This window comes from Methylobacterium sp. ARG-1, assembly GCF_001262595.1.
In the GTDB taxonomy this organism is placed as follows: domain Bacteria; phylum Pseudomonadota; class Alphaproteobacteria; order Rhizobiales; family Beijerinckiaceae; genus Methylobacterium; species Methylobacterium brachiatum.
Map to the genome: position 1 here is coordinate 1 of NZ_LHCD01000033.1, position 55826 is coordinate 55826.

Consider the following 55826-nt stretch of genomic DNA (forward strand, 5'->3'; position numbering starts at 1 on the left):
CGCGCCGCCGGAGAAGCCGTCCTGGCTGCGGTTGCTGAAGGTGGCGGTGGTGCCGGGGGCGGCGTAGGGGAAGGGCACGCCGAAGGTGGAGTTGTTCGAGCGGCTGCTGGCGTCGAAGGCGTAGCCGGCGTTGATACCGAAATAGGCGCCGGTCCAGGTGAACACCGGGACGGGGGTGAAGACGGGCGGCGGGGCGGCGCGGCGCGGCAGGTCGGCGGCCGAGGCGGCGCCGGTCAGGAGGGCCGTGGCGGCGCTCGCGAGAAGAAGCTTCTTGATCATCTGGTCCTCTGTCTCCCGTTCGGCGGGATGTGTGCCCGGCAACAGAGACGGCAGGTTGAGGACACGCGATAGTGCAGCGCTGCAACAGCGCTCCTGGGCGTCCCGGACCGGTGGTTGGGCGCGTGCGCTTGAGCACATCCCGCGCCCAAGAAGGCCGATTTCGGCTCAAAGATTTGTATCTCGACGTTTCCGGCAGCAAAAAACCCCGCCGCACGGGGCTGACGGGGCTTTAGTTTGATCGAGAACATTCCCAGGACCAACCAGGAAGCTTCATCCTCTGTTAGATCCGAGTAGCCGGCGGCCCGCAAGCCCATCCGGGACTGTTGATCGCAGTTAAGATTAATTAACTCTCCCGGCCCCTGCACACCGGCCGTTGGTGCGGGCATCGGGTTGCGCTCGGCCGGCATCCTGTGGTGACGCTCCCGGCATGCTGTATCCCAGATCATCCGCCGCCGCGGGGAACGGTGCCGAAGGCCGAGCGGTCGCGTCCGGCGAGCGAGCCTAGCGCGCCCATGTTCGGCTTCTCTCTGAGCTCCACCGAGCCCGACAGCATCGCGCACATCATCCAAGTCGCGCTCGCACCGGCCTTCCTCCTCTCGGCGCTCGCGACCCTGCTGAACGTGTTCTCCACCCGGCTTGGCCGGATCTCCGACAAGGTCGACACCCTCTCGGGGGAGATCGCCCGGGCGACGGAGGCGGAGGCCGTGCGCCTGTCCCGCCGGCTGACGTTCCTGCGGCGGCGCTCCCTCGTCCTCGACGTGGCGGTCGTCCTCGCTTCGCTCGCCGGCTGCCTGATCGGGCTGGCGGTGCTGACCCTGTTCGTCGGGGCGATGCGCGATGCGGCGACCGCCTCGATCCTGTTCGCCTGTTTCGGCGCGGCCCTGATCTGCACCGTGGCGGCGATCGGGGCGTTCATGACCGAGATCCTGATGGCCGGTCACGGCGTGCGCGACGAGGTCGAGCACCAGCAGGACAAGGTCCCGGCGCGGTCGTGACCTGGTCACGTTTCGCGTTGCATGCCGAAGGAACTTCGTCTTAATCTTGATGCGGCTTGATTCCGCTCGCCTGCTGCGCCCGAGTGTTCCGCCATGACTGTCGCGATTCTGGTTGCCCTCATCGCGGGAGCCTTGTGCCTCGGGATGCTGTCCTCTCTCCTGCCGTTCGGCCGGCGGGACGAGGAGGAGGAACTGATCCTGCCCTGCGAGGGCGAGTTCTTCGATGTCGGCGGCCCGATCATCGACCTGGAACCGCTGCTTCCGCTGCTCGATGTGCAGGCGCTCGAGGCGAAGCGGTAAGCGCGACACATTCTATAAGTGAGGGCCGCCGGCCCGGGCGTATCCCGGCGGCGGCCCCGGAGGCCTGCGTTAGGCGGCTTCCTCTTCCGAATCGTCCGCGTCCAGGATGGTCTCCAGGTCGCCGACCAGGGCGTCGAGCTGATCGGCGGTGGCCTTGAGCTTCAGCGTGGTGCCGTCCTCGGCCTCCACGGCGATCTCGATATGGTCGTCGACCTTGGCGGCCAGAGCCTGCTTGATGGTGTAGGTGATCACGTCAGCCTTGTCGGCCATGCCTGTCTCCTCGGGTGGCTGCGGGCAACGCGGCATGTCCGGCATCGGCCCTGCGGCAGAAGCTCGCGTCGCAGACTCTTCGTTGGCTACGCGGTCGGACGGCCGCGAGGGCGCGTCTCTTCGACGGATTGGCCTGTCCGCGAGCCAAGTCTTCGACGAGTGCGACAGGACCCTACCGCCGGCCGCGCGTGTGCCGCTCGGTCACCCAAGGGCGACGGCTCGGGACCTCCGGAAGTTGTGTCGGGCGCAACGCGATCGCCTGGCGGTCCGGGCGCGGTGGGGCCGGCAGCAGTTCCGGCCTGGACCGGGGTGTCTCGACGACGACCGCCTCCAGCACCATCGGGCGCGACGCCTTTGTCAGGGCGAGCGTCCGGCCGGGCTTCGCCGCCAGGGTACCCAGCGCCCAGAGGGCGAGGCAGGCCAAGCCGACCAGAACCCCCGTCCAGGACGGCTCCGAGCGGAGCATCAGGAAGGCGGCGCCGGTCAGGGCGGCCGCGGCTGCGAGCAGCCGGGGTGTGGGATCGCCGGACATCACCGCGCCAGCCTCGACGATGCGGGCTGACGGCCCGTGAAGATCATCGCTCGAATGCGCGTCAATCCGCGAGGCTCGAGGGCGTCTGCCAAGTTGTGCCGGGATGCTCGCGGATGTCGCCGGCCCGGGTGCCGGTATCCGCGTCGCTGGTCCAGTCGCTCGGCTCGGTGACGCTGGCGATCTCCGCCTCCGGGTAGGCGGCGGCCAGGAACAGGCGCGCCTCCCCCTCGGCCTCGGCCCGCACCGTCACGAGCGGCTTGTCTCCGTCCGCGTCGCGGACCTGGGCGATGAACAGCTTGGTCATGGGGGCCTCCGCTACCGTGGAGCGCCAACGGGCCGGCGGCCGGATGGTTCGGGCCGCAGCCCGGATCGGGCAGTCTTTGCCTTCCGCCACACCTGTGGCAGCGGCGATACAGCTTGAGTGTGGAAAACCGGGTAATTTCACGCTCGATAGGAACATTCGCTGGGGAAAGACCAGTCATGAAGACGCTTCTGGCCTCGTTGGCCGCCTTTACCGCCCTGACCGCTGCCGCTTCGGCCGCCGACCTGCCGCGTCGCGCCGCCCCGCCGCCCGTGTTCACCCCCGTCCCGGTGTTCACCTGGACCGGCGCCTATTTCGGTATCAACGCCGGCTACGCCTTCGACGCCAGCAGCAACAACACCTCGAGCTTCGCTGTCCCGGCCCCGTACGGCGCCGGCACCACGGCCTATTTCAGCCAGCGGAACCAGGAAGGTTTCTCCGGCGGTGGCCAGGTCGGCTACAACTTCCAGTTCACCCCGGGCTCGGGCGTGGTGGTCGGCGTCGAGGCCGACGCCCAGTACCTCGATTTCGGCCGCAGCCGGAACAACGCCTTCGTGGTCGGCCCGCTGGCCCCCGGCGTCTACCTGACCGATCCGCGCGGCCTGTCGAGCCTCGACTTCTTCGGCACCGTGCGCGGCCGTCTCGGCTACGCCTTCGACCGCGTCCTGGTGTACGGCACCGGCGGTTTCGCCTACGGCTCGGGCAGCGCTGACCGTTCGTTCGGCGGCTTTGCCGGCAACGACAGCTTCCGCACCGGCTGGACCGTCGGCGGCGGCATGGAATACGCCCTCCCGGTCGACTCGTTCCTGAACTTCTTCCGTTCGTCGGCCGTGACGCTCAAGGTCGAAGGCCTGTACGTCAACCTCGACCGCAACACCCGCAACCAGGGTGCGTTCGTGATCAACGCCGCCAACAACTTCCCGGTGGTCTACAACAACATTGGCCGCCGCGACGACGAGTTCGCCGTGGTCCGCGCCGGCCTGAACTACAAGTTCGGCTCGTACTAAGACCAGCACCGCCCGGCCGGATCGGCCGGGCCTTGCTGACGTCGGTAAACGCCTCGGGTGCCTCCGCGCCCGGGGCGTTTGTCGTCGGAATGGGTCGGAACGGCGCGGAAACACATCGGTTGGGGCTCCAACGCGCAATCGCCGCTCGGAGCGACCCGACCCATGGCTCCGTTCACCTGCTACACCCCCGACCTGGAGGCGCCGCAGCCCGACGAGGACGCGATCCGCGCCGGCATGATCGCGCAATCCGCCAAGATCCAGACGACGACGCTGACGGATTACGGCCACGCCGTGCGCGGCGCGCACGCCAAGGCTCACGGCCTGCTCCTGGGCCGGCTCGAGGTCCTGCCGGACCTGCCGCCCGAACTCGCCCAGGCCGCCTTCGCGACGCCGGGGATGCACGACGTGATGCTGCGGCTCTCGACCAATCCCGGCGACATCCTCGACGACAGCGTCCCGACCCCCGGGGCCTCGTCCTCAAGATCCTGACCGTGGCCGGCGAGCGCCTGCCCGGGGCGGAGGGCACGGTGCAGGATTTCGTGATGGCCAACGCCCCGGCCTTCACGGCCAGGGACGGCGCCGCCTTCCTGAAGACCCTCAAAAGCTCCTGGCCGCCACCACCGACACCCCGCAGGTGTTCAAGCAGGGGCTCTCGGCCCTGCTGCGCGGCGTCGAGACGGTGCTGGAGGGGCTCGGCACCGAGAGCCCGGCGGTGCTCGCCCTGGGCGGCCATCCCGAGACCCACATCCTCGGCGAGACCTTCTACAGTCAGGTGCCTCTGCGCTGGGGCGATTGCGTCGCCAAGGTCTCGGCGGCGCCGGTCTCCCCGGAGCTGACCGCGCTCACCCACGCGCCGCTTAACGTCAACGGCGAGCCGAACGGCCTGCGCGAGGCGGTGGCGGCCCAGTTCTTCGCCCATGACGGTGTCTGGGAGCTGCGGGCGCAACTCATGACCGATCCGACGATGATGCCGGTGGAGGATGCCTCGGTGCCGTGGCCCGAGACCGAGAGTCGCTACCGGGTCGTGGCGCGGATCACCGTGCCGCGCCAGGGGGCCTGGAGCGACGCGAAGGCCGCGGCGCTTGACGACGGCCTCGCCTTCAGCCCGTGGCACGGCCTGGCGGCACACCGGCCGCTCGGCTCGATCATGCGGGCGCGCCGGGCGGTCTACCCGAAATCGGCGGGGTTTTGGGCCGAGCACAAGGGCTGCCCACTGCACGAACCCGCCGCCGCCCTTTCGGTGTAACCCGCGGCCGGGAACAGCCCCGGTGCCCGGGCTGTTATCGGGGGCATGCCGGCTGGGGCCGGCCCTTGGGAAGTCGAGCGTATCATGACCAGCCGTACCCTTCAGACCACGCTTCTCGCCCTCGCCCTCGTCGCCGGCAGCGCCGGGATGGCGGCCGCCCAGAGCACGCCGAACGGCAACACCTCGACGTCCGGTTCGCCCGCCGGCAGCAACAGCACCGGCAACGGCGCCACCGGCAGCGGCGCGGCCCCCAGCGGCAAGTGAGCCCCTCGGTAACCCGGTCTTAACCATAACGGCCGAGAGACCGGTCGATCCAGGAGCCCATCGCTCCGACGACCGTGCAGCCTTTTAGCCCCGCGTCCCGCCTGGGATGCGGGGTTTTTGTGCCGTGCCCGGTCGGAAATGGCGGGTTCACGGGTGGGAGGCCCGGCTGCTCAGACGGCAGGCATCCGCCCTCCCCGGGGGCCTGTCCGGACCCGTCACCTCGCGCCGCGGACGATCCCGCGCGGGCCGTCGGCCCCCTGCCCGCTTGTGACGGGTCTTGTGCGTCCGAGGCCGGATCGCCCATAACGGCCGCCATGGAATCTCGGGTTCGGCAGGAGCGCTCGACGCGCGGCTGGTGGGCGATCGCTGCCCGCAGGCTCGCGCTCGTCCTGGCCCTGTGCCTGGCCGGGCCGGGCGTCGGCCTGGCGGCGGATCTGGCGTTCCATGCCGGCGGCCATCCGGAGCGGAGCGTCGGGCCGCCCGTCGCGGAGGCCGGCAGCGTCGTCGATCCCGGCGTGAGCGCGCATCTCCATTGCGGCTGCCACCAGGCCGCGCCCCTGGAGACCGGGTTCTCGGGCCCGCTGGCGATCCCCAGCCGGCCGGTCGCGATCCGGGCCGCCAGCCCCCTCCCCTCCGTCACTCCCGACCCCCTGCCCCGGCCTCCCCGCGCCTGAGCCGACGCGGCCGCTTGCCGGCCCGCGTCCTCGCCGGGCCGCCCATGCAGCGCCCGGCTCGCCCTCACGCGTCCCCTGAACGGGAATCCCCGGAGCCGCCGCACGGCCACTCCGCGGTCCCGGCCGAGCAGGCTCACCATGCGCATCCTCGTCTCCGCGGCCGTCCTGGCCGCCGGCATCGTCATCGGCGCTGCCGTTCCCGCCGCGTCCGGGCTCGTCCGCGACGGCCTCGCGGCGCTCGGCCTGGCCCGACCCGCCGCCGGCCCCGCGCCCGTGAAGGCTGGGCACGACCATGACCACGATCACGCGGAGCAGGCCGAGGCCGGCGTGATCCGGATGAGCCCCGATCAGGCGGCGGCGCAGGACATCACGGTGGCGCCCGTCACCGGCGGGATCCTGGCGCGCCACCTCCTCGTCCCCGGCACCATCACCCCTGACACCGACCGGATCGCCCGCGTCCCCGCTCGGGTGGTCGGGACCGTGGTGGAGATGCGCAAGCGCCTCGGCGATTCCGTCCGGAAGGACGAGGTCGTCGCCGTGCTCGACAGCCGGGAGGTCGCCGACGCCAAGAGCGAGTACCTGACCGCCCTGGTCCAGGTCGAACTCCAGACCATCAACTTCGAGCGCCAGCAGAAGCTGCTGGCCTCGCGCTCGGCCTCGGAATCGGCGTTCCAGAGCGCCCGGGCGGCGTATCTCGAGACCCGGCTGCGGGCCGATCTCGCCCGCCAGAAGCTGTCGGCGCTGGGGCTCGACGCCGCCGAGGTCGCGGCCGCGCAGAGGCGCGACGAGGCGACCCCGACCCTCTCGACCCTGCGCCGCTACGAGCTGCGCGCGCCGCTCGCCGGGCGCGTGGTCGAGCGCCGGGTCGATGTCGGCTCGGCGGTGGGCAAGGAGGGCGACCCGGCCGACCTCTACCTGCTGGCCGACCTCACCACGGTCTGGATCGAGCTGTCGGTGCCGACCCTCGACCTCGCCCAGGTCCAGGAGGGCGCGCGGGTCACCGTCACCCCGAGCCGGGAGGGCGACAACCGCCGCGCGGAGGGGCGGGTGATCTTCGTGAGCCCGTTCCTCAACCCGGAGACCCGCTCGGCCCGGGTCGTGGTCGCCCTGCCCAATGCCGACCTCGCCTGGCGGCCCGGCACATTCGTCACCGCCGAGCTGGAGATCGCCCGGGACGACGTGCCGGTCCGGGTGCCGAAGGCCGCGCTCCAGACCGTGGCGAGCGCGCGGGTGGTGTTCGTCCGGACTCCGGAAGGCTTCGCGATGCGCCCGGTGGAGCTTGGGCGCTCCGACGACGAGTCCTACGCGGTCAAAGCCGGACTCGCCCCCGGCGAGGCGATCGCGGTGGGCAATACCTTCCTGCTGAAGGCCGAGCTCGGCAAGGCCGAAGCCGGCCATGACGATTGAGGCGCCGGATATGCTCAGCCGCATCCTCGACGTTTCGATCCGCCAGCGCTGGCTGGTCCTGCTCCTCGTGCTGCTGGCTTCGGGCTTCGGCGCCACGGCGCTGACCCGGCTGCCGATCGACGCGGTGCCGGACATCACCAACAACCAGGTCCAGATCAACACGCTGGCGCCGTCGCTGTCGCCGGTCGATATCGAGCGCCAGGTGACCTATCCGGTCGAGACCGCGCTGGCCGGCATCAAGGGGCTCGATCACACCCGCTCGCTCTCGCGCAACGGCTTCTCGCAGGTCACCGCAATCTTCGACGAGCGGCTCGACATCTACTTCGCCCGCCAGCAGGTCGCCGAGCGCCTGGCCCAGGTGAAGGGCGACCTGCCGCCCGGCGCCGAGCCGCATATGGGCCCGATCTCGACCGGCTTGGGCGAGATCTACATGTGGTCGGTCCGCTACGCAGAGCCGAATGAGCGGAATGTCGTGCCCACCGGCAGCCCGGGCTGGCAGCCGGACGGAAGCTTCCGCACCCCGGAGGGCCAGAGCCTCGCCACGGAGCTGGAACGGAACGCCTATCTGCGCACGGTGCAGGACTGGATCATCCGACCCCAGATCCGGACCGTGCCGGGGGTGGCCGGGGTCGACGGTATCGGCGGCTACGAGAAGCAGTACCATGTCCAGCCGGACCCGACGAAGCTGACCGCCCTCGACCTGTCCTTCGCGGACGTCGTCCGGGCACTCCAGGCCAACAACGCCAACCAGGGCGCCCGCTACCTGGAGGACAATGGCGAGGGCTACGTCGTCCGTGCCGCCGGCCGCCTCGACGACATGGAGGCGATCGCCGACGTGGTGGTCGCCACCCGCGGCGGCGTGCCGGTGCGGGTCCGGGACGTCGCCGCCCTGCGCTTCGGGCGCGAATTGCGCACCGGCTCGGGCAGCGCGGACGGCCGGGAGGCCGTGATCGGCACCGCCCTGATGCGGATCGGCGAGAACAGCCGCACGGTCGCGGCCGCGGTCGACGCGCGCATGGCCCAGCTCCGCCGCACCCTGCCCCCCGGGATCGTGGTGCAGACGGTGCTCGACCGGACGGTTCTGGTCGAGGCCACGATCCGCACGGTCGGCCAGAACCTGGCCGAGGGCGCGGCCCTGGTGATCGCGGTGCTGGTCCTGCTGCTCGGCAACGTCCGGGCCGCCCTGGTCGCGGCCCTGGTGATCCCGATCGCCATGCTGATGACCGTCACCGGCATGGTCGAGGCCAAAATCTCGGCCAACCTGATGAGCCTCGGCGCCCTGGATTTCGGGCTGATCGTCGACGGGGCGGTGATCATCACCGAGAATGCGCTCCGCCACCTCGCCGAGCGCCAGCACGCGCTGGGGCGCCGGCTCGACCTGGAGGAGCGCCTGGAGACGGTCCGAGCCTCGGCCGACGAGATGATCCGCCCGTCCCTCTACGGGCAGGCGATCATCATCCTGGTCTACGCGCCGCTCCTCACCTTCACGGGGGTCGAGGGCAAGATGTTCGAGCCGATGGCGCTGACCGTGATCCTCGCGCTGGCCTGCGCGTTCCTGCTGTCGCTGACCTTCGTGCCGGCCCTGATCGCCATCGTGATCACCGGCCGGGTCACCGAGGCCGACAACCGGCTGATCTGGGGCCTCAAGGCCGCCTACCGGCCGCTGCTCGCCGGGGCGATCCGGGCGCCGGCGCCGGTCCTGGGGGCGGCCCTGCTGCTGCTGGTCGGGGCCGGCCTGCTGGCGGCCCGGCTCGGCACCGAGTTCATCCCGCTCCTCGACGAGAAGAGCATCGCGCTCAACGCCAGCCGGATCCCCTCGACCGCTCTGACCCAGTCGCAGGCCATGCAGCTGAAGGTCGAGCAGGCCGTCGCGGCCTTCCCGCAGGTGGCCACCGTCTTCTCGAAGACCGGCACCGCCGAGATCGCCTCCGACCCGATGCCGCCCAGCGCCTCGGATACCTTCGTGATCCTGAAGCCGCAGGCGGAATGGCCCGATCCCGCGCTCACCAAGGCGGCGCTCCAGGCGCAGATCGAGGCCGCCGTGGGCGCGCTCGCCGGCAACGTCTACGAGTTCTCCCAGCCGATCCAGCTGCGCTTCAACGAGCTGCTCGCCGGGACAAGGGGCGACCTCGCCGTCAAGGTGTTCGGCGACGCCTTCGAGCCGATGCTCAAGACCGCCAACCAGATCGCCGCGATCCTGCGCGGCATCGACGGCGCGGACGACGTGAAGGTCGAGCAGATCGCCGGCCTGCCGGTCTTCGAGATCGGCATCGACCGGACCGAGGCGGCGCGGCTGGGTCTCAGCACCGGGGCGATCCAGGAGGTGATCGGCGCCGCGATCGGCGGCCGGGAGGCGGGCTTCGTGTTCGAGGGCGACCGGCGCTTCCCGATCGTGGTGCGCCTGACCGACGCCGTCCGGGAGGACCGCGAGGCCCTGGAGAACCTGCCCGTCCCCCTGCCCCCGGGGGCCAACGGCAAGGTCGCCTCCGTGCTGCTGCGGCAGGTCGCGCGCTTCTCGGTGACCGAGGGACCCAACCAGATCTCGCGGGAGAGCGGCCAGCGGCGCGTCGTCGTCACCGCCAATGTCCGCGGCCGGGATATCGGCTCGCTGGTGACGGAGGCGCAAGCCAAGGTCGCCGGGCAGGTCGCGTTGCCGGCCGGCTCCTACGTGACCTGGGGCGGCCAGTTCGAGAACCTCGCCTCGGCCCGGCGGCGCCTGACCCTGGTCGTGCCGGCCTGCTTCGTCCTGATCCTGCTGCTGCTGACCTCGGCGCTGGGCAGCGTCCGCGACGCGCTCCTGGTGTTCTCCGCCGTGCCGCTGGCGCTCACCGGCGGCATCGCGGCCCTGTGGCTGCGGGGGATGCCGCTGTCGGTGCCGGCCGCGGTCGGGTTCATCGCGCTCTCGGGGGTGGCGGTGCTGAACGGCTTGGTGATGCTGAGCTTCATCAAGCAGCTGGTCGCCGAGGGTCGGCCGCTGCGGGCGGCGATCCTGGAGGGGGCCCTGACCCGGCTGCGGCCCGTGGCCATGACGGCGCTGGTCGCCTCGCTCGGCTTCGTCCCGATGGCGCTCGCCACCGGCACCGGTGCCGAGGTGCAGCGGCCGCTCGCCACCGTAGTGATCGGCGGCCTGATCAGCGCGACCCTGCTGACCCTGGTGGTGCTGCCGGCGCTCTACGCGCGCTTCGGCCGATCCTGAGGCGCGATTGACGGGCGGCGTAATCGGGCAGGCCGCCATCTGCGGGCCAGTGACAATGGAGCAGATTAGAAAAATTACAATCTAAGATCTGATCTGCGATTAAGATCTTTTAGTACTTGCTGCACATTGCTTGACTTTTGGCGAAGGTCTTCTGGATAGAGGGCGCTATTTTATCGAAGAATTTATTGTTCTTTGATTTACATCTTGACAATCTATGGATAACAACAGAAATCCTTATGTTATAACGACGGATTCGTTCAGCATTCACCGGAGACATGTTTCTATGAGAATAGGTATTCGTTGGCGTTTATATGCCGGTTTTGCGATGCTTGTCCTTATTGCGACCGGCATCGGTGCGTATTCTCTCTATCAGCAAGGTATCGTCGATCGAGAATACACCCGCCGTGGCCAGCTGGAGCAGGGCGCGCGGTCGATCTTCACCATCAACAGTCTCGCCGCGCGGCTGGTCGGTCAGACCGAGCTGTACCGGCTCGCCCCCGCACCCGAGCGGATCGCCACCTTGGAACAGGCGCGGCGCGAGATCGAGGAGACGGCCGAGGCGCTGATCAGGCCATCAACCGTTGAGGCGCGACGCAAGCTCTATGAACAGATCCGCGACCATGCCCGAGCGTTGAAGGCCGAGTTCGATCACCTCGCGGCGGCGGGCACCACCGTGGCCGAGGCCAAGGCGCGCCTGTTCACGGGGGGCGACGCCCTGACCGCCGCCACCAACGCCCTGGTGGGCGAGGTGCGGGCTCAAGCCGGCGCGTCGCTACTCGGCCATGCCCAGACCTTGGAGAGCGCCGTGCTGCTGGTCCGCGTCGCCAACTGGCGTTTCCTGGCGACGTTCGACCCGAACGGCCCGGCCACCTTCGCGAAGAACGTCGAGAAGGCCGAAGCCGCCCTGAAAGTCTTCAAGGAGGCCGAGGGCGCCACCGCCTTCGCGCCCCGGACCCAGGCCGTCATCGACACGCTGGGCGCCTATGGCCGCGACTTCCGGGCGACCGTCGGCGCCCTGGATCTCCTGAAGACGGTGTTCGAGACCGGCATCAAGCCCCGGACGAGCCAGATCGAGGAGGCGAGCACTGCCGTGCGTGCCCTGATCAAGGTCGCCATCGAGGAGAACGCCCGGGCCGTGGACGCCGCGGTGGCGAGCGCGCGCAACGTCCAGATCACCCTGCTCGTGCTGGCGCTGGTCCTGGGCGGGGCCATGGCCTTCGTGATCAGCCGCAGCATCATCCGGCCGGTCGCCGGCATGACCGACGCGATGCGGCGCCTCGCCGAGGGTGACACCGCCGTCGTTGTCCCCTCGCAGGACGCCACGGACGAGATCGGCGCCATGGCCAAGGCCGTGGAAGTGTTCCGGACGAACGCCATCGCCCGGGCCGAGCTGGAGGCCGCCCAGGCCGCCGAGCAGGAGGCCCGACTGCAGCGGGTCGAGCGGGTCGACCAACTCGTCCGCGCCTTCGAGCAGAGGGTCGCCCAATCGCTCGACGTCGTCACGGCAAGCGCCACCGAGCTCGACGCGACGGCGCGCTCCATGACGCGCGTAGCCGACGCCACCAACACTCAGGCGGTCGCCTCCAGCGCCGCCGCCGAGCAGACGGCCACCAACGTCCAGACCGTGGCGGCGGCGGCCGAGGAGATGGTGTCCTCGCTCCAGGAGATCGAGCGGCAGGTGGTGCGCTCCAACGAGGTCGCGGGCTTTGCCGCTCACGAGGCCGAGGCGAGCAACGCCGCCATGGCGAGCCTGCGCGCAGCCGCCGAGCAGATCGGCGCGGCGGTGACGACGATCTCCGGCATTGCCGGCCAGACCAACCTGCTCGCGCTGAACGCCACGATCGAGGCGGCCCGCGCCGGCGAGGCGGGACGCGGCTTCGCGGTGGTGGCAGCCGAGGTGAAGGAGCTGGCGGGTCAGACCGCGAAGGCGACCGACGAGATCGGCGGCCAGATCGCCGCGATCCAGGCGGCCACCGCCCAGGCGGCGGAGGCGATGCAGCAGATCGCGCGCACGATCGCGAGCGTGAGCGAGATTAGTGGCTCGATCGCCTCCACGGTGGTGGAGCAGACGGCGGCGACCAGCGAGATCTCGCGCAATGCCGGCCAGGCGGCGCAGGGGACGCAGGACGTCTCGTCCAACGTCGCGCGGGTGCTGACGGCGGCCGGAGAGACCGGCAGCGCCGCTGCGCAGGTGCTGAACGCCGCCGCCGAGCTGGCCGCGCAATCCCTGAAGGTCAAGCAGGAGGTCGATGACTTCCTGCGGGACATCCAGGCGGCATGAGGGCCGGCGTCTTCATCCGGCGAGTCGTTCCAGAGTCGGTCTCTGAAACATCACGCATTGCCCCTTCCCTCCGCGGGCTGCGATGTTCACACATTGCGCGAGGCGAGGCGCCGCCTTCCCTCCTCCCCCTTGCGAGGAGGGGAAAGCGCGGTGCTTCGCAGGCTGGCGGTCGGACCCGACGTGTGACTCCACGGGCCTACTGCAGGGGGAGACGCGCTGAGCTCCGGCCCCCGCTCCGCCTGCATCGCGGTCATGCCGCGGCCCGGACCGGCTCCGCTTCCGCCAGCTCGGCCTCCGCCGGCAGGCCTCGGCCCTTGATCAGGGCGTAGACCGCCGGGATCACGATCAGGGTCAGGAGGGTGGAGGAGGCCATGCCCCCGATCATCGGCACGGCGATCCGCTGCATCACCTCGGACCCCGCGCCGGTGCTCCACAGGATCGGCACCAAGCCGGCCATGATCGCCACCACGGTCATCATCTTCGGGCGGACCCGCTCCACCGCCCCGACCATGATGGCGGCGCGCAGGTCCTCCCGGGTGAGGGGCCGCCCGGCCCGCGCGGCCTCGCCACGCCGCTCGGTGAGCGCCTGATCGAGATAGACCAGCATCAGGATCCCGGTCTCGGCGGCGACGCCGGCCAGGGCGATGAAGCCCACCGCCACCGCGACCGAGAGATGGAAGCCCATCGCCCACATCAGCCAGACGCCGCCCACCAGCGCGAAGGGCAGCGACAGCAGGACGATCAGCGTCTCGGTCACCCGGCGGAACACCAGGTAGAGCAGCAGGACGATCACCATCAGGGTCGCCGGCACGACGAGCCGCAGCCTGGCCTCGGCCCGCTCCAGAGCCTCGAACTGGCCGCTCCACTGCAGCGTCATGCCCTCCGGCAGCGGCACCGCGCGGGCCACCACGTCCCGCGCCGCCCCGACGTAGCCGCCGAGGTCGCGCCCGGCGATGTCGACGTAGAGGTAGACAGCGGGCCGCCCGTTCTCGGTGCGGATCGCGGTCGGCCCGCGCGCGAGCTGGATCGACGCGACCGCGCCGAGCGGGACGGTCCCGCCACCGGGCAGCGCCACCTGGACGTCGTTGGCGATGGCCTGGGGGTCGGACCGGAGGGCGCGCGGGTAGCGCACGGTGACGCCGTAGCGCTCGCGGCCCTCCACGGTGGTGGTGACGGTGGCCGCGCCGAGCGCCGTGGCGACCACGTCCTGGACGTCGCCGACAGTGAGCCCGTAGCGGCCGAGCGCCTCCCGGTCCGGGGTGATGTCGAGGAAGGTGCCGCCCACGACGCGCTCGGCATAGGCGCTCGTCGTGCCCGGAACCGTGCGGATCGCCGCCTCCACGGCCCGGGCGACCGGCTCCAGGGCCGCGAGGTCGGGGCCGAACAGCTTGACGCCCACGGGGGTGCGGATGCCGGTGGCGAGCATGTCGATCCGGGCGCGGATCGGCTGGGTCCAGGCGTTGGACACGCCGGGAAATTGCAGCGCCTTGTCCATCTCGGCCCGCAGGCTCGCCAACGTCACGCCGGGCCGCCACGCCTCCGGGGGCTTCAGGCGGATGATCGTCTCGAACATCTCCAGCGGCGCCGGATCGGTCGCGGTGCCGGCGCGTCCCGCCTTGCCGTAGACCGAGGCGACCTCCGGAAACGTCTTGATGATCCGGTCCTGAGTCGCCAGCAGCTCCGCCGCCTTGGTGACGGAGAGGCCCGGCAGGGTGGTGGGCATGTAGAGCAGCGTGCCCTCGTTGAGCTCCGGCATGAATTCCGAGCCGAGCTGGCGCGCCGGCCAGATCGTGGCGGCCAGCATCCCCAGGGCCAGGAGGAGCGTCAGGATCCGGCCCCGCAGCACCGCGGCGATCAGCGGCCGGTAGATCCCGACCAGCAGCCGGTTCACCGGGTTGCGGTGCTCCGGCACGATCCGGCCGCGCACGAACAGGATCATCAGCGCCGGCACCAGGGTCACCGACAGCAGCGCGGCCGCCGCCATCGCGAAGGTCTTGGTGAAGGCCAGGGGCCCGAACAGCCGGCCCTCCTGGCTCTCCAAAGTGAAGATCGGCAGGAACGAGACCGTGATCACCAGGAGCGACAGGAACAGCGACGGCCCGACCTCGGCGGCGGCCTCGACCAGGATCTCGGCCCGGGGCCGGTCCGGGGGCGCGCGCTCCAGGTGCTTGTGGGCGTTCTCGATCATCACGATGGCGGCGTCGATCATCGCCCCGACCGCGATGGCGATGCCGCCCAGACTCATGATGTCGGCGCTGAGCCCGAGCGCCCGCATGGCCGCGAATGCCATCAGGATCGCGACCGGCAGCATCAGGATCGCCACCAGCGCGCTGCGCAGGTGCAGCAGGAACACCACGCAGACCAGGGCGACGATCGCGCATTCCTCGACCAGGGTGTGGGTCAGCGTGGCGATCGCCGCGTCGATGAGCTGCGACCGGTCGTAGACCGGCAGGATCTCGGTCCCGGCCGGCAGGCTCCTGGCGATCTCGGCGAGCCGGTCCTTGACGCTCGCGATGACGGCGCGCGCGTTGGCGCCGAAGCGCTGCACGACGATGCCGCCGGCGACCTCGCCCGCCCCGTCGAGCTCGGCGATCCCGCGCCGCTCGTCGGGGCCGGTCTCCACCCGGGCGACGTCGCGCACCCGCACCGGCGTGCCGGCGTCGGTCTTGAGCACGACGGCGCCGATATCCTGGGTGCTCTTGAGGTAGCCCCGGCCGCGCACCACCACCTCGAACTCGGACAGCTCGACCGTGCGGCCGCCGACATCGGCGTTGCTCGCCCGGATGGCGTCGCGCAGGCGGTTCAGGCTGATGCCCAGCGCCCGCAGGCGGTTCGGGTCGACCACGACGCTGTACTGCTTGACGAAGCCGCCCACCGGGGCGACCTCGGCGACGCCCTCCCCGCGCGCGGCCGCGAACCGGACGACCCAATCCTGCAGGGAGCGCAGCTCGGCGAGCGTCCGCTGCCGGGCCTGGATCACGTATTGGTAGACCCAGCCGATGCCGGTGGCGTCGGGCCCCAGCGTCGGGATCACCCCGGTGGGCAGGCGGCTCGCCGGACCGTTGAGGTATTCGAGCACCCGCGAGCGCGCCCAGTACGGGTCGGTGCCGTCCTCGAAGATCACGTAGATGAAGGAGACCCCGAACATCGAGACCCCGCGCACCACCTTGGCCCGCGGCACGGTCAGCATGGCGGTGGTCAGCGGATAGGTGACCTGGTCCTCGACCACCTGCGGCGCCTGCCCCGGATATTCCGTGTAGACGATGGTCTGCACGTCCGAGAGGTCGGGGATGGCGTCGAGCGGCAGGGTGCGCAGGGCCTGGAGGCCCGCCGCCATCGCGAAGACGGTGCCGATTAGAACGAGCACGCGGTTGCGCGCCGACCAGACGATCAGCCGGGTGATCATCGGCCGCCCTCCCCGTCCGTCGGCGGGGCGGCGAGGCTCGCCAGGGCCGCCTTCAGGTTGCTCTCGGCGTCGATCAAGAAATTCGCCGCGGTGACGACCCGCTCGCCGGCCCGGAGACCCGCGCGGATCTCGACATAGCCGTCGCCGCGCTGCCCGATCTCGACCGCCCGGGGCGCGAACCGGCCCTCCCCGGCCTCGATCAGCACCGCCTGGCGCGCGCCGGTCTCGAGCACGGCCCCTTCGGGCACCGCCACCACCGGCTCGGTGGCGCCCGTGGCGATCTCCACATCGGCATACATGTCGGGCAGGAGCAGCCCGTCCGGGTTCGGCAATTCAATCCGGATGCGGGTCGCGCGGGTCTCCCGGTTCACCTGCGGGTAGATCACCTCCACCCGGCCGGTGAGGCTGCGGCCGGGCACCCGCACGGTGGCGGCCTGGCCGACCTTCACACCGGCGAGGTCGTGCTCCGGCACGTCGGCCAGGACCCAGATCCGCGACAGGTCGGCGATCCGGAACAGGGTGTCGCCGGCCGCGGCCTTCATGCCCTCCACCGCCCGGCGCTCGAGCACCAGCCCGTCGCGGGGCGCGGCCCAGGTGATGGCGCGGGGCACCGTCCGGGTGCGCTCCATCTCGGCGATCACCGCCTCCGAGACGTTGAGATTGCGGATGCGCCGGCGGGCGCCGTCGAAGCCCGGATTGGCGATGAGCTGCGCGGCGGCGGCGTTGATCTCCGGCGCGTAGACCGAGACCAGGGGCTGGCCCTGCCGGACCCGGTCGCCGGTGGTGACGTCCTCGACATGGTCGACATAGGCGTCAGCCCGGGTCGCCACCACGGTGACCCGGCGCTCGTCGAGGGCCACGGTGCCGGGCACCCGGACCGGCCGGGACACGACCCGGCGCTCGACCACGGCGCTGCGCACGCCGGTCCGCTGGATCCGGCCCGGCGAGACCGTGACGGTGCTCGGGTCCGAATCGTCGCCGTCATAGACGGGGATGTAGTCCATCCCCATCGAGTCCTTCTTGGGCACCGGCGAGGTGTCGGACAGGCCCATCGGGTTGCGGTAGTAGCGCACCGTCCGGCCGGGATTTTTCGGCCCGGCGCCCTCCCCCGGCCCGGCCTGACCCGAGACGTCCTCGGCGGTGGGCCGGTCGAAGCGCACATCCTCGCTGGCCTGGACGGCCCGGAACAGGCGCCCATCCTCGGTCATCATCGGCGACAGCGAGTAGACCGGCTTGCCGTCCGGATCCTGGTAATAGACCACCGGCCCGGTGGCGGCCTCCGGCGCGGCGGCCGGCCCAGCGGCGAAGCCCGCCCAGGCCCGCGCGAAGAGCGGGACCGGATCGGGGCCGCCCATGCGCCCCGCCCCGTAGCCGGCGCCCCCCGCCGCCAGGGCGGCGAGGGTCCCGGCCAGCCAGGCCGCGCGGCTCACGGCACGGCCCGGAAGACGAGCTTGTCGCTCACCGTGCCGGTCTCGCCCTGGACCTTGGCGCCCAGCGACAGCCGCCAGCCGCCCGCCATGGTGAGCTTGGTCTTGAACCGGTAGAGGCCCGGCTCCGTGGATGGGAGCTGCGCCAGGGTCGAGGTCATCTCGTCCATGCTGTCGGGGGCCATGTCGATGCGCTTGGCGAAGATCACCGCATCGGTGACCGGCTGGCCGCTGCGCGTGTCGACCAGGCGGACCGTCAGGACGGCCTCGCCGACCTTGGCTTCCTGGGTGACGAGCTCGAACCGGTAATCCGCGGGTGCGGCCCGGGCCGGGGCCGTCAAGGCGACGCCGACGAGCGCGGCCGCGCAGGCGCGCGCCCAGGATTGGGCAACAGAATGAAGGGTCACGAAGAATCTCCTGAACACGATGGCCGGCCACACGGGCGTGCGGCCTCACGCGGGCGCGGCGGCCCGCTTCATCGGGTTCAGGCTCGGGGCGGCTCGGGCGGCGGCGTCCCGGTGATGCTGGCGAACCTCTCGGTGCTGAGCGCGAAGGCGGCCGTCCCCGTAGCCCGGGGCACCGGAAGGCCGATCCCGGAGGGCGGCAGGGACGCGAGGCTGCCCAGGCACAGGGCCATCAGCGGGCAGCCCTTGAGGCAGCCCTTGGCGCCATCCGCCGGCTGATCGGCCGGCGCCGCCTCGGGCGGGCAGCACGGCATAGCCGCCATGGCGTGTTCGGCCATGGACATTCCGTGGTCGTGGCCGTGCGGCGCCGCCGCCTCCTGGGCCATCGGCGCATGCATGCCGGCGACCGCCGCGGGCGCGGCGACCGGCGTCAGGGCAAGGCTCAGAACCGCCAGAAGCGGAAGCAGCCGCCGAAGGGCCAACCAAAGGATCACAGGCCTAGGATGCCAGCTTTCGTGGTGGTGTGGAAGCGCGCGGTTTGGCCCAGCGCGATCGAGCGCTCGCCTCCCTGCCGTGGCGATCGAGCCCGGCGAAAGGGTATCGACCCCGAACCACGCCAGAGGGACGCCTTCGGGATCGCTCAGCCGGCTGCACGGCGCGCGGACGTTGCATCGCAGGGATCGAGACCGGCGGGATGGTCGGAGGCCTCTCGCTGGACCTAGGCCAGCGCACGACGGTGCCGAGGATCGCGGCCGCGGGCATAGGGGGGCGGGGGGATCGTGAACGGCTAGCCAGAGATTCAATGCGGTGGCACCGCCGGTCTCTGGGCCGAGTGTTTCCAAGTCATTAGAAAAATTGGCGCACCCGACACGATTCGAACGTGTGACCTTTGCCTTCGGAGGGCAACGCTCTATCCAGCTGAGCTACGGGTGCTAGCCGCGCCGATTTCCTAACCCAACCGCGCCGCAAGCGCAACGGCTCGGGTGCGGCTCTGTGCGGCTCGATCGGTACGGTATGGCAGCGCCGCCACGCCCGACGGATGAATGTCTGTGCCCATTCGGGCTTACAGGTGCGACCACGTCGCCCGTCGTGCGATGGTCGGTCGGGGAGTGCCATCGACGCCGCTTCAGCGCATCATCAGGCTGTGCCGTCGCGCGAGAGGCCGAGCTGGTCCTCGACGATGTGGCGCATCCTGAACTTCTGGACCTTGCCCGTGACGGTCATGGGGAAAGACTCCACGAAGTGGATGTAGCGCGGGATCTTCTGGTGCGCGATCTGTCCCCGGCAGAAGGCGCGCACCTCGTCTTCCGACACCGTTTCTCCGTCGCGCACCCTGATCCAGGCGCAGAGCTCTTCACCGTATTTCAGATCGGAAACCCCGAAGACCTGGACATCCTGGATCTTCGGATGGCGGTAGAGATATTCCTCGATCTCACGGGGATAGAGGTTCTCGCCGCCCCGAATGACCATATCCTTGAGGCGGCCGACGATGTTGCAATAGCCGTCGGCGTCCAGGGTGGCGAGATCGCCGGTGTGCATCCAGCCCGCGGCGTCGATGACCGCGTCGGACTTCGCCGGGTCGTCCCAGTAGCCGCGCATGACCGAATAGCCGCGGGTGCACAGCTCGCCGGGTTCGCCGCGGGGCACGACGCGCCCTTCCGCGTTCACGATCTTCACCTCCAGATGGGGGTGGACCCGGCCCACCGTCGCGACGCGCCGCTCCAGCGGGTCGTCGACGGCGCTCTGGAAGCTGACCGGGCTCGTCTCGGTCATGCCGTACGCGATGGTGATCTCGCGCATGTGCATGCGCTCCACCACCCGCCGCATGACCTGGATCGGGCACGGTGCGCCCGCCATCACGCCGGTGCGCAACGTGCCGAGATCGAAGCGTGCGAAATCCAGATGGTCGAGCTCGGCGATGAACATGGTCGGCACGCCGTAGAGCGCGGTGCAGCCTTCGGCCTGCACGGTTTCGAGGGTCGCGTGCGGGTCGAATCCCTCCCCCGGATAGACCATGGCGCTGCCATGGGTGAGCGCCGCCAGGTTTCCGATGACCATCCCGAAGCAGTGATACAGCGGCACCGGGATGCAGATCCGGTCCGCCGCGCCGAGCCGCAGGGCGCGGCCGATGAAGAAACCGTTGTTGAGGATGTTGTGGTGCGTCAGCGTCACGCCCTTGGGCGAGCCGGTGGTGCCGCTGGTGAACTGGATGTTCACCGCGTCGTCGAACTGGAGCTGGTCGGCGAGCCCGCGCAGCCGCGCGCGTTCGCCGGCGCCGCCCAGGGCCGCCACTTCCTCGAAGGCGATCGTCCCCAGAGCCGGCGGCCCGCCGATCTGGATGACGCTGCGCAGCTGCGGCAGGCGGGCGGCGGCGAGCCGGCCCGGAACCGAGGCGGCGAGCTCGGGCGCGAGGCTGCCGATCATGCCGAGATAATCGCTGGTCTTGAACGCGGTCGCCGTGACCAGAGCTGCGCAGCCGACCTTGTTGAGCGCGAATTCCAGCTCGGACAGGCGATAGGCCGGATTGATCGTGACCAGGATCAGGCCGGCCCGCGCGGCGGCGAATTGAGTGACCGTCCACTCGGCGCGGTTAAGCGACCAGATGCCGATCCGATCGCCGGGCTGCAGGCCGAGGGCGAGCAGGCCTGCCGCGAAGGCATCGGCGCGATCGCTCAGCTCCCGCCAGGTCCATCGGATGCCCTGGGCGGACGCGATCAGGGCCGGCTGGTCCGCCCAGTCCGCGGCCGCACGCGCGAGGGCCTGGCCGATCGTCTGGCCGAGCAGCGGCGCATCGGCCGCACCATGGACATAACTCAACACCTGGTTGGTCATTCCATCCTCCCCATCACGCGGGTCGTGCCGTCTTGCGCGGTCACGACCGTATGCGCTGCGTCGTTTCTTGGTCTGCTTGTCTTGGTCTTCTTGCCTCGACGGGATCCGATTCGACGGGTCCGCATCATGATCCGGGGGGCGCCGGGGCGCCATCACGGTTCGGCCGCTCGATCAGGACGCGGCCTGCCGCCGGGACAGGATGGCGCGCGCGGCCTTCGACGCCGGCTCCCGGTTCAGGTGACGGGTGATCGAGAGCCCCGCATCGACCAGGGCTTCCAAGTCGATGCCGGTCTCGATCCCCATGCCGCGCAGCATGTAGGCGACGTCTTCCGTGGCGACGTTGCCGGTGGCGCCCCGCGCATAGGGACAGCCGCCGAGGCCCGCCACCGCGCTGTCGATCACGGACACGCCCAGATCGAGGCAGGCGAGGAGGTTCGCCAGCGCCTGGCCGTAGGTGTCGTGGAAATGCAGGGCGATCCGTTCCAGCGGCACGGCCGACGCGACACCTTCCACCAGCCGCCGCGCGGCCAGCGGGGTCCCGGTGCCGATCGTGTCGCCGAGCGAGATCTCGTAGCAGCCCATGCCCAGAAGAGCCTCGGCGACCTGCGCGACGGCCGCCGCCGCGACCGCCCCCTCGTACGGGCAACCCAGCACGCAGGAGACGTAGCCGCGTACCCGGAGGCCGGCGGCACGCGCCGTCTCGACGACCGGGGCGAAGCGCTCGAGGCTCTCAGCGACCGAGCAATTGATGTTGCGGCGGGAAAAGCTTTCCGAGGCGGCGGCGAAGACGGCGACCTCACGGACCCCGCAGGCGCGCGCACGCTCCAGGCCCTGGGGATTGGGCACCAGCACCGGGTAGCGGATTCCCGGCCGGGGCCGAAGCTGCGCCAGCACCTCCGCGGTGTCGGCCATCTGGGGCACCCATCGGGGCGACACGAAGCTTCCGGCCTCGATGCTGGTCAAGCCGGCATCGGCCAGCGCCTCGATCAGCGCGACCTTGGCAGCCGTGGGTATGGTGGGCGGCTCGTTCTGCAGCCCGTCCCGCGGGCCGACCTCGACGATGCGCACGCGCTCCGGATAGGTCATGGCCCCGGCTCCTCGGCCGCGAAGGTGACGAGTTCCGTTCCCTCCTCGACCATGTCGTCCACGGCGTGACGAACCTGCGCGATGGTGCCCCGCTGCGGTGCCCGCAGGGTGATCTCCATCTTCATCGCCTCGATGATCACCAGCGGCGCGTTCTTCTCCACGACATCGCCCGGCCCCACCAGCACATGGGTCACGCGGCTCGGAACCGGGGCCGTCACGCGATCGCTGCCGGCCGCTTCGGTCTGGGGTGGCGCCAGCGGATCCTCGAGGACGAGGGTGTGGTTCCGCCCCGCCAGGATCACCGTGCATTCCGCGCTGTGCCAGACCACCCGCAACCGCCGCGTCACGCCGTCGATCGCCAGAAGCGGCCCCGCCGCATCGGCCGACAACGCCGCCTGCACGGAGCGGCCCGACCAGGCGAGACGGTAAGACCCGTCGGCCAGCGGATGGACGCGCAGGGTGATCGCGGGCGCATCATCCTGGCGGAAACGCAGGTCTTGAGCGGCCTCCCCGTTCATCCGCCAGGCATCCGCCGCGGCCCAGGGGGACCACGGATCACCGGTGGCCTGTGCCCGCCCGGCATTCTCCGCCGCCCGGTCGCTCACCACCGACAGGGCCGCGGCCGCCAGAGCGGCGGTTCCCGAACCGTCGGAATCCGGGGCGGCCGAAGCTCCCCCGAGGAGGTCGGGCGCGTGGCGCGCGATGAAGCCGGTATCCAGGTCCCCGGCCGCGAAGGCGTCGTGGCCGGCGATGGAGCGCAGCAGGTCGAGATTGGTCGTGACGCCGACCACCGCGTATTCGGCCAGGGCCGCGCTCAGGCGCCGGAGAGCGGTCGGGCGATCCTCGCCCCAGACGATCAGCTTGGCGATCATCGGATCGTAATGCGCGGTGATCTGGTCGCCCTGCACGATCCCGGTATCGACCCGCACCCGGCCGGGGACGTCCTGCGGCTGGCGCAGATGGACGAGCGTGCCGACGGCCGGCAGGAAATCCCGGTCCGGGTCCTCGGCGTAGATGCGCGCCTCGATGGCGTGCCCGCGCAGGGCGAGGCGGTCTTCCCCGAGGGGCAGCGGCTCACCCGCCGCCACGCGCAGCTGCCACTCCACCAGATCCAGGCCCGTGACCATCTCGGTGACGGGATGCTCGACCTGCAGGCGGGTGTTCATCTCCATGAAGTAGAAGGCGTCGCCCTCCGCGATGAACTCCACCGTTCCGGCGCCGACGTAACCGACCGCCCGGGCTGCGGCGACGGCGGCCTCGCCCATCTGCTTGCGGCGCAGCGGGTCCATCCCCGGGGCTGGCGCCTCCTCCAGGACCTTCTGGTGCCGCCGCTGGATCGAGCAGTCGCGCTCGAACAGCGAGACGGTCCGGCCCTGGGTGTCGGCGAAGACCTGGATCTCGATATGGCGGGGGCGGGTGAGGTACTTCTCGATCAGCACCCGGTCGTCGCCGAAGGAGGCCGCCGCCTCGCGCTTGGCCCCCTCGATCGCGGCCGCGATGTCGTCCGCCGACGCGACGATGCGCATGCCCTTGCCGCCGCCGCCGGCCGAGGCCTTGATCAGCACCGGGTAGCCGATCCGCGCCGCCGCCTCCCGCAGCACCGGAATGTCCTGCGCTTCGCCGTGGTAGCCGGGCACCAGCGGCACGCCGGCCCGCTCCATCAGGGCCTTGGATTCGGCCTTGGAACCCATGGCCCGGATCGCGGCCGGGGGCGGCCCGATGAAGGCGAGGCCGGCCTCGGCGCAAGCTTGCGCGAACGCGGCGTTCTCGGACAGGAAGCCGTAGCCGGGATGGATCGCCTCCGCACCGGAGCGCCGGGCAGCGTCGAGGATGGTGTCGGCCACCAGATAGCTCTGGCGTGCCGGGGCCGGACCGATCGGCCAGGCCTCGTCGGCGAGTCGCGTGTGCCGGGCCCCGGCATCCGCCTCGGAATAGACGGCCACCGTGGCGATGCCGAGCCGCCGGGCGGTGTCGATCACCCGGCAGGCGATCTCCCCCCGGTTGGCGACGAGGATCTTGCGGAACATCGTGCGGCTCCTCAATCCTGCCGCCAGGCCGGCGGGCGCTTCTCGAGGAAGGCCGCGATACCCTCCTGCCCTTCGGCCGAGGCGCGGCGCAGCGCGATGCGCCGCCCGGTCTCGCCCATGAGATCGGCGTCGATCGGCCGGCCCTCGCAGAGGAAGACGAGATCCTTGGCGTCCGCCTGAGCCCCGGGCGCACCCTGCAGGGCGGCCCGGAGTACCGCTTCGCCCGCCGTGGCCAGCGCGTCCTCGGCGACCACCTCGTGCACGAGACCGATCTCCCGCGCCCGCGCGGCCGGGACGATTTCGGCGGTCTGGAACAGGCGGCGGGCCCAGCGCGGGCCGATGGCATTCACCACGTAGGGGCTGATGGTCGCCGGGGTCAGGCCGAGCTTCACCTCGCTGAGGCAGAAGCTCGCCCGCTCGGAGGCGATTGCCACGTCGCAGCACGCGACCAGGCCGACGCCGCCCCCGTAGGCCGCGCCCTGCACCAGGGCCAGGGTCGGCTTGGGCAGCCGGTCCAGCGTGTGCATCAGGCGCGCGAGCCCGGCCGCGTCGGCGCAGTTGGCGTCGGGAGGCTGGCGGGCGATCCGGCGCATCCAGTCGAGGTCGGCCCCGGCGGAGAAGCTGCGGCCGCGGCTCGCCAGGACCACGGCCCGGATCCCGGGCTCGTCGCCCAGGCGGAGCAGGGCCGCGGTGAGATCCGCGATCAGGGCGTCGTCGAACGCGTTGTGCCGATCCGGGCGATTGAGGGTCAGGGTGGCGACGCCGCGCGCATCCACCGCCTCCAGGATGGTCTCGGTCATCATCGCGCTCACATCCGGAACAGGCCGAAGCGGGTCTGGGCGATCGGCGCGTTCAGGCTGGCGGAGAGGCCCAGCGCCAGCACGCGCCGCGTGTCGGCCGGGTCGATCACGCCGTCGTCCCAGAGCCGGGCGCTCGAATAATACGGGTGGCCCTGCCGCTCGTACTGGTCGCGGATCGGCGCCTTGAAGGCCTCCTCGTCCTCCTGCGACCAGCTCTCGCCGCGGCCCTCGATGCCGTCCCGCCGCACCGTGGCCAGGACCGCGGCCGCCTGCTCGCCGCCCATCACGCCGATGCGGGCGTTCGGCCACATCCACAGGAAGCGCGGCGCGTAGGCGCGGCCGCACATGCCGTAATTGCCGGCCCCGAAGCTGCCGCCGATGATGATCGTGAACTTCGGCACCGCGGCCGTGGCGACGGCGGTGACCATTTTGGCACCGTCCTTGGCGATGCCGCCGGCCTCGTACCGCTTGCCCACCATGAAGCCGGTGATGTTCTGGAGGAACACGAGGGGGATGCCGCGCTGCGCGCAGAGCTGGATGAAGTGCGCGCCCTTCTGCGCGCTCTCCGAGAACAGGATGCCGTTATTGGCCACGATGCCCACCGGGTAGCCCCAGACATGCGCGAAGCCGCAGACCAGGGTCTGGCCGTAGAGCCGCTTGAACTCGTCGAACGCGCTGTCGTCCACCAGCCGGGCGATGACCTCGCGCACGTCGTAGGGCGTGCGCAGGTTCGACGGCACGACCGCGTAGAGCTCCTCCGCGGCGTAGCGCGGCGGCATGGGCTTGCGCAGCGCCATCGAGGGCCGCTTCACGGAATTCAGGCTCGCGACGATGCTCCGGGCGATGCCGAGCGCATGCGCGTCGGTCTCGGCGTAATGGTCGGTGACCCCCGAGGTTCGGCTGTGGACGTCCGCGCCGCCGAGATCCTCGGCGCTGACCACCTCGCCGGTGGCGGCCTTCACCAGGGGCGGTCCGGCGAGGAAGATCGTGCCCTGATTGCGCACGATGATCGACTCGTCGCACATCGCCGGCACGTAGGCGCCGCCGGCGGTGCAGGAGCCCATCACCACGGCTATCTGCGCGATCCCCTCGGCCGACATGGTGGCCTGGTTGAAGAAGATCCGTCCGAAATGGTCGCGGCCGGGGAAGACCTCGTCCTGGTTGGGCAGGTTGGCGCCGCCGCTGTCGACCAGGTAGAGGCAGGGCAGCCGGTTCTGCTGAGCGATTTCCTGCGCGCGCAGGTGCTTCTGCACCGTCAACGGAAAATAGGTCCCGCCCTTCACGGTGGCGTCGTTGGCGACGATCATGCACTCGCGCCCGCTGACCCGGCCGATCCCGGTGATGATCCCGGCCGCGGGAATCTCGCCCCCGTACAAGCCGTGCGCGGCGAGCTGGCCGACTTCGAGGAACGGCGAGAAGGGGTCGATCAGGGCCGCGATGCGATCCCGCGGCAGCAGCTTGCCGCGCGACAGGTGCCGCTCGCGCGCCGTCTGCCCGCCGCCGAGGCGGATCCGCGCCGCGGTCGCGCGGAGATCCGCCACCAGCCCGCGCATATGCGCGTCGTTGGACCGGGCCTCGGCGGAGCGGAGATCCAGCGTGGTGTCCAGCGTCGGCATGTCCCTTACACCTCAGAGGTGCGCGTTCCCGCGGGGCACCGCCCCGCACCCGCGAACGGTCGAGGACCGTTTGAAACCCTGACCTTCGACGATCGAGCCTGAATGGCGCGGGAGGTCGAAGCCCGGGGTTCGGTCAGGCGGTCTCGTTGAACAGCTCGCGACCGATCAGCATGCGGCGGATCTCGCTGGTGCCGGCGCCGATCTCGTAGAGCTTGGCGTCGCGCAGCAGCCGTCCCGTCGGGTAATCGTTGATGTAGCCGTTGCCGCCCAGGGACTGGATCGCCTCGAGCGCCATCCAGGTCGCCTTCTCGGCGGCGAAGAGGATCGCTCCGGCCGCGTCCTTGCGGGTCGTCTGGCCTCGGTCGCAGGCTTTCGCGACGGCATAGACATAGGCCCGCGCCGCATTGGCGATCGTGTACATGTCGGCGACCTTGCCCTGCATCAGCTGGAACGTGCCGATGGGCTGGCCGAACTGCTTGCGCTCGTGGATGTACGGCAGCACGACATCCAGGCAGGCCTGCATGAGGCCGAGGGGGCCGGCCGCGAGCACGGCCCGCTCGTAGTCGAGCCCGCTCATCAGAACGTTGACGCCGCGCCCGACCTGCCCGAGCACGTTCTCCTCCGGGACTTCGCAGTCCTGAAACACCAGCTCGCAGGTATTGGAGCCGCGCATGCCGAGCTTGTCGAGCTTCTGGGCGGTGGAGAAGCCCGGGAACGTCTTCTCGATCAGGAAGGCGGTGATCCCGCGCGGCCCCGCTTCGGCATCCGTCTTGGCGTAGACGACGAGGACATTCGCGTCGGGGCCATTGGTGATCCACATCTTGGTGCCGTTCAGGACGTAGCGGTCACCGCGCTTGTCCGCGCGCAGGCGCATGGACACCACGTCCGAGCCCGAGCCCGGCTCCGACATGGCCAGGGCGCCGACATCCGCGCCCGAGACGAGCTTCGGAAGGTATCGGCGCTTCTGGTCTTCGGTGCCGTTGCGGTGGATCTGGTTGACGCACAGGTTCGAGTGCGCGCCGTAGGAGAGGCCCACGGAGGCCGAGGCCCGGCTGATCTCCTCCATGATCACCACGTGATTGAGGTAGCCCATGCCGGCACCGCCATATTCCTCGCCGACGGTGACCCCGAGCACGCCGAGATCCCCGAACTTGCGCCAGAGATCGGCGGGGAAGTCGTTGCGCCGATCGATCTCGGCGGCCCGCGGCGCGATCTCGGCGGATGCGAACCGGGCGACCTCGGCGCGCAGGGCGTCGGCCGTCTCGCCGAGGCCGAAATCGAAGCCTTTCAGGCCGTTCAGCATGAGCGTCCTCCCGCGGGGCCGGCTGCGTGCCCTCGTTACAAACGTACGTACGTTAGTTTTTACCCTTCGGCAAGCGTTTGCAAACGATCGGCCGTTCGTTTTGTTTGACTGGTCTGCCCGGCCTGTATACGGGCCGAGCCGGGTGGCGGGCGGTTTGCCGGAAAGGGTTTGATGAGTCGCATCGCTGGACCCAAAGGGATGCGCACCGCCGCGGCGATCCGGCGTGCCGGGTTGAAGCTCATCTATCGCCACGGCTTCGGCGCGATGAGCCTGCGCGACCTGGCATCCGAGGTGGGGATACAGGCGTCGTCGCTCTACAACCACATCCGCACCAAACAGGATCTCCTGTTCGATCTCATCCGCGAGCACATGGAGGCCCTGCTGGCGCAGACCGATGCGGCCCTCGCGGCGGCGCCGGACACGGCCACGGACCGCCTCCGCACCTTCATCCGCCATCACATCGTCTACCACCTCGAAAAGAAGCAGGACGTCTTCATCGCCAATTTCGAGCTGCGCTCCCTGGATGCGCCGCATTACGCGACGATCGTCGCCATGCGGCGCGCCTATGAGGGTAAGCTGATGGCGGTGCTCGATGCCGGCGTCGCCACGGGCGAGTTCGACATCCACGACACGCGGATCACCGCCTATAGCATTCTCGCGATGCTGACCGGGGTGTGTACCTGGTACAAGCCCGAGGGAAGACTATCCAAATCCGAGATCGTCGATCTTCACACCAACATGGTGCTGCACGGCTGCATCGCGCAACGCGAGCACGCCCTCCCCTGAATGGTGCGTCCGCGACTTCAGGGTGATGGGCCAGTCCTTCGTCCCGCAGAATGAAGATGCGCGCCTCATGGAAGCGCGACCTTCGCATGAGGCCTGGGACTTTGGCGTTTCGAGAGCGGGGTGTAGATCTGCCTGAATAGCCTCCTCGAGGTGATCGAGGGCGGCAAGGCTTCGAGCGGGCCTGGTCAGCACGCGTAATGGCCGGGCCGGCGGCGGTGGCGGTTGAACCGGGCATGCCGCGCCCGACCACCCAAGCGATGGCGGCCGGTCCCCGCGCTGAGGCGGTCCGCTTCATCGGATGCGCCCGGTCGTAGGCCACCCGGACGCCATGGTTTGTCCCGGTGCCAGGTTTCTGGATAAAATCTACCATTCTCCTGAGGTGCCCATGTCCGCTTCGGCTGCTTCGCCGCCCGCCCCCGATCGCCTGCGTCACAAGACGGTCTCGGCGGCCGTCACCGAGTCGCTGCGTCAGCGAATCCTGAACGGCGAGTTCGCGCCCGGAATCCAGCTGCGCCAGGATGCGCTCGCGGAGGAGTTCGGCATCAGCCGCATTCCGGTCCGGGAGGCGCTGCTGCAGCTGGAGGCGCAGGGCCTGGTCAAGATCGTCCCGCATCGCGGGGCCGTGGTCACCGGCCTGTCCGTGGAGGAGGTCGAAGACATCTTCCGCCTGCGCGAGCAGCTCGAGCCGCCGCTGCTGGCGCTCTCCGCCCGCCGATTCGCGGCGGCGGATTACCGGCGGCTGCGCAGTTTGACCGATGAGTACGGCGCAGCGCTCGAGGCCGGCCAGGTCGATCGATGGGGCGAGCTGAACCGGAGCTTTCACCTCGATCTCCTGCGCTACGCCGACCGCCCCCGCTCGCTCACCATCGTCGCCGGCCTGCTCCAGGATTGCGATCGCCCGACGCGCCTGCAGCTCTCCGCCTCCGGGGACACCGAACGCGCCGACCACGAGCACACGCAGATCGTGGCGCTGTGCGAGGCCGGCCAGGTCAACGCCGCCGCCGACCTGCTGCGGGCCCATATCGCGCACGCCGCCGTCTCGCTCGTGGCAATCTATCGTCAGGCCCATGCCGGGTGAGCGACACCCTCCAGACGCCTCGAAACGAGGGTCTTGACGCACCTGGAGATTTTATACAATCTACAACTGTGAACCGGTGAGGGCGCCGTGGCTGAGCACGCATTGGTGACAGAGGGGCTGACCAAGGCGTTCGGAGGCTTCACGGCCGTGCGCAACGTCGACTTCGCAGTCCGGCGCCATGCAATTCACGCGCTCATCGGCCCGAACGGCGCCGGCAAGACCACGTTCTTCAACCTGCTGACGAAGGTCCACACGCCGACCGGCGGGCGCATCCTCTACGAGGGCACCGACATCACCCACGACAGCGCGGCGGCGATCGCCCGGCGGGGGATCGTGCGCTCGTTCCAGATCTCGGCGACCTTCCCGCACATGAGCGTGCGCGACAATGTCCGCGTCGCGCTGCAGCGGCGCCTCGGGACGCAATACGCGTTCTGGCGCTCGATCCGGTCGCTGTCGGTGCTGGACGACGAGGCCATGGCGCTCCTGTCCGACGTCGGGCTGGCCGACTACGCCGAGGCGAATGCCGCCGACCTGTCCTACGGGCGCAAGCGCACCCTGGAGATCGCGACGACGCTGGCGCTGGATCCGCCCCTGCTCCTGCTCGACGAGCCGACCCAGGGCATGGCCATCGACGACGTCGACCGGATCAAGCGCCTGATCCGGCGGATCGCCGTCGGCCGCACCATCCTGATGGTCGAGCACAACATGTCGGTGGTGGCCGACCTCTGCGACGCGATCACCGTGCTCCAGCGCGGCGAGATCCTGGCGCAGGGCCGCTACGAAGACGTCTCCGCCGATCCCGGGGTGAAGGCGGCCTATCTCGGGGGCGGGCATGCCTGAGATGGACTTGCCTGAATCCGCCGCCCTGGAGATAAGCGGGCTCGAAGCCTGGTACGGCGAAAGCCACGTCCTGCACGGGATCGACCTCACCGTGCGCGAGGGCGAATGCGTGACCCTGCTCGGGCGCAACGGCGCCGGGCGCAGCACCACCCTCAAGGCGATCCTCGGCCTGACCGATCGCCGCGCCGGCTCGGTGCGGGTGCGCGGGCAGGAGACGGTCCGGCTCAGCACGCACCGGATCGCTCGGCTCGGCCTCGGCTATTGCCCAGAGGAGCGCGGCATCTACCGCTCGCTCACGACGCAGGAGAACCTCACCCTCCTGCCCCGCCTCGGGCCCGACGGGATGTCGGTGGCCGAGGTGCTGGCGATGTTCCCGAACCTCGCCGAGCGGGCCGATAGCGGCGGCGGTCGCCTCTCGGGCGGCGAGCAGCAGATGCTGGCGCTCGGCCGCATCCTAACCACGGGCGCCCGCATCCTGCTGCTCGACGAGATCACCGAGGGGCTGGCCCCGGTCATCGTCGAGGCGCTCGGCCGGGCGGTGGCCCTGCTCAAGAGCCGGGGCTTCACCATCGTGCTGGTGGAGCAGAACTTCCACTTCGCCCGCCACCTCGCCGACCGCCATTACGTGATCGAGAACGGCCGCGTCGCGGCCGAGATTCCGGCGGACGAGGTGGCGGCCAGGGAGGCCGAGGTCGGGCGCCTGCTCGGCGTCTAGAGCATCGTCCCGAAAGGTGGCTGCCGGCTTTCGGAACAAGACGATGCACAGTCAGACCCCGGCAGGGGAAGAACAGGCGGGACGAACAGGAGGCGGGAACATGCGGTCACGGTTCATCGGTTGCGTGCTCGGCGCGTCGCTCGCGTCGGCCGCCCTGCCTTCGCTTGCCGCCGAGGCGGTCAGCGACGGCGTCGTCAAGATCGGCATCCTCAACGACCTGTCGGGGATCTATTCCGATTTCACCGGGCGCGGCTCGGCCGTGGCGGCGCAGATCGCCATCGACGAGATGGGCGGCAAGGTGCTGAACGCCCCGGTCGAGCTCATCGCGGCCGACCACCAGAACAAGCCCGACATCGCGGCCAACCTCGCCCGGGAATGGTTCGACCAGGGCAAGGTCGACATGATCGCCGACTTCCCGACCTCCTCGACGGCGCTCGCCGTGATGGAGATCGCCAAGCAGAAGAACCGGGTGACGATGCTCTCGGCCGGGGTCGCCATGGCGGCGATCAACGAGAAGTGCTCGCCGCTCAACGCGCAGTGGATGGTCAACACCTATGCGCTCGCGGCCGGTACCGCCAAGGCGCTGCTGAAGACCGGCCGCAAGACCTGGTACTTCGTGACCGCCGATTACACCTTCGGCCATTCCCTCGAGAAGGACGCCTCCGCGGTGGTGGAGGCCGAGGGCGGCAAGGTGCTGGGCGTCTCGCGCCACCCCTTCCCGGGCGGCGACTTCTCCTCCTTCATGCTGAAGGCCCAGGGGAGCGGCGCGCAGGTGATCGCGCTGGCCAATGCCGGCAGCGACACGGTCAACGCGGTCAAGCAGGCCGCCGAGTACGGTATCGGCCGCAGCGACAAGCAGGTGATCGCGCCGCTGCTGACCTACATCACCGACGTGAAGAGCCTCGGGCTGGCCAAGGCCCAGGATATGTACCTTACGGAAGCCTTCTACTGGGATTACGACGACCGCTCGCGCGCCTTCGCGGAGAAGTACTTCGCCAAGATGAAGCGCATGCCGAGCGCTTCCCAGGCGGCGGTCTACTCGGCCGTGCTGAGCTACCTCAAGGCGATCCAGGCGGCGGGCACCGACGAGGCCGGCACCGTGATGGCCAAGCTGCGCACCATGACCATCGACGACGCGGTGATCCGCAACGGCAGGCTGCGCGCCGACGGTGCCCTCGTCCACGACATGCTGCTCCTTCAGGTGAAGAAGCCGTCGGAATCCAAGCGCGACTGGGACTTCTACAACGTCCGGGCGGTCCTGAGCGGCGACGAGGTGTTCCCGAAGCCGTCCGACAGCTGCCCGCTCAACGCCAAGGGGTGAAACGCTGTCGCGCAAGGGCGCGCACCGGCCTTCGGGATGACGCGTCCCCTACCCGGTGTGGCTGCGGGCTACAGAGGTTTGCCCCGGAGAAGGCGAGGGTTCCCTCTCCCGTGCGGGAGGGGGGACAGGGTGAGGGATGCGACATCTCCGGAAAGACCTGGCCCCTCACCCCAACCCTCTCCCGCTCGGGAGAGGGGGCACGTCGAGCCCTGCAAGAGTGACGGTGCCTCGACCCTGTGGAGCCGTAGCCCTTGTGGTGCAGCCCCGAAAAGACCGTCCGACCCCTCCAACCCGCCGGTGACCCCGCTATGGACATCACCCTCCAGGCCTTCCTGGCCCAGCTCACCATCGGCCTGATCGGCGGCTGCTTCTACGCCCTGCTGAGTATGGGGCTCGCGATCATCTTCGGGCTGCTCAACATCATCAACTTCACCCACGGGGCGCAGTTCATGATGGCCGCCTTCCTGGCCTGGATCGGGCTGACCCAGATCGGGCCTTGGCTCGGCTATCCCGACGTCCAGATCAGTTTCTGGGTCGCGCTGGTGCTGGCGCCGCTCTGCGTCGCCCTGTTCGGCATGGTCATCGAGCGCACGCTGCTGCGCCGGCTCTACCATCTCGACCACCTCTACGGCCTGCTCCTGACCTTCGGGGTGGCTCTGGTGATGGAGGGGGCGTTCCGCTACGCGTTCGGCGTCTCCGGCCAGGGCTACGAGCCGCCGGAGATCCTGCAGGGGCCGGTCGATGTCGGCTTCATGCTGCTGCCGAAATACCGCGTCTTCGTGGTCGTGGCTTCGCTGCTGATCTGTTTCGCCACTTGGTACCTGTTCGAGCGGACCAAGCTCGGCGCCTATCTGCGCGCCGGCACCGAGAACCCGCGCCTGCTCCAGGCCTTCGGCATCAACGTGCCGGTGATGATCACCCTCACCTACGGGTTCGGCGTGGCGCTCGCCGGCATCGCCGGGGTGCTGGCCGCGCCGATCATGCAGGTGACGCCGCTGATGGGCGGCAACCTGCTCAACATCGTCTTCGCCGTGGTGGTGATTGGCGGGCTCGGCTCGATCCTCGGCGCGATGATGACCGGCCTCGCCCTCGGGCTGATCGAGGGGCTGACCAAGGTGGTCTACCCCGAGGCCTCCACCGTGGTGGTGTTCGTCATCATGGCGCTGGCCCTGCTGGTGCGCCCGGCCGGCCTGTTCGGCCGCGAAGCCTGAGGGGAGCCGATGTCGAACACCGTCAAGATCTTTCTGGTCCTGATCGGGCTCGCCCTGGTCGTGCCGTTCGTGCCGGGGCTGATCTACCCGGTCTTCGTGATGAAGGTGATGTGCTACGGGCTGTTCGCCTGCGCCTTCAACCTGCTCCTGGGATTTACCGGGCTCGTCTCCTTCGCGCACGCCGCCTTCCTGGGCAGCGCCGGCTACGTCACCGGCGCCCTGATGATCCGGTTCGGCAACCACCCGCTGGGGATGCCGGCGGCCTTCGTGGCGGGCGTCGCCGCGGCGGCGCTCATCGGCTTCGCCATCGGCGGCCTCGCGATCCGGCGGCGGGGCATCTACTTCGCGATGATCACCCTGGCGCTCTCGCAGATCGTCTACTTCCTGGCGGTGCAGTTTCGCTGGACCGGCGGTGAGGACGGACTCCAGGGCATCCCGCGCGGCAGCCTGTTCGGGCTCGACCTCTCCTCCGACACGGCGATGTACTACGTGACGCTGGCGCTGTTCGCGGCGGGCTTCCTGTTCGTCGACCGCGTCGTCCACTCGCCCTTCGGCCAGATCCTGCAGGCGGTGCGGGACAACGAGGCCCGGGCGACCTCGCTCGGCTACGACACGGACCGGTTCAAGCTCCTGGCCTTCGTGATCTCGGCTGCGGTGGCCGGCTATGCCGGGGCGATGAAGGCGCTGGTGTTCCAGCTCGTCTCCCTCAACGACGTCTCGCTGCACACCTCGACCGAGGTGGTGCTGATGACCCTGCTCGGGGGCGTCGGCACGATCTTCGGGCCGCTGCTCGGGGCCGGGCTGGTGGTCGGGCTGCAGAACTACCTCGCGACCATCGGCGACCTCGTCACCGTGGTGATCGGCCTGATCTTCATCGTCTGCGTCTCGTTCTTCCGGCGCGGCGTCGTCGGCGAGTTCCTGCACCTGCGCCGGCGCCGGGCCGAGCGGGGCAAGAGGCGCCCGGTCCTGACCGCCACCCGCGAGCGCGCGCCGGCCGCCGAGGCGGCCTGAGCCACGCCCCCTGCCCCGGCGGGCAGTCCGATTTCGCCGCCGCGCCGCGCGAGGCGTGGGCGAAGCCATGGCCGCGCGGCCCAGGCGCGGTGCCGTTCAACCCCATGATTCAGAAGGATCTTCGACCATGTGGACAGGTGTCATTCCCGCCGTCACGACCAAGTTCAAGCCCGACGGCAGCCTCGACCACGCCGAGATGGAGCGCTGCTTCAGCATCCAGATGGAGGCGGGCTGCGACGGCATCATCGTGTGCGGCTCGCTGGGCGAGGGGCCGATGCTGTCCCATGACGAGCGCATCGCGGTGCTCCAGCGGGCCCAGTCGGTCACCAACGGCAAGCCGACCCTGCTGACCGTGTCCGAGGCGGGGACCCGCGAGGCCTGCGCGCTCGCCGCCAAGGCGGCCAAGGCCGGGGCCAGCGGCCTCATGGTGGTGCCGAGCCCGATCTATCACACCGACCCGGCCGAGACGGTCGAGACCTTGCGGGCCGTCGCGGCCGCGGGCGACCTGCCGGTGATGATCTATTCCAACCGGGTCGCATACCGGGTCGACGTGACGCCCGAGATCATGGAGGCGCTGGCCGCGGATCCGCGCTTTGTCGCCATCAAGGAATCCTCCGACGACATCCGGCGCACCACCGAGATCATCAACCGGCTGGGCGACCGCTACGCCGTGCTCACCGGCGTCGACAACCTCGCCCTGGAGGCCCTCGCGGTCGGCGCCTGCGGCTGGGTCGCCGGCCTCGTCTGCGCCTTCCCGGCGGAGACGGTCGCGATCTACCGCCTGATGCAGGCGGGCCGCCTCAAGGAGGCGCTGGCGATCTACCGCTGGTTCCGGCCGCTCCTCGACCTCGATGTCTCGACCTACCTGGTCCAGAACATCAAGCTCGCCGAAGCCCTCGCCATCAACTCGACCGAGCACGTACGGGCGCCGCGCAAGCCCCTGTCCGGGGCGCGGCGGGAAGCGGTCGAGGCGATCGTGCGCAAGGCGATCGAGAGCCGCCCCGCCCTGCCCGCGGCGGCGTGACGGTTATCGGCGGCGCGACATCCGCCGACGCCATGCGATCACAGGTTCACCGTCCCGGCTGGCCCGCGCGGTGAACCTGTGATTCTTCGGCCGATCGGGTCGAGCCGCCGGCTCAGCGGCCGACGCCGACGCCGGTGCCGCCGCCGATCGGGGCGATCGCGTTCGGCCCGGTATTGGGGCTGGGCGTCGCGGCCTGGTTCCGCTCGATATTCATCTGGAGCGTGTTGCCCTGCGTCGTCTGCTCCTGCCGCAGCGAGCGCATCTGGCTGTTGTACTCCATGGATTGGTTCGCGGCGTTGGGGTTGTTCTGCTGGACCTGGGCCAGGACCTGGGTCGAGACGAGCGGCGACAGGCAGAGGCCGGCGAGAAGAAGGATGCGCATGGTCAGACTCTGAAGCGTGTGGGGGTTCACGAAGCCGACGCGCCCGGGCGCCGCCAAGTTCCGCCGACAACCAGCGACCTGATGCATCGGGGCAGCCCTGTCGGGACGGGCCGTGCGCCGGTTCCTGCCGCGATGACGGCGGCTCAGCAGCCGATGCAGACGCGCGGATCCCATTTCGGCAGGGGCTTCAGCGGCGGCAGCGGTTTCGGCGCAGCCGTGGTGGTCACGCTCTGCTCCGGCAGCGTCACCGCGAGGTTCCGCGCGGTGTCTCCGATGATGGCGGCATCCTGGACCGGCTCGACCGCGGCGGGAGGGGCGATGCCGCCGGTCGGATCGCGATCGACCGCCCGCGCGGCGCCGAGGCTGAGCGCGACGGCCAAGCCGGCAACGAGGAGGCGGATGACAGTCATGGGGGACTCCGCCGGCACAACGTGACGCGGGCGGCGCGGTTCAACCGCCCGCCCCGCCTGCGGTGCGGCGTATTGGGCCCGGTCCCGGCGTCCGATGCGGTGCCGTCTCGGAACCTGTCAGGATCGCCGCGGGCGCAGCGACGAGGCCGGCAGGATCGTCGCGTGCCAGCGGTTGTCGTCCTGCGGCACCCACGGGCGCTCGACCGGACGCTCGGGCAGCCGGTACGCGACGGGGATCGACCCGACCGGCCATGCCACCGGCGCCGTCTGGAGATGCGCGAGCTTCCGCGGGGGCAGGCGTTTCGCCAGCCGGACCGGACGCGCCCGCGTGGCGATCCTGCGGCGGTCGTGCCGCTGGAGGCGGGCGTAGCGCTTGCGCAGCTGGGCGAGCCGGACCTTCGCCCGCGGGCGGCGCGCGGCCATCGTCACGCGCGGATTCGGCCGCGTCAGCTCGGCCAGGCTCGGCTTGTCGTAGCTGACCGGGGCGACGCGGTTGGCCGCAGTGATGCAGCCCGTGCAGATGGAGAGCGAAAGCTGCTGCCAGCGCTGCTGCTGTCTCTCCGCAATGAGCCCGGCGCGATCGATGCCCGCACCGGCATGTTCCGCGCTCCGGCTCGCGGGAAAGGCCGCGCTGATGCTCGGCAACGCGATGGCGAATGCAGAAAGCGCCGCCATCCAAGAGTGTGCAACGCGCGTCATGACCCATCTCGGCGGTCGCCAAAAGCCGCCAAGCTTCCTGTTGCCGTGTCGGTGCGGCCGAGCAAACCGTTTTCTTGGGCCGTCGGTATTCAATACGCACGCCGCGTGCGCGCCATCGGAACGGCGGTGCCCGCGATACTTCGGGCGGCCGTGGCTGATCTCCTCGAGATGATCGCGCTATTTTGCAATCTACTGAAGTATTGTTGGGTTGTTTCCCGGTCGTTTACGGCTCTCAGGCTGGACAAACGACCGGATATATGGTTAATCCCGCGTGTCACGGCCGACGATTAGGGCCGAGTCTGGCATCAGGGTGCTCATGAACGGTGTAAGGCGGATGGCGGCTCTCGGCTTGGTGCTCGTGACGGGGGCGTGCGCGCGTCTGCCGAATGTCCCGACGGCCTACAGCGCCTTGCCGCGCACGGTTTCATCCGGTGCCGCGGTGCCGGTGGCGACGCTTCCGGAGGCTCCGGTCGAGTCGCCGGCCGCCCTGCCCCGCATCGTCATCCCCGGCACCCTGACGGTCCCGGTCACGGCTTTCGAGCCGCGCGGGCTGAACCCGAACGCGGTCCTCGACTCGTCCCGGCGCAGCCGCATGACCTGGGAGGCATTGCACCCCGGGGATCTCCTGAAGCCGCCGGCTCTCGCGGCGGCGGGGCAGCCGGCGCCGTCGGGGGCCGCGCCCCGGACCTACGACCGCGAGGCGATGATGGACCGCCTGCTCAAGGGCGGGCGCAATGCGGCGAGCGGCATCTGCTCCGGGTGCTGATCCCGGGCCGCCGCGGTCCGGCATGGTTCGCCGATTGCCTCTCCGGCCGCGCTTGGTTTACGCGCCGTTAACGGGTCCTGCCCAAGTTGCCAGCGAGCGACCTGAGGGAGGCGTGGCATGGGTGCCTTGAAGGCGGAAGACGAGCAGGCTGTCGAGCGCCTGACGCTGCGGCTCCTGCAGGACGCCTATTGCGACCTCGCGGCCGTGCTCCGCGGCGCCCAGCCCGCGGCCGCCGCGGCCATCCTGGCCGTCATGGAACAGCGCGTTACCGACGTCCTCACCCGGATCTGCCAGCAGGGCTCCGAGGGCGCCGCCTCCGAGCGTATCGCGATCGCCGTCGGCGAGCGGATGGGCGAGATCATGGATCAGGCCCACGGCCGGGACGGAAGCGCGGCCCTGGCGGCGTGAAGCCGTTCCGCCGGCCGGGATCCGCCCCGCGGCCATTGTCAGCACCCTGAGCGCGGGCCCATCCTGCCGCGGATGCGTTCGCCCGTTCCCCTGTCCGCCGTGCGGATCTTCGAGGCCGCCGCGCGGCGGCGCTCGTTCAAGGCGGCGGCCGGCGAGCTGAACCTGTCGCCGAGCGCGGTCAGCCACGCCGTGCGCAAGCTGGAGGAGACCCTCGGCGTCGCCCTGTTCGAGCGGAATGGCCAGGGCATCACCCCGACCCCGGCCGGCGAGGCCCTGTGCGACCATGTCGGCCGGGCCTTCGCCGAACTGAACCGCGGCTTCGACCTCGTGGCGAATCGCGGGCCGCAATTGCTGCGGCTGCACTGCGCCCCGAGCTTCGCCGCGCAATGGCTCGCGCCGCGACTGGCGCGCTTCCTCAGCGAGCATCCGGGCTTCGAGGTGCGGCTCGCCGCCGGCATGGACTACGCCCGGTTCATCACCGACGAGTTCGACGCCGACATCGTCTACGGGCCGCCCCGGGGCGAGGGGCTGGTGCGCATGCCGCTCGGGCTCGAGACCGTGACGCCGCTCTGCGATCCCGAGCGCGCCGCCCGGATCACCGATCCCGCCGACCTGTTCGGGCAGACCCTGATCCAGAGCGACAACAAGCAGGTGCGCTGGACCCATTGGTTCGAGCGCAACCGGCTTACCGCGCCGCCCACCGCCGCGATCCGCTTCGACCGGAGCTTCCTGGCTTTGGCGGCGGCGGCCGACGGGCTGGGCGTCGCCCTCGAATCCACCCGGCTCGCCGAGCGGGAGATCGCCGCCGGCCGCCTGGTCGCGCCTTTGGTCGGGCGGGCGGAGGATATCAGCTACACCGGCCACCATTTCGTCTGCCCGGCTGATGCCCGCCGCCGGGCGCCGCTGCGGGTCTTCGCCCGCTGGCTCGCCCGGGAACTCGCGATCGAGCTGGACGCCGAGCTCGCCTGAAACCTGAGAGCAGGTGAATACCATTCACCTGCGGGTGCAGGATTCGCGTTTGTCGCGCGGGCCGCCCCGGGCCACTATCGCCGCAACGAACAAGACGCGAGGAAACGTCACCGCGAGGCCGCCGATCCCCGGATCGCGGTCGCCGGCCTCAGCCTCCGTCGCGACGACAGGCTTCGATCCCGCATGCGCGCGGATCGCCGGGAGGGTCCCATGCTGCTGAACGATCGGGTCTGCGTGATCACCGGGGCGGCCTCCGCCCGCGGCATCGGGAAGGCCACGGCGCGCCTGTTCGCCCAGTCCGGCGCCCGCATCACCGTGCTCGACCTCGATGCCGGCCAGGCCGAGGAGGCCGCTCGCGACATCGGCCCCGGCCATATCGGACTCGCCTGCAACGTGACCGACCGGGCCGCCTGTGACCGGGCCGCCGAGGAGATCGTCGCCCGGCTCGGGCGCATCGACGTGCTGGTTAACAATGCCGGCATCACCCAACCGCTCAAGATCATGGAGATCGCGCCGGAGAATTACGACGCCGTCACCGACGTGAACCTGCGCGGCACCCTCTACATGAGCCAGGCCGTGATCCCGGGGATGCGCGGCCAGGGCTCTGGGGCGATCGTGTGCATGTCCTCGGTCTCCGCTCAGCGCGGCGGCGGCATCTTCGGTGGCCCGCATTACAGCGCCGCCAAGGGCGGCGTGCTCGGCCTCGCCAAGGCCATGGCCCGGGAGCTCGGCGCCGACGGGATCCGGGTGAATTCCGTGACGCCCGGCCTGATCCAGACCGACATCACCGGCGGCAAGCTCACCCCCGAGCTCAAGGTCGAGATCGCGAAGGGCATCCCGCTCGGGCGCCTCGGGGTGGCCGACGACGTCGCCAAGGCCTGCCTGTTCCTGGCCTCCGACCTGTCCGCGTACATCACCGGGGCGGTGATCGACGTGAACGGCGGCATGCTGATCCACTGAGGGGGGAGTCCCATGCCGACCGAGAGGCTGCCGACCGAACGCCCCCGCGCGGGGTCCAACGTCCCGCTCAGCGAGCGCGCCTACCGCATCCGCCGCCACGCCCTGCGCATGGGCGAGGTCCAGGGCCAGGGCTACATCGCCCAGGCGCTCGGCATCAGCGACGTGCTGGCGGTGAGCTACTTCCACGCCATGACCTACCGGCCCGAGGATCCCGAATGGGAGGGCCGCGACCGGTTCCTGCTCTCGATCGGCCACTACGCCATCGCCCTCTACGCGGCGCTGATCGAGGCGGAGATCATCCCGGAGGACGAGCTGACGAGCTATGGCGGCGACGACAGCCGCCTGCCGATGTCCGGCATGGCCGCCTACACGCCGGGCATGGAGATCACCGGCGGCTCGCTCGGCCACGGTCTGGGTATCGCAGTCGGCCTATGCCTCGGGCTGAAGCGGAAGGGCTCGAGAAACTTCGTCTACAACCTGTTCTCCGACGGCGAGCTCGACGAGGGCTCGACCTGGGAGGCCGCCATGTCGGCGGGCTCGTTCAAGCTCGACAACCTGATCGGCCTCGTCGACGTGAACGGCATGCAGGCCGACGGCGCCTCCACGGGAGTGCTCAACTTCGAGCCGCTGGCCCCGAAATTCGAGGCGTTCAACTGGTTCGTGCAGCGGGTCGACGGCAACGACCTCGACGCGCTGGTGGCGGCCTTCGACGCCGCCCGGAACCACCTGGGGCCGCAGCCCCGGATCATCATCTGCGACACGCGCATGGCCAAGGGTGTGCCGTTCCTGGAAGCGCGCGAGCGCAACCACTTCCTGCGCGTCGAGCCGGACGAGTGGCAGCGGGCTTTGACGGTCCTGGACGGGGCCCGGGCGATCCTGGACGAAGGGAGGGTGCGGTGAAACGCTCGAAATACGAGAAGCCCGCGCCCCGCGAGGGCGGCAGCCTCAAGACTTCGGCGATGATCGCCTCGCTCGCCGCCCCCGGGCAGCGCACCAAGGCGGCGCCCTTCGGCCATGCCCTGGTCGAGCTCGCCAAGACGCGGCCCGACATCGTCGGCCTGTCGGCGGACCTGTCGAAATACACCGACCTGCACATCTTCGCGCAGGCCCATCCCGAGCGCTTCTACCAGATGGGGATGGCCGAGCAGCTGCTGATGAGCGCGGCGGCCGGGCTCGCCCGGGAAGGCTTCACGCCGTTCGCCACCACCTACGCGGTGTTCGCCGCCCGGCGGGCCTACGACTTCATCTGCCTGGCGATCGCGGAGGAGAATCTCGACGTCAAGATCGCCTGCGCCCTGCCCGGCCTGACCACCGGCTACGGCCCGAGCCACCAGGCGACGGAAGACCTCGCGATCTTCCGCGGCATGCCCAACCTCACGATCATCGACCCCTGCGACGCCCACGAGATCGAGCAGGTGGTGCCGGCCATGGCCGCCCATAAGGGGCCGGTCTACCTGCGGCTCCTGCGCGGCAACGTCCCCCTGGTGCTGGACCAGTACGGCTACACGTTCGAGCTCGGCAAGGCCAAGACGATCCGCGACGGGCGCGACGTGCTGATCGTTTCCTCCGGCCTGATGACCATGCGGGCGCTGGAGGTGGCCGACGCCCTGCGCGACGACCGGATCGACGTGGCGGTCCTGCACGTGCCGACAATCAAGCCGCTGGACGAGGCGACGATCCTGCGCGAGGCCGGGCGCGGCGGCCGGCTCGTGGTGGTGGCCGAGAACCACACGGTGATCGGCGGCCTCGGCGAGGCGGTGGCCGGCCTGCTGATGCGCAACGGCACGATGCCGGAGCGCGGCTTCCGCCAGATCGGCCTCCCGGACGAATTCCTCGACGCCGGCGCCCTGCCGACGCTCCACGACCGCTACGGGATCTCGGCGGCCGCCATGGCGCGGAGCATCCGCGGATGGCTGTGAGCCGCCTCACCTTCGTCGGCCTCGGCGCCATGGGCCTGCCGATGGCTGGCCACCTCGTCGCCGCGGGGCTTTCCGTCCGCGGCTACGATGTCTGGGCGGAGAGCCGCGCAGCCCTCGCGGCCCTGGGCGGGGCTCCGGCCGAGACCCTGGCGCAGGCGACTGACGGCGTCGACGCGCTCCTGCTGATGGTGGTGAACGCCGCCCAGGCCGAGGAGGTGCTGTTCGCGCACGGCGCCCTCGACGCCCTCGCCCCGGACGGCATCGTGGTCCTGATGGCGACCTGTCCGCCGGGGGCCGTGGAGGCCATCGCGGCACGCGTCTGCGCCACCGGCCGCCGGTTCGTGGATGCCCCGGTCTCGGGGGGCGTCGTCGGCGCGAAGGCCGCCAAGCTCACGATCATGGCCGCGGCCCCGGCCGCGACGCTGGCGGCGATCCGCCCGGTCCTCGACGCGCTCGGCGACCGAATCTTCCATGTCGGCGAGCGGCCGGGCCAGGGCGCCACCGTCAAGGCGGTGAACCAGCTCCTGTGCGGCGTCCATATCGCGGCCGCCGCCGAGGCGATGGCCCTGGCCGGGCGGGTGGGGGTCGATCTCGCGGTGGTGCTGGAGATCCTCTCGGGCTCCTCGGCCGCGAGCTGGATGCTGCGCGACCGCGGGCCCCGGATGCTGGAGGCGGACCCGGAGGTAACCAGCGCGGTCGACATCTTCGTCAAGGATCTCGGCATCGTGCTGGAGGCCGGACGCAGCGCCGGCGCGGCCCTGCCGCTGGCGGCGCTGGCTCATCAGCTCTTCGTCTCGACCTCGGGCCGGGGCGACGGCGCCGCCGACGACAGCCAGGTGGTGCGCGCCTATCGCGCGCTCAACGGGGAATAAGGGGACGGGCCGATGGGCGGTGAAGTGTCGGCGTTTGTGCGCCGTCACGGCTTGTCCCCGCGCCGCTGAGCCTGGATGATTGGCGCCGGAGCAGAAACGGCGCGTGAGACGCACAGAAGCGGTCCGCCGGTACCAGTACCGGGCCGCGAAGACTGAAGGGACGCACGCATCTACACGACCGGTTAACGGCGGGGATCGCGCGGCTCGGGACGACCCAGGGAGTGAAACCATGCGCCACACGCGTTTCAGCCGCCGCAGCCTGCTCGCGGGCGCGGCCGCCGTTCCGGTCTTCGGCATCCTGACCCGGCGCGGGCAGGCGGCCGAGTTCTCCTACAAGCTCGCCACCGGCCAGGACCCGACCCACCCGGTCAACGTCCGGGCGCAGGAGGCCCTCGACCGGATCCGCGAGGCGACCGGCGGGCGGCTGGAGATCAAGCTGTTCCCGGCCAACCAGCTCGGCTCCGACACCGACCTGCTGGCGCAGGTGCGCAACGGCAGCGTCGAGTTCTTCAACCTCGCGACCTCGATCCTCGCCACCTTCGTGCCGGCCGCGAGCCTGCCCAACACCGGCTTCGCCTTCAAGGATTACGACGCGGTCTGGGCGGCGATGGATGGCGGGCTCGGCGATTACGTCCGGGCCGAGATCGCCAAGACGCCGATCCTCACCGTCTCAAAGGTCTGGGACAACGGCTTCCGGCAGATCACCTCTTCGACCCGCGAGATCAGGACCCCCGAGGACCTGAAGGGCTTCAAGATCCGCGTCCCCCCGGCGCCGATGCTGACCTCGCTGATCAAGGCGCTCGATGCGGGCGCGGCGCCGATCAATTTCAACGAGCTGTACTCCGCCCTCCAGACCAAGGTCGTCGAGGGCCAGGAGAACCCGCTCGCCATCACGGCCACCGCCCGGCTCTACGAGGTGCAGAAATCCTGCAGCCTGACCGGGCATGTCTGGGACGGCTACTGGATCCTGGGCAACAAGAAGGCCTGGCAGCGCCTGCCGGAGGATCTGCGCCGGACGGTTTCCCGCGAGCTCGACCGGTCCGGCACCGACCAGCGCGCGGATGTCGCCAAGCTCAGCCTGTCCCTGCGCGAGAGCCTCGCTGCCAAGGGTATCAGCTTCGTCGACGTCGACCGCGCACGCTTCCGCGAGGCTCTGGGCCGGACGAGCTTCTACCGGGACTGGAAGGCCAAGTACGGCGATGCGGCGTGGTCGCATCTCGAAGACGTATCCGGCAAACTCACCTGAGGAACGACCGCCATGCAGATCGACATCGCGGCCGTCGAGAGCGCGGCCGGGCTTGAGCTGGCGGGGCCGCCCCTGCGCGCCCGGTCCTGGCTGCGCAAGCTGGACGTGGCCCTGGGCTACCTGGTGGAGATCCCGGCGGCGCTGCTGGTTCTGGCCGAGATCGCCGTCCTGTTCGGCGGCGTGGTCAGCCGCTACGTGTTCCGCGAGCCCCTGGTCTGGTCGGACGAGCTGGCCGCGATCCTGTTCCTGTGGCTCGCCATGCTGGGCGCCGTGGTCGCCTTCCGCCGCGCCGAGCATATGCGCATGACCGCCATCGTGGCGATGTGCGGCCCGCGCCTGCGCGCCTTCCTGGAGACGGTCGCCTTGGTGGCCGGCCTGATCTTCGTGGCTCTGGTGCTGGAGCCAGCCTTCGAATTCGCCAGCGAGGAGACCTTCGTCCAGACCCCCGCGCTGGAGCTCAACAACGCCTGGCGGGCTGCCGCCCTGCCGATCGGCTTCGGCCTGATGCTGCTGGTCGCGCTGATCCGCCTGCTGGAGACCGCCGACTGGCGCCTCACCGTCGGGGCCCTGGTGCTCGGCGGCGGCATCGCCGCCGGGCTCGTCGCGCTCCAGCCCGTCTTCGCGGGGCTCGGCAACCTCAACCTGCTGCTGTTCTTCGTGCTCGGCGTCGGCGCCCTGGTCTTCTCCGGCGTGCCGATCGCCTTCGCGTTCGGGCTGTCCACCTACGCCTACATCACGCTCACCACCAACGCCCCGTCGATGGTGGTGGTCGGGCGCATGGACGAGGGCATGAGCCACCTCATCCTGCTCGCCGTGCCGCTGTTCGTGTTCCTCGGCCTGCTGATCGAGATGACCGGCATGGCCCGGGCCATGGTCGGGTTCCTGGCCTCGCTGCTCGGCCATGTCCGCGGCGGCCTGCACTACGTGCTGGTCGGCGCCATGTACCTTGTCTCGGGCATCTCCGGCTCGAAGGCCGCCGACATGGCTGCCGTCGCGCCCGTGCTGTTTCCGGAGATGAAGGCGCGGGGCGCCAAGGAGGGCGACCTCGTGGCCCTGCTCGCCACCACCGGCGCGCAGACCGAGACGATCCCGCCCTCCATCGTGCTGATCACCATCGGCTCGGTCACCGGCGTGTCGATCACGGCCCTGTTCACCGGCGGCCTGATGCCGGGCCTGGTGCTGGCCGTGACCCTCTGCGCCCTGGTCTGGTGGCGCTACCGCCGGGAGGACCTGAGCCACGTCGCCCGGCCGTCGCGGGGCGTGATCGGCCGCGCCCTCGTGGTGGCGGTGCCGGCCCTGGCGCTGCCCTTCGTGATCCGCTTCGCTGTGGTCGAGGGCATCGCCACCGCCACCGAGGTCTCGACCATCGGCATCGTCTACGCGGTGCTGGCGGGGCTCCTGATCTACCGCCAGTTCGACTGGCGGCGGCTCTACCCGATGCTGGTCATGACCGCGACCCTGTCGGGGGCGATCCTGCTGATCATCGGTGCGGCCACCGGCATGGCCTGGGCCCTGACCCAGTCGGGCTTCTCGCAGACGCTCGCGGTGGCGATGAAGAGCCTGCCTGGCGGACCCGTGGGCTTCCTGTTCGTGTCGGCGGGCGCCTTCATCATCCTGGGCTCGGTGCTGGAGGGCATCCCGGCCATCGTGCTGTTCGGCCCCCTGCTGTTCCCGATCGCCCGGCAGGTCGGCGTGCACGAGGTCCACTACGCGATGGTGGTGATCCTCGCGATGGGGATCGGCCTGTTCGCTCCACCCTTCGGGGTCGGCTACTATGCCGCCTGCGCTATCAGCCGGATCCACCCGGACGCGGGCATGCGCCCGATCGTCGGCTACATCCTGGCCCTGCTCGTCGGCCTCGTCGTCATCATCCTGGTCCCCTGGTTCTCGATCGGGTTCCTCTAAAAACCGACGATTCAAAAGATCCGAGACCTTTTGTGGGTCCAGGGCGAAGCCCTGGTTCATCGGGGCTCCGCCCCGAGACCCCGCCAAAGGGCTGAGCCCTTTGGAAACCCCGACGCACGCCTGAACGCCGAGCCACCGTCATGCCCGAGACCGCCTCGCCGCCGCCGGCGCGGCGCGCCCGAGCATCGAGGTCTCCGCCGAGATCAAGGGCGCGCTCCACGCCTTCACGGCGCAGGACCGCTCCGGCCGCTACTTGCATTACGGCATCCGCGAGCACGCGATGGGCTCGATGATGAACGGCATCGCGGCCCATCGCGGCCTGGTGCCGGTGGGCGCCACCTCCCTGGTCTTCTCGGATTACATGCGCCCGTCGCTGCGGTTGGCGGCGCTGATGAACCTGCCGGTCGTCACGGTCTACAGCCACGATTCGATCGCCATCGGCCGCAACGGCCCGACCCACCAGCCGGTGGAGTATCTCGCCGCGCTCCGGGCGATCCCGAACATGCTGGTGCTGCGCCCCGCCGACGCGGTCGAGACGGCGGAGTGTTGGGAGATGGCTCTGGCCAGCCGCCACCGGCCGACCTCGCTGATCTAGCTCCCGGCAGCCGCTCCCGGCCTTACGCCGGCCGGGTGGCTCTGAGAATCGCTGCGCCCGGGGCGCCTATGTGCTGGCGGAAGCCGAGGGGACGCGGCGGGTCACGCTGATCGGCACCGGCTCGGAGGTGGCGCTGGCGCTCGCGGCCCGCGACGCGCTCCAGGCGGAGGGCGTGCCGACCGCGGTGGTCTCGATGCCGTCCTGGGAGGCATTCGCGGCGCAGGACGAGGCCTATCGCCGGCAGGTCATCCCGCGGGACACGGTCCGGATCGCCGTGGAGGCCGCCCTGCGCTTCGGCTGGGACCGCTGGATCGGCGAGGAGGGCGGCTTCGTCGGCATGACCGGCTTCGGCGCCTCCGGGGCGCCGGAGGCGCTGTTCAAGCATTTCGGCATCACCATCGAAGCCGTGGTCGAGGCTGCGCGGGCGCGCCTCGCTTGACGCTGTCGGCCGGTCAGATCATCCCGGCGCCGCCGGTGCGCGCGACGCGCTCGCGCTGCTCGGCGTAGCGGCCGGCGGCGACGCGCTTCAGCGCGCCTTCGAGGCGGCCGGCGACCTGGCCGAGGAGCGAGCGCTCCGAGCGGAAGCCGACGAGATACGCGAGGGTGGCCATCGTGCCCGATCCCGAACATGGGCCGGGCAAGGCGCCCGGTCGCTGCGGTGCAATATGGGCCTGCCCGGGATCGCGCGTGAGAGGTCTCTTTTGCGGCCTGCCATGCAAAGAAGGCATGAAGCGCGCACGAAATCTTCACCGACCCGGTCCGCCTACGGTCTCGGCCGGGTGCGGTGCAGCGAATGCAGATTCCGGGTGCGTTACCGTCCGGCAGGAGGACCGGCATCGAGGGGCAGGCAGCCGCGGGCCTCGAGCCCCTCGCGGATCGCCCGCTTGGTGATCTTGCCGTAGCCGGATTTCGGCAATGCGTCCCAGAAGAACACCCGCTTCGGCAACTTGTAGCGGGCAACCTCGCCGGAGAGCCACGCGATCAGCTCCGCCTCGCCAACTTCGGTGCCGGGACGGGCGACGCAGACCGCCACGCCGACCTCGCCCCAGGCCGGGTCGGGCACCCCCAAGATCGCCGCCTCGGCGATGGCAGGGTGCCGCAGCAGCGTCTCCTCCGTCTCGCGCGGATACACGTTCGATCCGCCCGAGATGTACATGTCGGAGGCGCGGCCGGTGATGAACAAAAACCCTTCCGGGTCGAGATGGCCGAGATCGCCGGTCCGGAACCAGCCGTTCCGGAAGGCGGCCGCGTTCGCCTCCGGATTGTCGTAGTAGCCGGCAAACACTGCGGGGCCGCAGACGCAGATCTCGCCGGTCTCGCCCGCGGGCAATTCACGCCCGGCCCCGTCTTGGATCTGCACCTGCATGCCGGTGCGCTCGAAGCCGCAGGTGCCGACCTTCACGCCCGGCCCGTCCTCGGCGGCATGCAGGCGGGGCGGCAGCACGGTGATGTTGCCGGTCACCTCGCCGAGCCCGAAATACTGGACCAGCACCGGCCCGAGCGCCCGCAGCGCCCGCTTCTGGTCCTCCCGGTACATCGGCGCGCCGGCATAGATCACGTGGCGCAGGCTCGTGTGGTCGTGAGCCCCGACCGCCGGGTGCTCGGTGATGAGCTTCACGATGGTCGGCACCGTGAACAGGTTGGTGATGTGCCACTGCTCCACCAGCGACCAGACCTCCGCGGGGTCCAGGCGCGTGCCGCCGGTGAGCACCGTCTTCGCGCCGGCCGCGACCTGGGCGAGCTGGTGGATGCCGGCCCCGTGCGAGAGCGGCGCGACCACCAGGGAGGCGTCGGCCTCGGTCGTGCCCGGCATCAGGTCGCAGAGATGGTTGGTGATGACGAAGGCCATCTGGCCGTGGGTGAGCACCGCCGCCTTCGGCCGGCCGGTGGTGCCCGAGGTGAAGAAAAACCAGCACGGGTCGTCGTGCTCGACATCGGCGGTCGGGGCCGCCGCTCCCGCATGCGCGGCGACCAAAGCGTCGTAATCCAGCCCGAAGGCCGAGCCGCCGATCTCGACCACGAGGCCCAGCCCGGGCGCGGCGGCGCGGATCGCGGCGGCGTGGTCGGGGAACTCCGTGCCGCAGATCAGCGCAGAGGCACCGCTGGCACGGGCGAGATAGGCGACCTCCGCGGGCGTCTGCCGGAAATTTGTCGGCACCCAGACGGCGCCGAGCCGGAAGCAGACGAACATCGACTCGAACAGCGGGTTGCCGTTGCGGGCCTGGACCAGCACGCGGTCGCCCTTGGCGATCCCCCGGGCCGCCAGCGCCGCCGCCATGGCGTCGACCCGGGCATCGAGGGCGCCCCAGCTCCAGCTCCGGTCGCCCCAGGCGAGGCCGATCGCGTTCGGCCAGCGGCGGGCCGCCCGGCGCAGGAAATGGGCGAGGTTCATCACCCGCCGCGAACAGGGCGCGACGCCGCCGCGCGGCGCCGGCCCCGTCGGGCCGCTCACGCGAGCTTCCCGCAGGCCTTCTCGAGCAGGGACCAGCCCTCCTCGCCGTACCGGCCCTTCCATTCGGCGTAGAAGCCGGCCTTGCGCAGCTTCTCGCGGAAGGGTTCCGGATCGGGCTTGTTGAACACGAGGCCGCTCTTGGTCAGGTCTTCCTGCAAGCTGGCATTGAGCTTGGCGACGTCGGCCCGCTCCTTCATCCCGGCCTCGTTGATGTGGCGGGCGACCATGGTCCGCAGATCCTCGGGGATCCGCTCCCAGGCCCGGCGGTTCGCCAGGAACCAGTAGCCGTCCCACATGTGGTTGGTGAGCGAGCAGTATTTCTGCACCTCGTAGAACTTGGTCGTGGCGATCACCGCCAGGGGGTTCTCCTGGCCCTCGACGATCTTGGTCTGGAGGGCCGAGTAGGTCTCGTTCAGGTTGATCGAGGCGGGGGCGGCCTCGAAGGCCCGGAACATCGAGGTCCAGAGCGGCGAGACCGGCACGCGGATCCGGAAGCCCTTGAAGTCGTCCGGGCTGGTGATCGGCCGGGTCGAGGAGGTGGTCTGGCGGTAGCCGTTGTCCCAGATCTTCTCCATGGCGACGAGGTTGGCCTTGGCGATCTGCTGGCGGACCCAGGCGCCGAGCTCCCCGTCCATCGCCGGCCAGACGGCGTCGTAATCCGGGAAGGCGTAGCCGATGCCGTTGATCGAGGCGTTGGGCACCAGGGTCGAGAGGATCAGCGGCGACATCGTGAAGAACTCGACGCTGCCCGAGCGCAGCTGGCTCAGCGTGTCGGTATCCGAGCCGAGTTGGCTCGTGGGGAAGATTTTCAGATCGAACCGGCCGCCGCTCTCGACGCGCAACGCCTCCGCCATCTCGCGGGCGCGGACATTCATCGGATGCGTGTCGGGCAGGTTGTTCGCGTATTTGTAGGTGAAGTCCGCGCGCTGCGCCCGGGCCACGTGCGGCATGGCCACGCCCCCGGTGAGGATCGCCGTCGAGCCCGTCGCAAGGAACCGGCGACGGGACAGGGACAAGCGAAATGGCGACGACATGGGCGGCCCTCCTGATTTGGGCACGCGGGCCCGGCGTTTCCTCAGGGTCCGCGTTCGTGCGCGGACTCTCTGTATCTCGACGCTTCGATAGCGACTGGCCGAAACCAGTCAACGGGCCCGCAGCGGCTCGGCTATCGGAGCTGGGGACTTGTCAGCGTGTCCGCGCCGGCACCGCGGCGACCCCGCCGGGCATCCGCCGCGGACGGCCTGCTCCGGGCCTACGCGGCCGGCACTTGCTGCTCGAGATGGGCGCGAAGAATCGAATACTGCTCGACGACCTTGTCGAGCTTCTCGGTATTCGCCGTCCTGATCCGTTCCGAGCCCTCGTGCGGCCGGTAGGTGGCGGCATAATGGGCGGCATGCGCCTTCAGCTTCGTCGCCACGAAGGCCATGTCGGCCGACCAGGCGACCTCCCGGCGGACCAGCTGGAGGCGCCGCGCGATCTCGAGCCATTGCAGGTCGAGCGCGATGCCGCCGCCCATCTGCTTGAACAGGTCGAACATCGAGTCGAGGATCGCGATGGCGTTCTGCGCGGACACGGTGCCGGCCCCTCAAGCGCCGGCGGTCACGAGATCGGGCCGCGCGTACCAATCGTCGAACAGGGACAATTGCCTGAACCGGCGGCGGTAGCCCAGGCCGGTCAGCAGCGCGTGGATCTTCTCGCGACTGTCCGAAAAGTTGTGCTCGACGCTGATCAGCGCGATGTCGTGGCGGGTGAAATCGAAGCTGTTCAGCACGTCGAACTCGCCGCCTTCCACGTCGATGCTCATGTAGTCGATCCGCTTGGGCGCGCAGGCCTCCGCGAGGAAGCGCTCCAGCGAGATCGTCCGCACCGGATATTGCCGGCCCTCCTGGCGGAACTGCGCGTGGAAATCGCCTTCCACCAGGTCGTTCATGCCCGACAGCTCGCCGATATCGACCTCGTTGAACAGGACCTCGACCCCGTCGGTCTTGTAGACGCATTTGTCGGAGATGTAGCAGGTTCTGTTCGCGTACAGCGCGGCGTGCCAGGCCCGGGCCGGCTCCGCGAGGGCGCCCTGCCAGCCGAAGGTCTTCTCGAGCAGGAGCGTGTTGCTGAGGCTGATGCCGTCGCAGGCGCCGAACTCGACGAAATAGCCGTTCCGCTTCTCCTTCAGCTCGTACAGGACCCACAGGTCCTGCAGCAGCTGCGCGTTGGAATACGGGGCCATCTTCGTGGCGAAGGCCAGGAATTCGATCTCGGATCCCAGGAGATGAGGCTTGTCGTCCAGGTTGTTCCTCAGATCGATCAAGGCGTTGAACACCGTCAGGAGCTCGACATCCATGGCCCTGTGTTCCACCTTCTGCATGAGACCGATGCGGCGTTCGGGGGCGCTCTAAAGACGTGCGCCACCGGGGGACGGGCCCCCGAGAATCCTGTTCGAGCCCTCGAACAGGACGGCGTGCTGGAGCGAATCCGGCTCGCGGTCCGGGACGGTGCGCGCCGCTCGGCGAATGGCGAACACGAAACGCTTGCGGCTGAATCCGTAGGGCCGCAGGCTTGCCAACAAGGCCTCGACCAGTTTGGCCATCGCCTCGGAACGGGCCCGGGCCGCATCGCGGTCCCGCACGGCCGTGTCGCGCTCCGCCTTGATCAGCGCCAGCTCGATCTGCTGCTGCTGGATCTGGCGGATGTATCGGGTGTCGATGTCCCGGACGGGATTCGTCGTCATTCGGAAGTCTCCGAGACCCGGAGGGGATCGGGCCGGGGCCAGGCCGGCGACAGGACCGAGCTCATGTGACGGCTTCGACTCCTCTGAGGATCGATCCTCGACGCAGCGCCGTAGGCGACCCGCCTCTAAGCGGCCTGTGCGTCTCGCGCGCCCTGCAGGTCAAGCCAGAGATCCAGACCCAGCGGGCCCTGTTTGCGGATCGCGACCCGCGCCCGCAGCATTTCGCCCGCACGAACGATCGTCAGATGCTCCGGAATCCCGCCGGCCGTGATCACGCGCACATGGGCGCTGCCCTCGTCGGATGCCAGGATCACGCAGGGAACGTCGAAGCCGCCGAGCCTGATGGTCGCTTTTGGGTGTGGGGTGGGGTGAACGAAATGCTTGCTGGCCATGCTGTGCGCATCCGCCTTATGGGAGGTGCCAGATTAGGCCATATCCGATGCGTCTTGTGTCGTCGGGCGGCAACGACTTTGACAAATGCGCCGGTGCAACGGTCCGTGGTGAGGCTTGACCCGGCGGCGAATGCAGCGCGATGCGCATGTGTCGACCGTAGGCGGACGACGTATTCTACCCCCGGGCTTCAGCACGCGCAGGATGCCGCTGATGAGCCGCCCGTCATCGACGCGAGGTTTGCTCCGTTGGCCGTGAGGGCTGATGTGCCTCGATCTGAGCTGCGGCGATGGGGTGTCGGGATTCGCGATCCGGATCGAGACCGCATGACGGCTGGCCCGGTTTGGATCAGGCGCCGTTGGCCCTCTGAATGACGGGCCGAGGATGGCAGGTTTGACCGGACGGAGGCCGGGCATCCTTCCTCCGTCAGGGCTCAGGATGCCCGAAAACCTCGCGCTCAGCGGGGTGTAGCGTCGTGGAGCAATGGGCGAACGTGGCACAGTTATGCGCTCTGGCCATCAGTCCGTCGAAGAGCACCACCGCCGGTGCGCGGGTCAACAGCATCGCCCTTGGGCAGACTAGGGCGGAGCACGAGCAGAACGCTGGCCAGCACCGCCCGGTTTTTGGTCGGATGGTGCCCGCCCCCGAACAGCAACGTAGTAGTTGCAGCGGCGGGGCAATCTCGTCCGAGTGTTTTTCGGTGAGCAGTGGTCGATCCATAGCCGGTCAATGCATAATCTTAACCATCATGCCGATTGCAATAAAGTGTGACAAATATTTATTCTAAGGATATCCCGTAATTCCGGTACTTAAAAAATAATAATACCACATCAGAATGAAATATCCCCGCGTTTATTGCAATGTTTTGGCATAATATTGGTCGTTTTATTGATCATAAAATATCTTTCAATGGGCCTGGCGCATCGATCCAGTGGATGTTATGGCCGATCACCAGCATATCGAAGATCTGGGCTGATTCATAAATATAAAACTTCGAGACATCAAAACTAATTGCGGAAAATGGATTTGCTGTAATGCTCACGGTCACGCGCACGCCGCTGCGGGTTAGTTTATTCGGTGGTGGGACGGACTACCCGGAGTATTTTGAGCGTGAGCCGGGCGCAGTCGTCGGCATGGCGATCGACAAGTATATTATCATAGCTGCTTTGGATCTAGTCGGATGCCAGGACTATAATTACAGACTCAGCTACTCCAAGCTGGAGCGCTGTCAAAATATTTTCGAGATAGAGCACCCAGTCGTTCGGGAGGTCTTGAGGCATTTTGGTGTCAGCCATCGCCTCGATGTCAGCGTGATTTCAGATCTGCCGGCGGCGGGCAGCGGATTGGGGTCATCGTCTGCATTCACCGTAGGGTTTCTGCGGACGGTGTATGCGCTGCTCGGACAAAAGCCGACGAAAATCGAGTTGTCGAAAAAAGCAATTGAAGTCGAACGCGATATCTTATGTGAGAATGTCGGCGTGCAAGACCAGCTTCACGCAGCCTTCGGAGGTATAAATCGGTTCGACTTCAGCGGCTCCGCGATCCGAATATCCCCCCTTCAGATGACCTCTGCAACGCTGCGGCAACTCAACGCTTCAATGGTGCTCGTGCATACCGGTATCGCGCGCCGTGCGACGACAACTGTCGCCGCGCAGATTGCCGTAACGCGGACCCGGGCCATCGACAGGGAATTGTCCGAGCTCTACCGCCTTGTGGCGGAATGCGTCTCCCTGTTGGAATGCGGAACTCCGGGCTGGCTCACGCAGCTCGGCGAGATGCTCTCAGCGTCGTGGAAGATCAAGCGGACGCTTTCGCCGGATGTCTCCAACACTGTTCTCGACGATCTGTTCGAGACGATCGTCGCCTCGGGTGCTTATGGAGCGAAGCTGTGCGGTGCTGGGGGCGGCGGCTTTTTCCTTGCCTTGGTCGATCCAGAGCGGATTCCCGGCCTAGCCGAACGGGTTGCCCCTCTCTCGGTCATCCCGATCAGCGTCGACGTCGATGGTTCGACCCTGATTTACTGCCAAAGCCGGTAGCCGCCTGTTCATGGAGCGGCTTAGCTTCAAATCATCACTGACTGAATGAGATGAGACGTCACGATGCGCATTCTGATCACTGGCGGCGCAGGCTATATCGGCACGATCCTGGTGCCGATATTGCTGGAACGCGGGCACCACGTCACGGTCTTGGACACATTCAAGTCAGGAACTCCGGATCTGTCCGCGGCCTGTCTCTACGATGGGTTCGAGCCCATCAAGGGTGACGCGCGCGATACGCGGATTCTGGACGACCTGGTGCCGAAGCACGATGTCCTCATCCCGCTTGCGGCGCTGGTCGGAGCACCGTTGTGCAAGGAAGACGCGATCGGCGCTACCACACTGAACCGGGATGCCGTCGTCGCGCTGGTTCAGCGGGCGGGTGGCAAGCAGGTGATTGTCTATCCGACGACCAACTCGGGCTACGGCGTCGGTGAGACCGGCAAGTTCTGCACCGAGGAGTCGCCGCTACGACCGATCTCGCTCTACGGCACCACCAAGGTGGAAGCCGAGAAGGCCGTGCTCGACAGCGGGCGCGGCGTCAGCCTGCGGCTCGCGACGGTGTTCGGCATGGCACCGCGCATGCGGCTTGATCTCCTCGTCAACGATTTCACGCATCGCGCCGTGACCGATCGAGCGCTCCTCGTCTTCGAAGGGCATTTCAAGCGCAACTACATCCACATCCGCGACGTCGCCAAAGGCTTTATTCACGCGATGGACAATCACGGCCGGATGCGTGGCGAGGCGTACAATCTCGGCCTGTCGAGCGCGAACCTGTCGAAGCTGGAGCTCTGCGAGCGCATCAAGGCGCACGTTCCGAACTTCGTCTACGTCGAGGCCCCGATCGGCGAGGATCCGGACAAGCGCGACTACATCGTGTCCAACGAGAAGCTGGAGGCGACCGGCTGGTTCCCCGATTTCGATCTCGATCGAGGTATCAAGGAGCTGATCAAGGGCTTCCGGATGATCCGCAATTCTCGGTTCGCCAACGTTTAATCTGTGAAGAAACGAGGATCACTGAACGCTGCGCCATGAAGCCTGTCTCTCGCTGGCTTGAACGGGTAGCGTCTCGAGGTAATCATGAGCCCGATCGTCAATTTCCTTACGAAAACCCGGGACACCTTCCAGGATGCCCTCGATGATCGGCGCTTCCACGCGACGGTGCTCGAGATTGCCGATCTCGTCACCGCCTCCTTGCGCGGCGGCGGGAAACTCCTGACGATCGGCAACGGCGGGAGTGCCGGCGACGCACAGCACATCGCGGGCGAGTTCGTCTCGCGGCTCAACTACGATCGCCCACCCGCCGCGGCGATAGCGCTGACGACGGACACCTCCGTGATTACCGCGATCGGCAACGATTACGGCTACGAACACGTGTTCGAGCGGCAGGTTCTGGCTCTCGGCCGTCCGGGCGACGTCTTACTCGCGCTTTCCACGTCCGGGCGCTCGCCGA

51 protein-coding genes, 1 tRNA gene and 3 pseudogenes (1 of these 55 running past the window's edge) are annotated in these 55826 nt (G+C 69.4%); 30 read left to right on the forward strand and 25 right to left on the reverse strand.

Annotated elements, in window-relative coordinates; all coding sequences use genetic code 11:
* Positions 1–279, reverse strand: a pseudogene (locus tag AKJ13_RS23665) (porin family protein); the annotation flags it as partial.
* 512 nt (positions 280–791) lie between these two features.
* Here AKJ13_RS23665 and AKJ13_RS23670 point away from each other — a divergent pair.
* On the forward strand, positions 792–1274 hold the full coding sequence (locus AKJ13_RS23670) for a DUF2721 domain-containing protein (protein ID WP_007566981.1): 483 nt from the start codon (positions 792–794) through the stop codon (positions 1272–1274).
* A gap of 93 nt (positions 1275–1367) precedes the next feature.
* Positions 1368–1574 (forward strand): hypothetical protein, encoded by a 207-nt coding sequence (locus AKJ13_RS23675; RefSeq protein ID WP_050735576.1) that lies wholly within the window; start codon positions 1368–1370, stop codon positions 1572–1574.
* A 69-nt stretch (positions 1575–1643) separates the two neighbouring features.
* Here AKJ13_RS23675 and AKJ13_RS23680 read toward each other — a convergent pair whose 3' ends face one another.
* From AKJ13_RS23680 to AKJ13_RS23690, 3 genes are all read right to left on the reverse strand, one after another.
* The gene (locus AKJ13_RS23680; protein WP_007566985.1) at positions 1644–1844 is read right to left on the reverse strand and encodes a hypothetical protein; all 201 of its coding nucleotides are present in this window, start codon (positions 1842–1844) and stop codon (positions 1644–1646) included.
* Between the two features lie 172 nt (positions 1845–2016).
* Complete coding sequence (locus AKJ13_RS23685) at positions 2017–2376, reverse strand: energy transducer TonB (RefSeq protein ID WP_200905694.1); 360 nt, start codon at positions 2374–2376, stop codon at positions 2017–2019.
* Between the two features lie 61 nt (positions 2377–2437).
* The gene (locus tag AKJ13_RS23690) at positions 2438–2680 is read right to left on the reverse strand and encodes a hypothetical protein (RefSeq protein WP_050735578.1); all 243 of its coding nucleotides are present in this window, start codon (positions 2678–2680) and stop codon (positions 2438–2440) included.
* A gap of 176 nt (positions 2681–2856) precedes the next feature.
* On the opposite strand from AKJ13_RS23690, the gene AKJ13_RS23695 reads away from it, so the two are divergent.
* The 7 genes and pseudogenes from AKJ13_RS23695 (at position 2857) to AKJ13_RS23725 (ending at position 12752) form a co-directional block, all read left to right on the forward strand.
* A complete protein-coding gene (locus tag AKJ13_RS23695; RefSeq protein WP_050735579.1) occupies positions 2857–3684 on the forward strand; it encodes a porin family protein in 828 nt (275 codons plus the stop codon).
* Between the two features lie 162 nt (positions 3685–3846).
* Positions 3847–4930: pseudogene (locus AKJ13_RS23700) on the forward strand (catalase family protein).
* A gap of 84 nt (positions 4931–5014) precedes the next feature.
* Entirely contained in the window at positions 5015–5194 is a 180-nt protein-coding gene (locus tag AKJ13_RS23705; protein WP_007569333.1) for a hypothetical protein, read from the forward strand.
* Between the two features lie 314 nt (positions 5195–5508).
* Positions 5509–5868: a hypothetical protein gene (locus AKJ13_RS23710; RefSeq protein WP_050735580.1), complete on the forward strand. Its 360-nt coding sequence runs from the start codon at positions 5509–5511 to the stop codon at positions 5866–5868.
* A gap of 138 nt (positions 5869–6006) precedes the next feature.
* The gene (locus AKJ13_RS23715; protein WP_050735581.1) at positions 6007–7275 is read left to right on the forward strand and encodes an efflux RND transporter periplasmic adaptor subunit; all 1269 of its coding nucleotides are present in this window, start codon (positions 6007–6009) and stop codon (positions 7273–7275) included.
* 10 nt (positions 7276–7285) lie between these two features.
* Positions 7286–10471 carry a CusA/CzcA family heavy metal efflux RND transporter gene (locus AKJ13_RS23720; RefSeq protein WP_050735582.1) on the forward strand — a complete coding sequence of 1062 codons (3186 nt, stop codon included), beginning with the start codon at positions 7286–7288 and terminating at the stop codon, positions 10469–10471.
* A 325-nt stretch (positions 10472–10796) separates the two neighbouring features.
* A complete protein-coding gene (locus tag AKJ13_RS23725) occupies positions 10797–12752 on the forward strand; it encodes a methyl-accepting chemotaxis protein (RefSeq protein ID WP_244471704.1) in 1956 nt (651 codons plus the stop codon).
* A gap of 250 nt (positions 12753–13002) precedes the next feature.
* Here AKJ13_RS23725 and AKJ13_RS23730 read toward each other — a convergent pair whose 3' ends face one another.
* From AKJ13_RS23730 to AKJ13_RS23780, 11 genes are all read right to left on the reverse strand, one after another.
* Entirely contained in the window at positions 13003–16158 is a 3156-nt protein-coding gene (locus AKJ13_RS23730) for a CusA/CzcA family heavy metal efflux RND transporter (RefSeq protein WP_050735584.1), read from the reverse strand.
* Complete coding sequence (locus tag AKJ13_RS23735; protein WP_050735585.1) at positions 16155–17588, reverse strand: efflux RND transporter periplasmic adaptor subunit; 1434 nt, start codon at positions 17586–17588, stop codon at positions 16155–16157. The genes AKJ13_RS23730 and AKJ13_RS23735 overlap by 4 nt, the downstream gene beginning before the upstream one ends.
* Positions 17585–17992, reverse strand: a complete 408-nt coding sequence (locus tag AKJ13_RS23740; protein ID WP_050735627.1) for a FixH family protein — start codon at positions 17990–17992, stop codon at positions 17585–17587. Before AKJ13_RS23740 ends, AKJ13_RS23735 begins: the two co-directional genes overlap by 4 nt.
* A 77-nt stretch (positions 17993–18069) precedes the next feature.
* Positions 18070–18483: a hypothetical protein gene (locus AKJ13_RS23745; protein ID WP_050735586.1), complete on the reverse strand. Its 414-nt coding sequence runs from the start codon at positions 18481–18483 to the stop codon at positions 18070–18072.
* Between the two features lie 362 nt (positions 18484–18845).
* Positions 18846–18922, reverse strand: a tRNA-Arg gene (locus tag AKJ13_RS23750).
* A 204-nt stretch (positions 18923–19126) separates the two neighbouring features.
* The gene (locus tag AKJ13_RS23755; RefSeq protein ID WP_050735587.1) at positions 19127–20821 is read right to left on the reverse strand and encodes an AMP-binding protein; all 1695 of its coding nucleotides are present in this window, start codon (positions 20819–20821) and stop codon (positions 19127–19129) included.
* A 171-nt stretch (positions 20822–20992) separates the two neighbouring features.
* Positions 20993–21907 carry a hydroxymethylglutaryl-CoA lyase gene (locus AKJ13_RS23760; protein WP_050735588.1) on the reverse strand — a complete coding sequence of 305 codons (915 nt, stop codon included), beginning with the start codon at positions 21905–21907 and terminating at the stop codon, positions 20993–20995.
* Positions 21904–23934 carry an acetyl-CoA carboxylase biotin carboxylase subunit gene (locus AKJ13_RS23765; RefSeq protein WP_050735589.1) on the reverse strand — a complete coding sequence of 677 codons (2031 nt, stop codon included), beginning with the start codon at positions 23932–23934 and terminating at the stop codon, positions 21904–21906. Before AKJ13_RS23765 ends, AKJ13_RS23760 begins: the two co-directional genes overlap by 4 nt.
* Before the next feature lie 11 nt (positions 23935–23945).
* Complete coding sequence (locus AKJ13_RS23770; protein ID WP_244471705.1) at positions 23946–24737, reverse strand: enoyl-CoA hydratase-related protein; 792 nt, start codon at positions 24735–24737, stop codon at positions 23946–23948.
* Between the two features lie 5 nt (positions 24738–24742).
* Positions 24743–26350, reverse strand: a complete 1608-nt coding sequence (locus AKJ13_RS23775; RefSeq protein ID WP_050735590.1) for a carboxyl transferase domain-containing protein — start codon at positions 26348–26350, stop codon at positions 24743–24745.
* A gap of 133 nt (positions 26351–26483) precedes the next feature.
* Positions 26484–27653 carry an isovaleryl-CoA dehydrogenase gene (locus tag AKJ13_RS23780; protein ID WP_050735591.1) on the reverse strand — a complete coding sequence of 390 codons (1170 nt, stop codon included), beginning with the start codon at positions 27651–27653 and terminating at the stop codon, positions 26484–26486.
* A gap of 171 nt (positions 27654–27824) precedes the next feature.
* Between AKJ13_RS23780 and AKJ13_RS23785 the strand changes: the two genes are divergently transcribed.
* From AKJ13_RS23785 to AKJ13_RS23820, 8 genes are all read left to right on the forward strand, one after another.
* Positions 27825–28439, forward strand: a complete 615-nt coding sequence (locus AKJ13_RS23785) for a TetR/AcrR family transcriptional regulator (RefSeq protein ID WP_050735592.1) — start codon at positions 27825–27827, stop codon at positions 28437–28439.
* Positions 28440–28824: 385 nt separating this feature from the next.
* Positions 28825–29517, forward strand: coding sequence for a GntR family transcriptional regulator (locus tag AKJ13_RS23790; protein ID WP_050735593.1), 693 nt, complete (start codon positions 28825–28827; stop codon positions 29515–29517).
* Between the two features lie 87 nt (positions 29518–29604).
* Positions 29605–30357 (forward strand): ABC transporter ATP-binding protein, encoded by a 753-nt coding sequence (locus AKJ13_RS23795; protein WP_050735594.1) that lies wholly within the window; start codon positions 29605–29607, stop codon positions 30355–30357.
* Positions 30350–31072: an ABC transporter ATP-binding protein gene (locus AKJ13_RS23800; RefSeq protein ID WP_050735595.1), complete on the forward strand. Its 723-nt coding sequence runs from the start codon at positions 30350–30352 to the stop codon at positions 31070–31072. The genes AKJ13_RS23795 and AKJ13_RS23800 overlap by 8 nt, the downstream gene beginning before the upstream one ends.
* A 100-nt stretch (positions 31073–31172) precedes the next feature.
* Positions 31173–32393, forward strand: coding sequence for an ABC transporter substrate-binding protein (locus tag AKJ13_RS23805; protein WP_050735596.1), 1221 nt, complete (start codon positions 31173–31175; stop codon positions 32391–32393).
* A gap of 308 nt (positions 32394–32701) precedes the next feature.
* Entirely contained in the window at positions 32702–33604 is a 903-nt protein-coding gene (locus AKJ13_RS23810) for a branched-chain amino acid ABC transporter permease (RefSeq protein ID WP_050735597.1), read from the forward strand.
* 9 nt (positions 33605–33613) lie between these two features.
* A complete protein-coding gene (locus AKJ13_RS23815; protein WP_050735598.1) occupies positions 33614–34615 on the forward strand; it encodes a branched-chain amino acid ABC transporter permease in 1002 nt (333 codons plus the stop codon).
* Between the two features lie 127 nt (positions 34616–34742).
* Entirely contained in the window at positions 34743–35639 is an 897-nt protein-coding gene (locus AKJ13_RS23820; protein ID WP_050735599.1) for a dihydrodipicolinate synthase family protein, read from the forward strand.
* 112 nt (positions 35640–35751) lie between these two features.
* On the opposite strand, the gene AKJ13_RS23825 is transcribed toward AKJ13_RS23820, so the two are convergent.
* The 3 genes from AKJ13_RS23825 to AKJ13_RS23835 all read right to left on the reverse strand — a co-directional run bounded on the left by AKJ13_RS23825 (position 35752) and on the right by AKJ13_RS23835 (position 37130).
* Positions 35752–36021 (reverse strand): hypothetical protein, encoded by a 270-nt coding sequence (locus tag AKJ13_RS23825; RefSeq protein ID WP_050735629.1) that lies wholly within the window; start codon positions 36019–36021, stop codon positions 35752–35754.
* A 143-nt stretch (positions 36022–36164) separates the two neighbouring features.
* Positions 36165–36431: a hypothetical protein gene (locus AKJ13_RS23830; RefSeq protein ID WP_050735600.1), complete on the reverse strand. Its 267-nt coding sequence runs from the start codon at positions 36429–36431 to the stop codon at positions 36165–36167.
* 117 nt (positions 36432–36548) lie between these two features.
* Positions 36549–37130 (reverse strand): hypothetical protein, encoded by a 582-nt coding sequence (locus tag AKJ13_RS23835; protein WP_144426365.1) that lies wholly within the window; start codon positions 37128–37130, stop codon positions 36549–36551.
* A gap of 334 nt (positions 37131–37464) precedes the next feature.
* Between AKJ13_RS23835 and AKJ13_RS23840 the strand changes: the two genes are divergently transcribed.
* The 10 genes and pseudogenes from AKJ13_RS23840 to AKJ13_RS23885 form a co-directional block, all read left to right on the forward strand.
* Positions 37465–37896, forward strand: coding sequence for a hypothetical protein (locus AKJ13_RS23840; protein ID WP_050735602.1), 432 nt, complete (start codon positions 37465–37467; stop codon positions 37894–37896).
* 117 nt (positions 37897–38013) lie between these two features.
* A complete protein-coding gene (locus AKJ13_RS23845; protein ID WP_007558605.1) occupies positions 38014–38304 on the forward strand; it encodes a hypothetical protein in 291 nt (96 codons plus the stop codon).
* Between the two features lie 72 nt (positions 38305–38376).
* Positions 38377–39273, forward strand: a complete 897-nt coding sequence (locus AKJ13_RS23850; RefSeq protein ID WP_050735603.1) for a LysR substrate-binding domain-containing protein — start codon at positions 38377–38379, stop codon at positions 39271–39273.
* 210 nt (positions 39274–39483) lie between these two features.
* Positions 39484–40233, forward strand: coding sequence for a glucose 1-dehydrogenase (locus AKJ13_RS23855; RefSeq protein WP_050735604.1), 750 nt, complete (start codon positions 39484–39486; stop codon positions 40231–40233).
* A gap of 12 nt (positions 40234–40245) precedes the next feature.
* Positions 40246–41133: a transketolase gene (locus tag AKJ13_RS23860; protein ID WP_050735605.1), complete on the forward strand. Its 888-nt coding sequence runs from the start codon at positions 40246–40248 to the stop codon at positions 41131–41133.
* The gene (locus AKJ13_RS23865) at positions 41130–42152 is read left to right on the forward strand and encodes a transketolase family protein (RefSeq protein WP_050735606.1); all 1023 of its coding nucleotides are present in this window, start codon (positions 41130–41132) and stop codon (positions 42150–42152) included. The genes AKJ13_RS23860 and AKJ13_RS23865 overlap by 4 nt, the downstream gene beginning before the upstream one ends.
* Entirely contained in the window at positions 42143–43024 is an 882-nt protein-coding gene (locus AKJ13_RS23870; protein ID WP_050735607.1) for an NAD(P)-dependent oxidoreductase, read from the forward strand. Before AKJ13_RS23865 ends, AKJ13_RS23870 begins: the two co-directional genes overlap by 10 nt.
* 229 nt (positions 43025–43253) lie before the next feature.
* Positions 43254–44270 (forward strand): TRAP transporter substrate-binding protein, encoded by a 1017-nt coding sequence (locus AKJ13_RS23875; protein ID WP_050735608.1) that lies wholly within the window; start codon positions 43254–43256, stop codon positions 44268–44270.
* Positions 44271–44282: 12 nt separating this feature from the next.
* Complete coding sequence (locus tag AKJ13_RS23880; protein ID WP_050735609.1) at positions 44283–46175, forward strand: TRAP transporter large permease subunit; 1893 nt, start codon at positions 44283–44285, stop codon at positions 46173–46175.
* Positions 46176–46410: 235 nt separating this feature from the next.
* Positions 46411–47209: pseudogene (locus tag AKJ13_RS23885) on the forward strand (transketolase C-terminal domain-containing protein); the annotation flags it as partial.
* Between the two features lie 13 nt (positions 47210–47222).
* On the opposite strand, the gene AKJ13_RS32340 reads toward AKJ13_RS23885, so the two are convergent.
* The 7 genes from AKJ13_RS32340 to AKJ13_RS23915 all read right to left on the reverse strand — a co-directional run bounded on the left by AKJ13_RS32340 (position 47223) and on the right by AKJ13_RS23915 (position 52339).
* On the reverse strand, positions 47223–47381 hold the full coding sequence (locus AKJ13_RS32340) for a hypothetical protein (protein WP_007558623.1): 159 nt from the start codon (positions 47379–47381) through the stop codon (positions 47223–47225).
* Between the two features lie 200 nt (positions 47382–47581).
* The gene (locus AKJ13_RS23890) at positions 47582–49222 is read right to left on the reverse strand and encodes an acyl-CoA synthetase (RefSeq protein ID WP_082317096.1); all 1641 of its coding nucleotides are present in this window, start codon (positions 49220–49222) and stop codon (positions 47582–47584) included.
* Positions 49219–50256, reverse strand: a complete 1038-nt coding sequence (locus tag AKJ13_RS23895) for a TRAP transporter substrate-binding protein (protein ID WP_082317097.1) — start codon at positions 50254–50256, stop codon at positions 49219–49221. Before AKJ13_RS23895 ends, AKJ13_RS23890 begins: the two co-directional genes overlap by 4 nt.
* Positions 50257–50474: 218 nt before the next feature.
* Entirely contained in the window at positions 50475–50795 is a 321-nt protein-coding gene (locus AKJ13_RS23900) for a hypothetical protein (protein WP_050735611.1), read from the reverse strand.
* A gap of 12 nt (positions 50796–50807) precedes the next feature.
* Complete coding sequence (locus AKJ13_RS23905; RefSeq protein WP_050735612.1) at positions 50808–51560, reverse strand: FkbM family methyltransferase; 753 nt, start codon at positions 51558–51560, stop codon at positions 50808–50810.
* Between the two features lie 51 nt (positions 51561–51611).
* On the reverse strand, positions 51612–51947 hold the full coding sequence (locus AKJ13_RS23910; RefSeq protein WP_050735613.1) for a hypothetical protein: 336 nt from the start codon (positions 51945–51947) through the stop codon (positions 51612–51614).
* A 125-nt stretch (positions 51948–52072) separates the two neighbouring features.
* Complete coding sequence (locus AKJ13_RS23915) at positions 52073–52339, reverse strand: hypothetical protein (protein ID WP_050735614.1); 267 nt, start codon at positions 52337–52339, stop codon at positions 52073–52075.
* Between the two features lie 1032 nt (positions 52340–53371).
* Between AKJ13_RS23915 and AKJ13_RS23920 the strand changes: the two genes are divergently transcribed.
* The 3 genes from AKJ13_RS23920 to AKJ13_RS23930 all read left to right on the forward strand — a co-directional run.
* A complete protein-coding gene (locus AKJ13_RS23920) occupies positions 53372–54373 on the forward strand; it encodes a GHMP kinase (protein WP_050735615.1) in 1002 nt (333 codons plus the stop codon).
* A gap of 63 nt (positions 54374–54436) precedes the next feature.
* A complete protein-coding gene (locus AKJ13_RS23925) occupies positions 54437–55369 on the forward strand; it encodes an NAD(P)-dependent oxidoreductase (protein WP_050735616.1) in 933 nt (310 codons plus the stop codon).
* A gap of 84 nt (positions 55370–55453) precedes the next feature.
* A protein-coding gene (locus AKJ13_RS23930; protein WP_050735617.1) for a D-sedoheptulose 7-phosphate isomerase crosses the window boundary here: on the forward strand, positions 55454–55826 show its 5' portion. 215 nt of this gene lie beyond the right edge of the window; only the first 373 of its 588 coding nucleotides appear in the window; its start codon is at positions 55454–55456; its stop codon lies off the right edge, out of view.

Excerpts from the sequence above, each read along its gene's own strand:
- AKJ13_RS23670 (WP_007566981.1), top strand. The coding sequence starts at position 792 with ATGTTCGGCTTCTCTCTGAGCTCCACCGAGCCCGACAGCATCGCGCAC.
- AKJ13_RS23675 (WP_050735576.1), top strand. The coding sequence starts at position 1,368 with ATGACTGTCGCGATTCTGGTTGCCCTCATCGCGGGAGCCTTGTGCCTC.
- AKJ13_RS23680 (WP_007566985.1), bottom strand. The coding sequence starts at position 1,844 with ATGGCCGACAAGGCTGACGTGATCACCTACACCATCAAGCAGGCTCTG.
- AKJ13_RS23685 (WP_200905694.1), bottom strand. The coding sequence starts at position 2,376 with ATGTCCGGCGATCCCACACCCCGGCTGCTCGCAGCCGCGGCCGCCCTG.
- AKJ13_RS23690 (WP_050735578.1), bottom strand. The coding sequence starts at position 2,680 with ATGACCAAGCTGTTCATCGCCCAGGTCCGCGACGCGGACGGAGACAAG.
- AKJ13_RS23695 (WP_050735579.1), top strand. The coding sequence starts at position 2,857 with ATGAAGACGCTTCTGGCCTCGTTGGCCGCCTTTACCGCCCTGACCGCT.
- AKJ13_RS23705 (WP_007569333.1), top strand. The coding sequence starts at position 5,015 with ATGACCAGCCGTACCCTTCAGACCACGCTTCTCGCCCTCGCCCTCGTC.
- AKJ13_RS23710 (WP_050735580.1), top strand. The coding sequence starts at position 5,509 with ATGGAATCTCGGGTTCGGCAGGAGCGCTCGACGCGCGGCTGGTGGGCG.
- AKJ13_RS23715 (WP_050735581.1), top strand. The coding sequence starts at position 6,007 with ATGCGCATCCTCGTCTCCGCGGCCGTCCTGGCCGCCGGCATCGTCATC.
- AKJ13_RS23720 (WP_050735582.1), top strand. The coding sequence starts at position 7,286 with ATGCTCAGCCGCATCCTCGACGTTTCGATCCGCCAGCGCTGGCTGGTC.
- AKJ13_RS23725 (WP_244471704.1), top strand. The coding sequence starts at position 10,797 with ATGCTTGTCCTTATTGCGACCGGCATCGGTGCGTATTCTCTCTATCAG.
- AKJ13_RS23730 (WP_050735584.1), bottom strand. The coding sequence starts at position 16,158 with ATGATCACCCGGCTGATCGTCTGGTCGGCGCGCAACCGCGTGCTCGTT.
- AKJ13_RS23755 (WP_050735587.1), bottom strand. The coding sequence starts at position 20,821 with ATGACCAACCAGGTGTTGAGTTATGTCCATGGTGCGGCCGATGCGCCG.
- AKJ13_RS23760 (WP_050735588.1), bottom strand. The coding sequence starts at position 21,907 with ATGACCTATCCGGAGCGCGTGCGCATCGTCGAGGTCGGCCCGCGGGAC.
- AKJ13_RS23765 (WP_050735589.1), bottom strand. The coding sequence starts at position 23,934 with ATGTTCCGCAAGATCCTCGTCGCCAACCGGGGGGAGATCGCCTGCCGG.
- AKJ13_RS23770 (WP_244471705.1), bottom strand. The coding sequence starts at position 24,737 with ATGATGACCGAGACCATCCTGGAGGCGGTGGATGCGCGCGGCGTCGCC.
- AKJ13_RS23775 (WP_050735590.1), bottom strand. The coding sequence starts at position 26,350 with ATGCCGACGCTGGACACCACGCTGGATCTCCGCTCCGCCGAGGCCCGG.
- AKJ13_RS23780 (WP_050735591.1), bottom strand. The coding sequence starts at position 27,653 with ATGCTGAACGGCCTGAAAGGCTTCGATTTCGGCCTCGGCGAGACGGCC.
- AKJ13_RS23785 (WP_050735592.1), top strand. The coding sequence starts at position 27,825 with ATGAGTCGCATCGCTGGACCCAAAGGGATGCGCACCGCCGCGGCGATC.
- AKJ13_RS23790 (WP_050735593.1), top strand. The coding sequence starts at position 28,825 with ATGTCCGCTTCGGCTGCTTCGCCGCCCGCCCCCGATCGCCTGCGTCAC.
- AKJ13_RS23800 (WP_050735595.1), top strand. The coding sequence starts at position 30,350 with ATGCCTGAGATGGACTTGCCTGAATCCGCCGCCCTGGAGATAAGCGGG.
- AKJ13_RS23805 (WP_050735596.1), top strand. The coding sequence starts at position 31,173 with ATGCGGTCACGGTTCATCGGTTGCGTGCTCGGCGCGTCGCTCGCGTCG.
- AKJ13_RS23810 (WP_050735597.1), top strand. The coding sequence starts at position 32,702 with ATGGACATCACCCTCCAGGCCTTCCTGGCCCAGCTCACCATCGGCCTG.
- AKJ13_RS23815 (WP_050735598.1), top strand. The coding sequence starts at position 33,614 with ATGTCGAACACCGTCAAGATCTTTCTGGTCCTGATCGGGCTCGCCCTG.
- AKJ13_RS23820 (WP_050735599.1), top strand. The coding sequence starts at position 34,743 with ATGTGGACAGGTGTCATTCCCGCCGTCACGACCAAGTTCAAGCCCGAC.
- AKJ13_RS23825 (WP_050735629.1), bottom strand. The coding sequence starts at position 36,021 with ATGCGCATCCTTCTTCTCGCCGGCCTCTGCCTGTCGCCGCTCGTCTCG.
- AKJ13_RS23830 (WP_050735600.1), bottom strand. The coding sequence starts at position 36,431 with ATGACTGTCATCCGCCTCCTCGTTGCCGGCTTGGCCGTCGCGCTCAGC.
- AKJ13_RS23835 (WP_144426365.1), bottom strand. The coding sequence starts at position 37,130 with ATGACGCGCGTTGCACACTCTTGGATGGCGGCGCTTTCTGCATTCGCC.
- AKJ13_RS23840 (WP_050735602.1), top strand. The coding sequence starts at position 37,465 with ATGGCGGCTCTCGGCTTGGTGCTCGTGACGGGGGCGTGCGCGCGTCTG.
- AKJ13_RS23845 (WP_007558605.1), top strand. The coding sequence starts at position 38,014 with ATGGGTGCCTTGAAGGCGGAAGACGAGCAGGCTGTCGAGCGCCTGACG.
- AKJ13_RS23850 (WP_050735603.1), top strand. The coding sequence starts at position 38,377 with ATGCGTTCGCCCGTTCCCCTGTCCGCCGTGCGGATCTTCGAGGCCGCC.
- AKJ13_RS23855 (WP_050735604.1), top strand. The coding sequence starts at position 39,484 with ATGCTGCTGAACGATCGGGTCTGCGTGATCACCGGGGCGGCCTCCGCC.
- AKJ13_RS23860 (WP_050735605.1), top strand. The coding sequence starts at position 40,246 with ATGCCGACCGAGAGGCTGCCGACCGAACGCCCCCGCGCGGGGTCCAAC.
- AKJ13_RS23870 (WP_050735607.1), top strand. The coding sequence starts at position 42,143 with ATGGCTGTGAGCCGCCTCACCTTCGTCGGCCTCGGCGCCATGGGCCTG.
- AKJ13_RS23875 (WP_050735608.1), top strand. The coding sequence starts at position 43,254 with ATGCGCCACACGCGTTTCAGCCGCCGCAGCCTGCTCGCGGGCGCGGCC.
- AKJ13_RS23880 (WP_050735609.1), top strand. The coding sequence starts at position 44,283 with ATGCAGATCGACATCGCGGCCGTCGAGAGCGCGGCCGGGCTTGAGCTG.
- AKJ13_RS32340 (WP_007558623.1), bottom strand. The coding sequence starts at position 47,381 with ATGGCCACCCTCGCGTATCTCGTCGGCTTCCGCTCGGAGCGCTCGCTC.
- AKJ13_RS23895 (WP_082317097.1), bottom strand. The coding sequence starts at position 50,256 with ATGTCGTCGCCATTTCGCTTGTCCCTGTCCCGTCGCCGGTTCCTTGCG.
- AKJ13_RS23905 (WP_050735612.1), bottom strand. The coding sequence starts at position 51,560 with ATGGATGTCGAGCTCCTGACGGTGTTCAACGCCTTGATCGATCTGAGG.
- AKJ13_RS23910 (WP_050735613.1), bottom strand. The coding sequence starts at position 51,947 with ATGACGACGAATCCCGTCCGGGACATCGACACCCGATACATCCGCCAG.
- AKJ13_RS23915 (WP_050735614.1), bottom strand. The coding sequence starts at position 52,339 with ATGGCCAGCAAGCATTTCGTTCACCCCACCCCACACCCAAAAGCGACC.
- AKJ13_RS23920 (WP_050735615.1), top strand. The coding sequence starts at position 53,372 with ATGCTCACGGTCACGCGCACGCCGCTGCGGGTTAGTTTATTCGGTGGT.
- AKJ13_RS23925 (WP_050735616.1), top strand. The coding sequence starts at position 54,437 with ATGCGCATTCTGATCACTGGCGGCGCAGGCTATATCGGCACGATCCTG.